A 57,671-nucleotide genomic window follows, 5' to 3' on the forward strand; every position below is an offset into this window, starting at 1 on the left:
CGACAGCCTCCGTCATTCCACCGCGACGATGCTCGAGCTGGGCTTCGCCTGGATGGCCGATCCGGCCCGGGTCGAGGCCTCGATCCAGGCCGTGCACGGCCGCGAGCTGCTCGACGAGGCCCGCGCCGAGGGCCGCGGGGTGATCGTGCTGGCGCCGCATTTCGGCAACTGGGAAGTCCTCAACTTCTGGCTGTCCGCACACTTCCCGTTCACGGCGATGTACGAGCCGCCCAAGATCGCCGAGCTCGATCCGCTGATCCGCCAGGGCCGCGAGCGCATGGGCGCGGCCTTGGTGCCCACCAATTCACGTGGCGTCGCCGCGCTGCTCAAGGCGCTCAGGCGTAGCGAGGCGGTGGGCATCCTGCCCGACCAGGAGCCCGACTGGCGGGGCGGGGTATTCGCCGACTTCTTTCATCGCCCGGCCTATACCGGCACCCTGCTGCCCAAGCTGGTGGCGCGCACCCAGGCCCGAGTGGTCACCGGCGTGGCCCGCCGCCGACAAGCCGGCGAAGGCCAGCCACAGGGGTTCGAGATCCATTTCCTCGCCGCCGACGAGCGCGTCTACGATGCCGACGAGGCAATCGCCGCACGCGGCGTCAATGCCAGCGTCGAGGCGGCGATCGCCCTCGATCCGGCGCAGTATCAGTGGGAATACAAGCGCTACCGCAAGACCCCCGAAGAGCAGCAACAGCGCAGCGACTACCGCCGCCACCGGCTCTATCGCTGAACCCGCACGGCTACTCGGGGCGCATGATGCCGGGCCTTGCTGTCGCACGCGGCGCGAAGGCCGCCTTCCTTTCGCACGCCGCTTGACCGGCGCCGCGGCGTTACCCACACTGCCGACTGTGCGGGCGCGTTCCCGCACACGCTTGACGGGGTGCCGGTGGAACCGGCTGAGATCGCCTTATGGCACGGCAATACGCCGTGGCGTCATGGCGGGGCCCGTTGAACCTGAACTGGCTAGGACCAGCGTAGGGATCAAGCGACATGCAGCCGGATTCCATCGGCCTGCCTCTGTCCTCCCGGCGGTCCTCCCTGACAGCGCCTACCCAAGGGAGAACACCATGAGCAAGACCACCCACTTCCTCGCCGAAACGGCCCAAGTCGACGAAGCGGCCATCCAGGCCTTGCCCGGATCGCGCAAGATCTACGTCGAGGGTACGCGTCCCGACATCCGCGTGCCGTTGCGTGAGATCAGCCTCTCACCAACCACAACTTCCGGCGTCGATGAAGCCAATCCGCCGCTGCTGGTCTACGACACCTCCGGCCCCTACACCGACCCCGAGGCCGACATCGACCTGCGCCGCGGCCTGATTGAGCTGCGCCGCGCCTGGATCGACGAGCGCGACGACACCGAGCGGCTCGACGGCCCCACCTCCGAGTATGGCCACCGCCGCGCCAACGACCCGACGCTGGCCCCGCTGCGCTTCGACCTGACGCGTACGCCACGGCGCGCCAAGCCCGGGCGCAACGTCACCCAACTGCACTACGCCCGTCAAGGTATCGTCACCCCGGAAATGGAGTTTATTGCCCTTCGCGAGAACCAGCGCCGGCAAGCACTCTCTACAAAGTACGCAGGTACCGAAGAAGTCGAACGGATACTCGGCCACCAGCACCCGGGCGAAAATTTCGGCGCCCGCCTGCCCGAGGAGATCACCCCGGAATTCGTGCGCGATGAGGTTGCCGCGGGCCGGGCGATCATTCCCTGCAACATCAACCATCCGGAATCCGAGCCGATGATCATCGGCCGCAACTTCCTGGTGAAGATCAACGGCAACCTGGGCAACTCGGCGGTCACCTCCTCCATCGAGGAAGAGGTCGACAAGATGACCTGGGGCATCCGCTGGGGTGCCGACACCATCATGGATCTGTCCACCGGCGCCAACATCCACGAGACCCGCGAATGGATCATCCGCAATGCCCCGGTGCCCATCGGCACCGTACCGATCTACCAGGCGCTGGAGAAGGTCAAGGGTGCAGCCGAGGACCTGACCTGGGAAATCTTCCGCGACACCCTGATCGAACAGGCTGAACAGGGCGTCGACTACTTCACCATCCACGCCGGCGTGCTGCTGCGCTACGTGCCGCTCACCGCCAGGCGCGTCACCGGCATCGTCTCCCGCGGCGGCTCGATCATGGCCAAGTGGTGCCTCTACCACCATCGCGAGAGCTTCCTCTACGAGCACTTCGAGGAGATCTGCGAGATCTGCAAGCGCTATGACGTCGCCTTCTCGCTGGGCGATGGCCTGCGCCCGGGCTCGGTGGCCGACGCCAACGACGAGGCCCAGTTCGCCGAGCTCGAGACCCTGGGCGAGCTGACCCGCATCGCCTGGCAGCACGACGTCCAGGTGATGATCGAGGGCCCCGGCCACGTGCCCATGCAGCTGATCAAGGAGAACATGGACAAGCAGCTCGAGTATTGCGATGAAGCGCCCTTCTACACTCTGGGACCGCTGACCACCGACATCGCCCCGGGCTATGATCACATCACCTCCGGCATCGGCGCGGCGATGATCGGCTGGTACGGCTGCGCGATGCTCTGCTACGTCACGCCCAAGGAGCACCTGGGCCTGCCCGACAAGGACGACGTCAAGACCGGCATCATCACCTACAAGATCGCCGCCCACGCGGCGGATCTCGCCAAGGGTCATCCGGCCGCACAGAGGCGCGACAACGCCTTGTCCAAGGCGCGCTTCGAGTTCCGCTGGGAGGATCAGTTCAACCTCGGCCTCGACCCGGACACCGCGCGGAAATACCACGACGAGACCCTGCCCAAGGACTCGGCCAAGGTGGCGCACTTCTGCTCCATGTGCGGTCCCAAGTTCTGCTCGATGAAGATCAGCCAGGAGGTCCGCGACTATGCAACCGAACACGGCCTGGACGGCGACCGGCAAGCGGTGATCAAAGGCATGGAAGAACAAGCCGAGCGATTCCGCGAGCAGGGCGGCGAGCTCTATCGCGACGTCTGAGCGCCGCGTCGACCTCTGACGACGCCGCGCCGACCACACCAGTCGCGCGGCGTCTTTGGTTCGGACTCTCGAAGCGCCTTGCCATGGACCCGGAACGCGGGTTGGTATAGCGTACCCGCGATGACACACCGGATGGCTACCGGCACACAAAGGAAATCAGGATGCACAAGACACTAGGCGGCAAGACGCTCGGTCTACTGGTGGGTTTGCTGGCGCTGTCGCGGCTGACCATGGCCCAGGTAGAGGCCCCGGCGAACGAGCCGGTGGGCCATTACCCATTGCCCGAATCGAGCGACATCGTCGGCCAGGCACGGACCGTCGAGGCCAGCGGCGAGGAGACTCTAATCGATATCGGCCTGCGCAATGGCGTCGGCTACAATCCCATGGTCCTGGCCAACCCCGAGACCAATGTCTGGGTGCCGGGCGAAGGCACCGAGGTGGTGGTGCCCACCCGCTTCATCCTCCCGCCGGGTCCGCGCGAGGGTATCGTCATCAACCTGGCCGAGATGCGGCTGTATTACTATCCGGACACCGCGAAGGGCGAGACGCCCCGTGTCGAGACCTATCCCATCGGCATCGGCCGCATGGACTGGCAAACCCCGCTCGGCCGCACGACGATCACCGCCAAGGTCGAGGATCCCGCCTGGTATCCGCCGCAGAGCGTCATCGAGGAAAGCGCCAAAAACGGTAAAAAGCTGCCTTCCGTCATCCCCGCCGGGCCCGACAACCCGTTGGGCAAATATGCCATGATCCTCGGTATACCGGGCTATCTGATCCACGGCACCAACCGCCCGGCCGGGGTGGGCATGCGCGTCTCTCATGGCTGTATCCGTATGCTGCCGGAGGATATCGCCGATCTGATTTATCGCGTCCCGGTCGGTACCTCGGTGCGCCTGATCAACCAGCCGGTCAAGTTCGGCTGGGATAACGCCGGCATCCTCCATGCCCAGGTCTACCCCGAGGTCTACCCCGCTCAGGCCGGCGCCGACAACGCCGATGCACGCCTCGACGAAGCCCTGGATGCCGCGACTCAGGCAGCGGCCGGCCGGCGTTTCCTGGTCGATTATCGCCGCCTGAAACAGCAGCTCGAAGCCCCCGACGGCATGCCCGCCGCACTGTCGCTCGCCGGCCGCCCCTTCCCGCTGCCCGAGCCGCCGCTGGCGTCACTCTACAGCCAAGTGGCAACCAGTTCAGTCCAGACTCCGCCGGAGTAGACCTCGCCGAATTAGACGTGAGCCATGCCTGGCGCACCCACGAAAAAAAGCCACACGCTCGCGTGTGGCTTGGTTCGTTCGCAGACACTCCTGGTACGGAGACGCTCCTGGTGCGGAGACGCTATAGCTTGTCAGCGATACGCGTCTCAGCGTAACGAGGTCCATAACACCGGCGCACCGGGTAGCTGGAAATCGATGGCCATCATCACGCTCAAGGCGGTAATGGTGAAGATCGAGAAGATGAAGACCTTCTTCGCCCATGCCTCGTCGTTGGTCGTGCGAAAACCGGCCAGCGCCATGTACAGCCAGTAGCCGCCCATCGCCGCGGCGACGATGAGATAGCCATAGCCCGCATAGCCGGCGACGCTGAGCAGCAGCGTCGCCGCGAGGAACGCGACGATATAGCCGGCGATATAGTGCTTGGCGGTTTGCACACCTCGAATGACCGGCAGCACCGGAATCGATGCAGCGCGATAGTCCTTGAAACGGAAGATGGCGATCGCGTAGGAGTGCGGCATCTGCCACAGGCAGAAGATCAGCAGCAGCGTCAGCGCACCCAGGTCGAATTCGTTGCTGACCGCACAGTAACCGACCACCGGCGGTGTCGCTCCCGACAGGCTGCCGATCAACGTACCGTACTCGGAGTGACGCTTCAGGTAGAGGCTGTAGGCCCCCACGTAGATCGCGAAGCCGATCGCCGCGAACAACAGGGCCGTCGGCGTGGTGCCGATGTACAGCACACCGAAACCGGCCAGCCCCAGCAGCGTGGCGAAGACCAGTGTCGCTCGGGGCGACACCAGCCCCTGAACCAGCACCCTGTCCTGGGTGCGCTCCATCAGCCGGTCGATATCGCGATCGATATAGTTGTTGAACGCGCAGCCGGAAGCGATCACCAGCGCAATGCCCATCATCGTGGCCAACAGGAGCAAGAAGTCCACGTTGCCCTGCGAGGCCAGGAAGAAGCCCCCGGCCACGGAAATCAGATTGCCGAAGATGATCCCGGGCTTGGTGAGGGAAACAAAGGCCTTGGCTTTCACTTGAAACGGCTTACCCACCGAGCATCACGTTCGCATGCAATTGGCGCATGATCCATATCGAACCGCCGACAATCAGGATCAGAATCGCCACGGTGAAGACCAATGTCGCGAGTTTCCAACCCTCGTCCGCCTTGGCGTTCAGGTGCATGAACAACACCAGCTGCACCGCGATCTGGAACACGGCCGTCACCAGGATGGTGAGCACCGTCGTCAAGGTACTGAAAGCGCCTGTCATGACGAGCGCGAACGGTATCGCGGTCAGCACGAGAGAAACGATCAGACCGATCACATAAGAACGCACACTGCCATGACTGTGCTGATCGTGAGAGGCTTGTCCGCTCATATCAGGACTCCTATCAAATAGACCAGGGAGAAAACGCAGATCCAGACGATATCCAGGAAGTGCCAGAACAGACTCAGGCACATGATCCTCGATCGTGTCATCTCGTTCAGGCCCTTGGTCTGCAACTGGACCAGCATCACCAGGATCCAGATCAGACCAAAGGTCACGTGCAGACCATGGGTCCCCACCAGCGTGAAGAAGGCCGACAGGAAAGCGCTGCGATCAGGCCCAAAGCCCTCGAGTATCAACTCCGTGAACTCGTAGAGTTCCAGGCCGATAAAGCCGGCGCCCAGCAGGAAAGTGGCCACCAGCCAGACCTTGACCTGCGATACACGGTCGGCGTTCATCGCCAGCACCGCCATGCCGAAGGTGAAGCTGCTCACCAGCAGCAGGAGGGTATTGATCAGGATCAACGGCAGATTGAAGATCTCGTCCGGTGTCGGGCCGCCCGCCGTGCCCGAAAAGAGCACACCATAGGTAGCGAACAGCACCCCGAAGATCACCAGATCGCTCATCAGATAGACCCAGAAACCAAACTGTTTTATCTCTGAGGCATCGTGGTGCTCATGCCCGGACTGGGCATGAGCGTCGTGCTTGTTAAGAGTATCGGTTGCCATGATTACGCCTGCACCCCCAGGTTATCATCCGACTCGTTACGGGCATCGCTGCCGGCATTGACAAGTCGTGCATGGTGCTCTTTCTCGATCCGCTCGACTTCCGCCGCCGGGACGTAGTAGTCAATGTCGTCGTTGAAGACCCGCATCATGAAGGCGATGAACATGCCCGCGGCACCCACGCCGACAAGCCACCATATATGCCAGACCAACGCAAAGCCGAAGGCGATACTGAACGCGCCGATGATCGGGCCCGCCGCCGTATTTCTGGGCATGTGAATATCTTCATAGGGCGGCGCTGACTGCTCGAACTTGCCGTGCTTCTTCAGTTCCCAGAAAACATCGCGAGATTCGACATGCGGCAGATGCGCGAAGTTATAGTGCGGTGCCGGTGACGATGTCGCCCACTCGAGTGTCCGGCCATCCCACGGGTCGCCGGTGATATCCACATTCTTCTTGCGATCGCGAACACTCACGACGAACTGGATGGCGGTGCAGGCGATGCCCAGCAGGATCAGTATCGCCCCCACCCAGGCCACGATAAAGTACGGCTGCCAGTCGGGATTGGCGTAAGACTGCATGCGACGCATGGCACCGAAGAAGCTCAGCACGTAAAGCGGCATGAAGGCCACATAGAAACCGGTGATCCAGAACCAGAAGGAACGCTTGCCCCATTTTTCGTTGAGCGTGAATCCGAAGGCCTTCGGGAACCAGTAAGTCATCCCCGCCATCATGCCGAACACCACGCCACCGATGATGACGTTATGGAAGTGGGCGATGACGAACAGGCTGTTGTGCAGCACATAGTTGGCCGCAGGAATCGACAGCATCACACCGGTCATCCCACCGATGGTGAAGGTAATGATGAAGCCGATCGTCCACAGCACCGGTGACGTGAACGACAGCCGGCCACGGTACATGGTGAACAGCCAGTTGAAGATCTTCACCCCGGTCGGAATGGCGATGATCATCGTCGCGATCCCGAAGAAGGAGTTGACATCGGCGCCCGCGCCCATGGTGAAGAAGTGGTGCAACCAGACAGTGAACGACAGAAAGGCAATGACCGCTGTGGCCCAGACCATGGTGGTGTAGCCGAACAGGCGTTTCTTGGTAAACGTCGCGACGACCTCGGAGAACACCCCGAACGCCGGCAGAATCAGGATGTACACCTCAGGGTGGCCCCAGGCCCAGATGAGGTTGACGTACATCATTATATTGCCGCCCATGTCGTTGGTGAAGAAATTCATCCCCAGGTAACGATCAAGGGTCAGCAACGCGATGGTCGCGGTCAGAATCGGGAAGGACAGAATGATCAGCACGTTGGTGGACAGCGCTGTCCAGGTGAAGATCGGCATGCGGAACAGCGTCATGCCTTTGGTGCGCATCTTGAGAATGGTGACGAAGAAATTGATACCGGTCAGCGTGGTACCGATTCCCGATATCTGCAGCCCCCATATCCAGTAATCGACCCCCACGCCGGGACTGTACTTGATCCCCGACAAGGGCGCGTAGGCCAGCCAGCCAGTCTTGGCGAACTCACCGACGAACAGCGAGATCATGGTCAACGCCACACCGGCGATGAACAACCAGAAGCTCAGGTTGTTCATGAACGGGAAGGCGACATCGCGCGCACCGATCTGCAGCGGCACCACCAGGTTCATCAGGCCGATGACCATGGGCATGGCGACGAAGAAGATCATGATCACGCCGTGGGCGGTGAATATCTGATCATAGTGCTCGGGAGGTAGATACCCCTCGGCGCCGCCGGCGGCCATGGCCTGCTGGGTACGCATCATGATGGCGTCGGCAAACCCCCGCAGCAGCATGACCAGGGCCACCAGGAAGTACATGATACCGAGCTTCTTGTGATCGACGGTGGTCAGCCACTCCGACCACAGCCATTTCCAGCGCTTGGTGTACGTCAGCCCGCCAAGGATAGCCAGGCCACCAAGCGCGATAACGATGGCGGTGACCACGAGGATTGGCTGATCATAGGGAATATCGTCAAGACTCAGTTTTCCGAACATAATGTTACTCCGCTGCCTCCGCGCTCATGGATGCCTCGCCATCACCGCCGTTGTTTCCACCCGCCTCACGTCCAGCGTTTTTGAAGCTCTCGACGATATTGCGATAGAGCTCGGGCGATACGTCGGAAAAATAGAGCACCGGAACATTGGTTGACGGTTCCGCCAACGTCGGGTACGTGTCGTTGAATGTAAGCGACTTGGGCGCCTGCTTGACCTTGTCGACCCAGGCTTCGAACTCTCCCTGGGGCATTGCCCTTGCGTCGAAGAGCATCTTCGAGAAGCCGGCGCCGCTGTAGTTGGACGACCTGCCATCATAGACACCCGCCTCACTGGCGATCAGGTTGACGTCGTTGTCCATGCCCGCCATGGCGTAGATCTGACTACCCAGGGCGGGTATGAAGAACGAATTCATCACTGACCCCGAAGACACATGGAAGTGAACGGGCACGTCGACGGGAATGGCCACCTCGTTGACCGTGGCAATATCCTGCTCGGGGTAGATGAACAGCCACTTCCAATCCAGCGAGACGGCCTGGATCTCGAGCGTCTCGGCCTTTGTCCCGAGTGGCTTCTGTGGCGCCAGCGAGTGCGAGGTCTTCCAGGTGATGATGGCCAGGATCAGGATGATCACGCTGGGTATGAGCCAGACAACGATCTCTATCTTGTTCGAGTGGGCCCAATCCGGCGTGTACTTGGCAGCCAGATTGCTGGCGCGGTAACGCCAGCCGAAGACGACGGTCATCACGATGACCGGAATCACCACGATCATCATCAGCAAGAAGGCCGTGATGATCAGTGTCTTCTGCGCTTCCCCGACGGGGCCCTGCGGATCCATCAGCGCCGAGCTACAGCCACTCAACAGCACTGGCAGCAGCAATAGCGGCAATCTAGTTAAAATGGGGGAGTATTTCTTTTTCCTCATCTCTCGACCTCGTCAGAGCATGGAGACGACCATCGGCAACAGGTGCGCCAGGAACACGACCCTTGAGTGCCGTCGGCACGACGTTGTTGCCAAGGTGCCTGTCCGGTGCATACCGCAGACCGCCTGGGCACTGCTGGGCAGTGGCTTATTAGAAATGACGTGCTGACTCGATAATCCGGCGTGGACTGGGCTCGGCAAGCATGACCGACATGCGAGTCCACACACCGCGAAACGCGGACATTGTGCTCGAATCGAGCACTCATGAGAAGGGACGATTTGCCGCAGGGTTGCGCACCTTGACAGTCACGCAATCCTTTGGTCTGTATCAGGACCACTGCTGATTGGCAACGGAGTCAGCGACGACGCTTGTCTGGCTGTTGCCGTATTTCCGCCCAGACAAACAGCACGGCACCCACAACAATCCACACGTCCGCCAGGTTGAACGACGGCCAGTGCCAATGAGCGTAGTGAAAGTCGAGAAAGTCCTCCACGTAGCCTAGGCGCAAGCGATCCATGACATTGCCCAACGCCCCGCCGAGGATGGCGCTGAGCGCGAACCGATAACTCAGTATGCGCGGTGAGCGCCAAAGCCAGTACACCAGCAGCACCGAGATGACAAGCGCCAGCCCGATTAAAAACGGCTGCTGCCAACCACCGGCATTCGCGAGAAAGCTGAATGCCGCGCCCGGATTATGACGATGAGTCCAGTTGAAAAAGGAGGTGACAGGGACATTTTCTCCATACGCAAGCATGACCCTGGCAAGGTACTTGCTTGCCTGGTCCACCAGCAGTAGCAGCAGCGAGAGCCACAACCAGTGCATGGCCCTTCCCGGCTCGCGGCCTTGCTCCGCAACCTGCTGGCTATAAGTGGACATATCCTCTTTTCCTCCTGATCCAGATCTAGAACCTGCTCGCCGCGGAGCGGCAAACATCATATATCCGAGCGATGATGCCGGCGGATCCGGCTGACCAGGAGCAAGCCTAGTCCGAGTGCGATCAGGCCGAGCACTGGCCAGTCACGCCAACCCACGTAAGGGGTCGCGCCAGTGCGCGGCGTAACCTCGGCGTTGAGGGTGGCCACTTCGAACTGCGGCGCACGCTTGATCACCTTGCCGTCATGACCGATGGCTGCAGTGACCCCCGTATTGGTAGCCCTGAGCAGATCACGTCCGGTTTCGATGGCCCGCATGCGCACCATCTGGAAGTGCTGGAGGGGACCGAGCGAGCGGCCGAACCAGGCATCGTTGCTGATATTCACCAACAGCTGCGCTTCGGGCAGCAGCTCGGTGACCTCGGCACCAAAGATTGCCTCGTAGCAGATGAAGGCCCCGACGGGTACTCCTGCCGCTTGCAGCACAGGCGCCTCCCGGCCCGGCGTGAAATCGGACATGGGCGCCCCGAGCACGTCGAGGGCCGACCCCAACAAGTTCCGAAATGGTACATACTCGCCAAAAGGCACCAGGTGGCGCTTGTAGTAGAACCCCGGCGGATCGGAGAGGCTGACCACGGCGTTGTAGTTGCGGCCATCCGCCTCGCGTACCGGAACACCTACCATCAGCGATGTGCCGGCCTGGTCGGCGAGTGCCTCGAGTCCCGCCAGATACTCTGTGGCCTGGTCATACCATACCGGAATCGCCGCTTCCGGCCAGATCACGATATCGGCCCCGAGTTGCTGCTCGGTAAGCGCCTTATAGCGTTCAAGCGTGACATTCCGGTAATCCGGGTCCCATTTCTTATCTTGCGCCATGTTCCCTTGCAAGAGGGCCGCATCGATCGGCTCGCCGGCTGGCTGCGTCCACTCGCGGTCCAGCAGTTGCAAACCGGCGAGAACGGCGGCCAACACGCCACCGACCAGCGTAACACGGCGCAGGCTGGGGCCCAGCACGATCCAGGCAAGCCCGCCGGCGAGCAATGCCACCAGAAGACTTACCCCAAGCACCCCGAACACCGGCGCGATGAGCGCCAGTGAAGTATCGGACTGGCTGTAGCCGACAAACAACCAGGGAAAGCCGGTCAAGAACCAGGTGCGCATCCATTCACTCAGTACCCATGCCGCCGGCAGCCCTAGCCACAGCGCCATTCCATCCATTTCAGGACACAGGCGGCGCACGAGATACACGGCAAACCAGGGGAAGAGGGCGAGTAGCGAGACGAAAGCCGCCGTGGCCAGCATGGCCACCACGGGGCCATTGCCGTATTGGCTGATGCTGACAAAGACCCAGGAAACACCGACGCCGAAGTAACCAAGGCCGAAGAGATAGGCCGACCACAACGCCTGGCGCCTCGAAGGCTGCGCGGCCAGGGCAAAAAACGCAGCCAGCGCGATCACCGCCAACCACGCCCAGCCCACAGGGGCAAAGGCAAGCGGCAGGCTGCCCCCTGCCAGCAGTGCCAGCAGCCCTTTCAGCAGCGGCCTGTCGCGCACGCCCGTGTAGAGGCCAGAGAATAACGCGCGGTTATCGTCAGCCATTCTCGCCTCCGCAGACAAGACCTATCCTGTCACTCATGCTTCTGCTCCGCTTGATCAAATCCCGTCAACTCATTCGCTCGGCTGTCCGGAGTGGCTGCGTAATGTCGCAGCGAGGGCTGTTGCGCCAGTGCATCACCTTCGCGTCAGTCGACCCTGGTCGTGCTGCAGCGCCATCGCGGCACATCAGCCTTGTGGCAAGACCCCTTCCAGGCCCGCTGAGACCAGAACGAACAGCACGAAGCCACCCACGAAAGCCAGCGGCGAGGCGTGGGTGTCGTCGACGCTTTCATGAGCCTCGGATATCATGTCCTCGATGGCGGCAACCGTAAGAAGGCCTGCGGTGAATGTCAGTGCCGCGAACTTGAACGCCTCCGGTTGGTTTCTGAGCACGAAATAGGCAAAGACGGCTGCCGAGAGAGCGGGAATCGCAAAGGAGGCAGAAAGCAGCAGGCGCTTGCTGCGCGGAAACCCCTTGTCCTTCATGTTGGCAATTGCCGTGAAGCCCTCGGGAATATCCGCGAGGACCTGGCCCACCGCCAGGATCAAGGCAACCGACAGCGAGACCGCCGACCCCGCTCCGACCAGCAGGCCGTCGCCGAACAGGTCGATGGACACGGCGATATAGATCATCCAGACGCTCGTCTGGTCGCTATCTCCCTGCTGGTCTTGCCGCCCTTGAATGGCCTCGACGAGTTTCTCGATGCCTATATAAGCAATGCCGCCCAGAGCGAAGGAGAGCGCAATCAGCCAGGCTGAGAGGCTCTCCAGTACACGCGGCATGATCTCCACCGCCACCACCGCAATGACCAGGCCGGCGGCGCCATGAAGGGCGTAATTGAGACGCCCCCCGGTCGTCCGCGAGACCTCCGCAACCAGCCCGCCACCGAAGTTTCCCAGCGCTGGAAGCAACGCCAGGCCAAGCACCATCCAAATGCTATCCATGATCACCTTCCCTGGTCGATGCTAGGAGCGCGTCGGACTTGACACTGACCTACTGCGAATCCCGGCCTTTCGGCCAATTTCATCGATCCATTTCGTTAAATAGCGCGCTATTCGCCTCAATCGATCGATAAATTTGACTCGAAACCCGTGCTTCTCGTGACGATCGGCCAAGCCCGACAGACTCCTAGCTATCCGCCTTCAAGCGCTTGCCGGCGAAGCGGGCGGGGCCGAGCTTTCCGGCGACACCTTGACGGAGGCTCCACCGCCGCGTGTCGGGCCCTGTCGATTCTCGAAGCCTAACAGACGCAGCGCATTCAGTGTCACCAACACGGTGGCGCCGGTATCGGCCATGATGGCTACCCACAACCCGGTCAGGCCAAACATGGTCGTCAACAGGAAGACCGCCTTCAGGCCCAGCGCGATGGTGATGTTCTGGCGAATGTTGTTCATGGAGGCGCGAGCCAGACGAATCATGGTCGCTATGTCGGTCACGCGATTCCGCAACAAGGCCCCGTCGGCCGTTTCCAGGGCGACATCGGTGCCCGACCCCATGGCCACGCCGACGTGGGCGGTGGCCAGCGCGGGTGCGTCGTTGATCCCGTCGCCCACCATGATCACCCGGTCCGCAGCGACCATTCCCTTGATTGCCGTGACCTTGTCGTCAGGCAGCAGCCCCGCCTGGAACTCGATGCCCAGCGGACCGGCAATGGCCCTGGCGGTACGCGGGTTGTCGCCGGTCAGCATCACCGAGCGGATGCCCAGTGCCTGGAGGTCCTTGATGCCCTGGGCGGCATCGGCACGCGGCTCGTCGCGCATCGCGATCAGCCCGATGATTGCACCGTCCTGGAACACCACAACGGCGGTCTTGCCCTGCTCCTCCAACGCTGCGAGCCGCGCCTTCAACGCCTCTGTCAGCACACCCTGCTCTTCGGCGTAGCGTGGCGAACCGACATAGCTGCGCTGGCCGTCAACGCTTGCCTCGACACCATGGCCGGCGATGACGCGCGCGTCCGTCCCTTGAGAAAACGTGACATGACGCGCTTCGGCATGGCTCAACACGGCTTCGGCGAGCGGATGGCTGGAGCCGGCCTCGACGCTGGCGGCCAAGGCAATGACGTCGGCTTCTTCGCGGTCATCAGATGCCGCTATCACGTCGGTAACGACCGGCTTCCCGGCGGTCAGGGTGCCGGTCTTGTCAAAGGTCACGAGACTGGCCTTGGCGGTGGACTCGATCACTGCACCGCCCTTCATCAACAGCCCGCGGCGTGCCCCGGTGGACAGCGACGAGGCGATCGAAGCCGGCACCGAAATCACCAGCGCACACGGGCAGCCGATCAGCAACAGCGCCAGCGCACGATAAACCCATTCACCCCAGACGCCGCCAAAAAACAGCGGTGGAATGATCGCAACGAGTATCGCGACACCAACCACAGCCGGCATATAGATACGGCTGAAGCGATCAATGAAGCGCTCGGTGGGCGCACGGGCTTCCTGTGCTTCTTCCACCAGGCGGATGATCCGCGCGATGGTATTGTCCTCAGGCGCCTTGGTAACCTTGATGCGCAGCACGGCATCATTATTGATCGATCCGGCAAACACCGGCTCGTCCGTGGTCTTGCTCTTGGGCACCGATTCGCCGGTCACCGGCGATTCATCAATCGACGACGTTCCTTCGATGATCTGCCCGTCGGCGGGAATCCGGTCGCCGGGTCGCGTGACGACGACCTGGCCAATCTTCAGATTCGCGGCATTGACCTTGCGGGTCGCCCCCTGTGCGTCTTCGACCAGCGCCGTCTTGGGCACCAGGTCGCCCAGCGCGCGAATGCTCGAGCGGGCGCGATCCGCCGCTACCCCTTCAAGCACTTCGCCGACGGCGAACAGGAAGACCACCAGCGCCGCTTCCTCGGCGGCACCGATGAACAGCGCGCCCCCGGCGGCGATGGTCATCAGCATTTCGATGGTGAACGGCATGCCCGCGCGCGCGGCAGCGAAGGCACGCTGCGTGACCGGGACCAGCCCGACCAGGCAGGCCAGGACGAAGCCCCAATAAGCCAGCGACTCCGAGACCACCAGGCGCACCGCCACGGCAGCCAGCAGGACGGCCCCGGTCATGACCACCAGCCGGCCCTTGCCATGCTGAAACCAGCGCTTGGGGGGTGCCGATGCCGCCTCGGCGGCACCCTCGTCAGCGGTGGTGCCGGCGCCATTCGAGCCATTACCGGTTGTGGCGGTGCGAGGGGTCACACTGTAACCGAGCCGCTTGACCGACTTCTCGACGCTGTCCGGCGAGGTCTGCTGCTCATCGAGCTTCAGCGTGAGCGTCTCGTTCATCACCGACACCTTGACATCGGAGACACCCGGGAGTTTCTCCACACCGCCCCGGATTTTCGCCGCGCAACTGGCACAGTCCATGCCGCCGACCTTCCAGCTGAGCGCGCCCTCGGTATCGGCCTCCTCGGCTGTCGCCATCGTCACATCGTGGTCATGGTCGTGATCATGTCCATGACAGTGGGCGTGGTCGTGGCCGTGGTCGTGGTCGTGGCCGTGGTCGTGGTCGTGAGCGTGGCTACCGTCACAGCCGCCGGCTGAATGACTCTCGTCCGGACCACTGTCCTGTCCGGCGGCAGCGGGCTTGAACTGGACGCCATAGCCGAGCCGCTTGACCGTCTTCTCGACTTGCTCCGTCGAGGTTCGCTGCGTGTCCAGCCCAAGCGTCAGCGTTTCCTTCATCACCGAAACCTGAACGTCGGAAACGCCTTTCAGGCGTTCCACCGCACCTCGGATCTTGCCGGCGCAGCTTGGACAGTCCATGCCCTGAACGGTCCACTGGTAGGTATTGTCGGGTTGCTTGCCAACTTCAGCCGTCATGAAAATCACCTCGAAATCATTGGTCGAGTCGACTCTAAACCCTCTAGTGGCTACAGGATCAAGGCGTACCGTCTTGCTGCCATGCGCGCACTGACAAAGCCGCTGCCATCCAAGGAGTCCGACAGCCTGCTGAATGCCTCTACACGCTGAAATTTAACTTCCTTTGAGGCCTAATGGGCGAGCCTCGTCGTCATTGACGCGTGACGAACCGTTCGAGCTGACAAGACGTTAACAAAAGGAAGCCCCATGACCATTATCATGAGCCTGGTCGGGATGGCGGTACTGATTCTGATCGCGCTGCTGTTTTCCAGCAACCGACGCGCCATCCGGCTGCGTACCGTGGGTGGCGCCTTCGTCATCCAGGCCAGTATCGGCGCCTTCGTGCTCTATGTGCCGTTTGGCCAGACAGTGCTCAAGACCATCTCCGACGCCGTCAACCAGGTCGTGCAATACGCCGACGACGGCATCAGCTTTCTGTTCGGCAGCCTCGCCGACCCCGGCAGCGGCGTGGGCTTCATCTTCGCCATCAAGGTACTGCCGGTGATCATCTTCTTCTCGTCGCTGATCGCGGTGCTCTATTACCTGGGCATCATGCAGTGGGTGATCCGCCTTCTCGGCGGCGCGTTGCAGAAGGTGCTGGGCACCTCGCGGACCGAGTCGATGTCGGCCACCGCCAATATCTTCGTCGGCCAGACCGAGGCGCCGCTGGTGGTGCGTCCGTTCATCGCCAACATGACCCGCTCCGAACTGTTCGCGGTGATGTGCGGCGGACTGGCCTCGGTGGCCGGCTCGGTGCTCGGCGGCTATGCCGCGCTGGGCATTCCCATGGAGTATCTGGTTGCGGCCTCGTTCATGGCGGCCCCGGGCGGCCTGCTGTTCGCCAAGCTGATCATGCCCGAGACCGAAAAGCCCAACGACGACACCCAGCAGGTCGAGCAGATCGAGGCCGAGGAGAAGCCCTCCAACGTGCTCGACGCCGCGGCCGGCGGGGCGTCCTCGGGGCTTTTGCTGGCCGCCAACGTCGGCGCCATGCTGCTCGCCTTCATCGCGCTGATCGCACTGATCAACGGCCTGCTCGGCGGCATCGGCGGCTGGTTCGGCATGGATAGCCTGAGCCTGGAGATGATTCTCGGCTGGCTGTTCGCGCCGCTGGCCTTCCTGCTCGGCATTCCCTGGGACGAGGCCATCGTCGCCGGCTCGTTCATCGGCCAGAAACTGGTGGTCAACGAGTTCGTCGCCTTCATCAATCTGGCCCCCTACATCGAGGGCGAACAGATGGTGGCGTCCACCGGCCAGGTGATGAGCGAGCACACTCAGGCGGTGCTGTCCTTCGCGCTGTGCGGTTTCGCCAACCTGTCGTCGATCGCCATCCTGCTCGGCGGGCTGGGCAGCATGGCCCCCAACCGCCGCCACGAGATCGCCAGCTTCGGCCTCTTGGCGGTGCTCGCCGGCACGCTGTCCAACCTGATGTCCGCGGTGATCGCCGGGCTGTTCATCAGCCTGGCCTGAATCACCGCCGGGGTCGGCGGATCGAGCGCCCGGCGCGCTCGGTTCGCCGTCGCTCCTGCAGCGCTCTACTACAACGGTGACCTAACGATGACAGTACGCCAAGACCTCGCCCGCCGGGCCCTGGCCCTGATGGATCTGACCAGCCTCAACGACGACGACACCGATGCGCGGATCGTCGCCCTGTGCCGTCAGGCGGCCACGCCCGCCGGCCACCCGGCCGCGGTCTGCATCTACCCGCGGTTCATCGCCACCGCGCGCCAGGCGCTCGCCGATGCCGGACTGGCCGGCCGGGTGGCGATCGCCACGGTAACCAATTTTCCCCACGGCGCGGCCGATGTCGCCGCCGCCGAGGCCGAAACCCGCCAGGCGATCGAAGCCGGGGCCGACGAAGTCGACGTGGTGTTTCCCTACCGCGCGCTGATGGCCGGCGACGAAGCGATTGGCCACGCGCTGGTCGAGGCCTGCAAGGCGGCCTGCGGCGCGCGCTGCCTGAAGGTGATCATCGAAAGCGGCGAGCTCGCCGATACCGCGCTGATAGCCCGGGCAAGCCGGATCGCCATCGCCGCCGGCGCCGACTTCATCAAGACCTCCACCGGCAAGGTCACGATCAACGCCACCCTCGAGGCCGCCGAGATCATGCTCACCGCGATCCGCGACAGCGGTCGCGAGGTCGGCTTCAAGGCCGCCGGCGGGGTGCGCCGCGCCGACGACGCCGCCCAGTATCTCGATCTGGCGGCGCGGCTGATGGGCGATGCCTGGGTCGCCCCCGCGCATTTTCGTTTCGGTGCCTCGAGCCTGCTCGGCAATCTGCTCGAGATCCTCGACATCGCCCAGCCCGGCGACGAGACGACATCGGGAGGCTACTGATGCTCAATTCGGAGATCATCCGCGCCAAGCGCGACGGCCAGGCCCTCGACGCGTCAGCGATCCGCCAGTTCGTCAGCGGTATCGCCGACGGCAGCGTGGGCGACGAGCAGATCGGCGCCTTCGCCATGGCGATATTCCTCAACGACATGAACGATGTCGAGCGCATCGCCCTGAGCGAGGCGATACGCGACTCGGGCGAGGTGCTCGACTGGCGCGACATGGACCTGCCCGGTCCGGTGATCGACAAGCACTCCACCGGCGGCGTGGGCGACGTGGTGTCGCTGGTGCTCGGCCCCTGGGTCGCCGCCTGCGGCGGCCACGTGCCGATGGTATCCGGGCGCGGGCTGGGCCACACCGGCGGCACGCTGGACAAGCTCGAGTCGATCCCCGGTTACGATATCGCCCCCTCCAGCGCGCGGTTTCGGCAGCTGGTCAAGGACGCGGGCGTGGCGATCATCGGCCAGACCGGCGATCTGGCCACCGCCGACAAGCGCTTCTATGCGGTGCGCGACGTCACCGCGACGGTCGAATCGATCCCGCTGATCGTCGCCTCGATCCTCGGCAAGAAGCTCGCCTGCGGGCTCGATGCGCTGGTGATGGACGTCAAGACCGGCGGCGGTGCCTTCATGCCCACGCACTCCGCCTCTAAAGAACTCGCGGTGGCGATCGCCACCATCGCCACCGGCGCCGGCACCCCGACCCGCGCGCTGATCACCGACATGGATCAGGTGCTGGCGGGCAGCGCCGGCAACGCCGTCGAGGTCGCCGAGGCGCTCGCCGTGCTGCGCGGCGAGCGCCACGACAGCCGCTTGTACCGGGTGACCCGTGCACTGGCCGTCGAGATGCTCAAGGCCGGCGGACTGGCCGACGACGACGCCGAGGCGGTCACGCGACTCGATACGGCGCTCGCCTCGAGGGCCGCCGCCGAGCGCTTCGCGCGGATGGTCGCGGGGCTCGGCGGCCCGGCGGACATCGTCGAGCGCAGCGACCGTTACCTGCCCAAGGCGCCGGTGGTGCGTCCGGTCTACGCGGGCGAAAGCGGCCATCTCGCCGCCATGGACACCCGCGCGCTGGGCATGGCGGTGGTCGAACTGGGCGGCGGACGCCGCCAGGCCGGCGCGGCAATCGATCACGCGGTGGGGCTCAGCGAGATCGTCGCGCTCGGCGAACGTGTCGACGGCGAGCGGCCGCTGGCCGTCGTCCACGCGCGCAGCGAGGCCGACGCCGAGCGCGCCGCGGCCAGCCTGCGTGCGGCCATGCAGCTCGGCGAGGCACCCCCGCCGCGCCTGCTGATCCATGCCATCGTCGGCCCCGACGGTCGTGTAACCGAACCCGGAGGATACTCATGAAACGCGCCCTCGTGCTGGTACTCGATTTCTTCGGCATCGGCAACGCGCCGGATGCCGCGGCGTTTGGCGCCAAGCCCACCGTTGCGTCACGAACCGTCTGAGGAAGCCCCATGCCCACCCCCCATATCGACGCCCAGCCGGATGACTTCGCCGATACCGTGCTGATGCCCGGCGACCCGCTGCGCGCCCAGTTCATCGCCGAGACGTTTCTCGAAGAGGTCGAGTGCGTCAACCGCGTGCGCAACATGCTCGGCTTCACCGGCACCTACGGGGGCCGCCGGCTATCCGTCATGGGCAGCGGCATGGGGATCCCGTCGCTGTCCATCTACGCCAAGGAGCTGATCACCGAATACGGCGTCAAGCGCCTGGTACGGGTCGGCTCCTGCGGCGCGGTGCGCGATGACGTGGCGGTCAACGACATCGTCGTCGGCATGGGCGCATGCACCGATTCGGGCGTCAACCGCGCACGTTTCAATGGCCACGACTTCGCCGCCATCGCCGACTTCGAGCTGACCCGGCATGCCGCCGACGCCGCCCGGGAGCGTGGCACCAAGGTCTTGGTCGGCAATCTGTTCTCGGCGGATCTGTTCTACACGCCGGACGTCGAGTTCTTCCAGACCCTGAAGCGCCTCGGCATTCTCGGCGTCGAGATGGAAGCCGCCGGCCTGTACGGCGTCGCCGCGGAATTCGGCGCCCGCGCGCTGACCGTGTGCACGGTCTCCGACCATATCCTCGAGGGCGACGCGCTCGACGCCCAGGCGCGCCAGACCGGCTTTGCCGAGATGATGGCGATCACCCTGGAAGGGTTGCTCAGAGATGACCAGGAGACCCGGCCATGAGCACCATCGACCCGAGCGTCGTCGAGCGCCTGCTGGCGGTGCGCGACCAGGCCTACACGCCCTATTCCGAGCATCCGGTGGGCGCGTTGATCGAGACCGCCGCCGGCCGGCGCTACGCCGGCTGCAACGTCGAGATCGCCAACTACAAGGGGCTGTGCGCCGAGGCCGGGGCGATCGCCGCGATGGTCGCCAACGGCGAACGGCGCATCGACACGCTCTACGTGATCGGCCCCGCCGAACATCTGTGCACGCCCTGCGGCGACTGCCGGCAACGGATGCGCGAATTCGCCTCGCCGGCGACGCGCATCCACGTCCTCGATGGCCGCGGGCAGTGGCTGAAGAGCTACACCATGGATGCCCTGCTGCCCGACTCGTTCGGCCCCGAGAACATCGGCAAGCCCTCGCCAATGCACGACTGAACGAGCCCCGCCCCGCTCAAGCGGCGCTGCGTGAGACCATCGGCGCAGTGCCGCCCCGCCCATCCAACGCAGCACTTGGGTATACTCGGCCTTCCGTGATTCGCTCGCCTCAATCTGCAATCCGCCCGGAGTCGTCGATGGTCTCAGCGCGTTTCTCGCCGTTCGAGCTGCTGCTGCTCAAGAGCCGCAACCAGACGGACACTGCCGCTCTGCTGTTGCTGGCCTGGGTGATGGTCAGCAAGGGCAACGTGCTGCCCGAGGACAAGCACTACCTGGAGACCCTCGCCGACGGCTTTCGCCACGGCCACGCCCTGGACCCGCTGGTCGAGATCGCCGCCGGCCAGGACATGAGCGCCATCCAGCTGGCCGCCGAAGTGCTGCAGAAGGACCGGTGGAACGAGCGGTCGTTCCCGTTCCTGCGTCAGGCCATCGGCCTGGCCACCAGCAACGCTCGGCTGGCCGCCAGCAACAACCATATCCTGCGCTTTCTCGCCGATCTGCTGGGCGTCGCCCCGGCGGCCTTCAACCAGCTTTTCCAGGAGGTCGCCGGACGCCCCCTGGAAAGCCCCGAAGACCCGAGCCGCGCCGATTACTGGCAGGCCCGCGAGCACGCCCGTCAGCAACAATCCCAGCGCGAACAGGCCCGCGAGCGAGAACGTGAGCGAAAGCACGAACAAGAACAGCAATCGCGGCAACGCCAGCGCGACGAGCAGGACGAAAGTCGCCACAGGGATCGTGAAGCGCATCAGCGTAGAGCGCGCGAAGAGCATGCCTATCAGCATCATTCGCACCGCCAGGGCGCCGATGACCGGGACAAGCGCCATCGTGACGCTCGGCCGCCACCGGGCGATCGCTCGCTGCGCGCGCTGCATGTGCTGGGTCTCGACGCCCAGGCCACCCGCGGCGACATCAAGAAGGCCTATCGGCGGCTCGCCCAGACCCACCACCCCGATCGCTTCTACAGCCACGGCGAGCGGCGCATGGCAACCGCCTCGCAGCGCTTCCAGCGGATCAAGAACGCCTACGAGTATTTGATGCAAGATGCGCGATTTGTATAAACGCCTGGAAATCGAACCGAGCGCCGACGACGCCTCGATCGGCGCGGCCATCGAGGCCTGCGACAACAGCGCCCTGAAGGCCGACGCCGCCGCGGTACTGCGCGTCGGCGCCCGACGCGAAGCCTATGACGGCCTGCACGGCATGCTCAGCGAACTGGGCCGGCTGCGTGCGCGGCTGGGGCTGACCCACGGCGCGTACTGGCGGGGCGACGTGGCCAACGACTTCTCGCTGGCCCCCGATCTCGCCCAGTCGCGCCACGACGAACTAATCGCCAAGCTCGACGCTGCGATGGCCGCGCAGGCGACGCTGAGGCACCAGCGGCGGCGGATGCCGTGGTTGCTGGCTGGGGTCACGGCACTCGGAGGCGCGGCCTTTGCCCTGGGCTGGATCAGCGGCGGCCTCTAGGCGAAGCGGGCAGCCAACCCGCCCAGCGAACCGCCCCCACACTGTCGCTTCAGCGTTTTACTCTCCTGCCTTCCTTTGTCGTCCCGCTGTTACCGGGTGACCCGGCCACGCGGTTTCTGCAACGCTCCCGCCGGCCATGCGCTACACGCATGGCCTCATTCCCAGGTTGCGTTGGGAATCCCTCCAGCAGCAGCGGTAGAGTGGCTCGCCATGCTGACGGCAGATGCGCCGTACAATAACGACAACGGAGATGAGTGATGCAGACTTCCCTACGGCCACTGGTATTCTGGCCGACTTTTCTCGTGCTATTGGCGGCAGTGATCGCCAGTTACATCGATCTGGAGGCGTTCCTGGCGACCGCCAGCGCGCTAAACGATGCGGTGCTGACCAACTTTTCCTGGCTCTTCAGCCTGGGTAGCCTTTACCTGCTGATCATGGCGGTGATCGTCTACTTCTCTCCGCTTGGCCGTATCCGTATCGGCGGCCGGGACGCCACGCCGCTGCTTTCCCGCCTGCGCTGGTTCTCGATCACGCTGTGTACCACCCTGGCCGTCGGCGTACTGTTCTGGACCACCGCCGAGCCGCTCTACCATTACATGGGGCCACCCGTTTCAAGCGGCCTGGAGGCCGGTTCGAGCGACGCCATGCTGTTCGCCATGTCGACCATGTTCCTGCACTGGTCGTTCACGCCTTATGCGATCTACGCCGTGCCGGCGCTGATCTTCGCCCTGGCCTTCTACAACCTGCGTCTGCGCTTCTCGATCTCGAGCATGCTGGAGCCGATCCTCGGCCCCAGGGTGAAGCGCTTCGGCGGGCTGATCGATGCGGTCGCGCTCTATGCGCTGGTGGCCGGCATGGCGTCTTCGCTGGGCACCGGCGCACTGACCCTGGCCGGCGGCGCGGGCCAGTATCTCGGCGGCGAGACCAGCCCACTGCGGCTCGGCGTGATCATCGCCATCATCGTGGTGACCTTCGTCGTTTCCGCGGCCAGCGGTCTGCAGAAGGGGATCGCCCGGCTGTCGTCGCTGAACGCCATTCTGCTGCTGATTCTCGGCATATTCATGTTCATCGTCGGCCCGACGGTGTTCTGTCTGGCGCTGGGCGTCGAGTCGTTCGGCGTCTATCTCGACAATTTCTTCACCAAGAGCCTGTTCACCGGCGCCGCGGGCAACGACCAGTGGCCGCAGTGGTGGTCGATCTTCTACTGGGCGGTGTGGTTCGCCTGGGCACCGGTGGCGGCGCTGTTCCTGGGCAAGATCTCGCGGGGCTATACCGTGCGCGAGTTCCTGCGCGTCAACCTGCTCTACCCGGCGCTGTTCGCCAGCGTGTGGATCCTGATCTTCTCGGGCACCGCGCTCTACTTCCAGTCGCATCTCGACACGGGTGGCGCCGATCTGTATGCCGTGCTCAACGATCGCGGCGTCGAGAACGTGCTCTACGAGCTGTTCCGCCAGTTGCCGTTCTCGCAGGTGTGGATTCCGCTGCTGCTGTTCATCGCCTACATCTCCTACGTCACCGCGGCGGATTCGCAGACCGACGCCATCGGCAATCTCTGCACCCGCGGCCTGACCGCCGACTCCGACCTCAATGCCGGCGTGCCGATGAAGGTGATCTGGGGCGTGATCGTCGGCGTGGTCTCCTGGGTCATGGTCAGCTTCGTGGGAATCGACGGCATCAAGATGCTCTCCAACCTGGGCGGGTTGCCCGCCATGCTGATCGTGCTGCTGGCCAGCGGTTCGCTGTGGGTCTGGCTCAAGCATCCAGGGCGGCTCGACACGGTGCCGACACGCAAGACCCCCTCACCCACCACCGCCAAGGACGAGGCATGAAGATCAGACAGGACTTCCCGCACCGCGTGCGCGAAATCGAGAACCAGTGGATCGTGCTGGCCGACGGCACTCGCCTGGCCGCCAGAATCTGGCTGCCGGAGGATGCCGAGTCAAGGCCGGTGCCGGCGATCCTCGAGTACCTGCCCTACCGCAAGCGGGACGGCACGGCGGTTCGCGACGAGCTGACCCACCCCTGGTTCGCCGGCCACGGCTATGCCTGCGTGCGGGTCGACATGCGCGGCAACGGCGAATCCGACGGCCTGATGGAGGACGAGTACGCCCCCCAGGAGCAGGCCGATGCGCTGGAAGTGATCGGCTGGATCGTCAGCCAGCCCTGGTGCGACGGCAAGCTCGGCATGATGGGCATCTCCTGGGGCGGCTTCAACGGCCTGCAGGTGGCCGCGCTCAGGCCCGAGCCGCTCAAGGCGATCATCACGCTATGCTCCACCGACGACCGCTACGCCGACGATATCCACTACAAGGGCGGCAACATGCTGCTGGAGAATCTAGGCTGGGCGGCGACCATGCTGAGCTTTTCCGCCGCCGTGCCCGACCCCGCGCTGGTCGGCGACCGCTGGCGCGAGATGTGGCAGCAGCGGCTCGACAACATGCCGTTGCTGGCCGAGACCTGGTTGAGTCACCAGCACCGGGACGACTACTGGCGTCACGGCTCGATCTGCGAGAGCTACGAAGATATCGAGGCCGCAGTCTACATGATCAGCGGCTGGGGGGATTCGTACATCAATACGATCCCGCGCATGATGGAGAATCTCTCCTGCCCCAGGAAGGCGCTGCTGGGGCCGTGGATGCACAAGTATCCGCACTTCGCGACCCCCGATCCGGCCATCGGCTTCCTGCAGGAGGCGCTGCGCTGGTGGGACTACTGGCTCAAGGATGTCGACACCGGGATCATGGACGAGCCGGAATGCACCTTCTACCTGCAGGATGGCGTACCGCCGGCGCCCAAGTATCTCGAACGCCCCGGCCAGTGGGTGCGCACCCACGGCTGGCCCTCGCCAGCCGACGAGATCGAGACGGTCGCGCTCGGCCTTGGCGATCACGGCCTGGAATCCGGCGGCCGATTGAGTGAAGACCGCCTGATCGCCTCGCCGCTCACCGCCGGCTCGCTGCAGGGCGAGTACATTCCGCTGTGGTTCGGCGCCGACTTTCCGCCGGATCAGCGCCGCGACGATGGCCTCTCGCTGACCTTCGACTCCGCGCCCTACGCCGAGGGGCTCGACATCCTCGGCCAGCCGGCGGTGTCGGTGACCCTGACCAGCAGCGATGCGTGCGGCCAGTTCCACGTGCGTCTGTGCGACGTCGCCCCCAGCGGGGAAAGCGCGCTGATCAGCTACGCCACGCTCAACCTCAACCTGCGCGACGACCCGGGCACGATCGTCCCGCCGGTACCCGGTGAGCCAATGGACGTGCGGGTGGCGCTAGACCTGATCGGCTACCGCCTGCCCAGGGGCCACCGCCTGCGCGTGGCGCTCTCCAGCGCCAGCTTTCCGTTGGTGTGGTCACCTCGGAAACGCGCCGATCTGACACTCAAGGCGGGCCAGCCAATACTGGAGCTGCCGCTTTCCAGGGCCGACTATATCGCGATGCCGTTCGAACCGCCGGAAAGCGCCCGGCCCTGCCGGGTCGACACCCTGCGTGCCGGCCAGCCCAGGCGCACCATCAGCGAGGATGTCGGCAGCGGCGAGGTGACGGTGACGGTCGAGGACGACATGGGCGATATCCGCTTCACCGATCACGGCCTGCGCGTCGAGCAGCGGGCGAAGGAGGTCTATATCAGCCACCCGACCGATGCCACGCGTACCCGCGCCGACATCGAGTGGGTCTACCGTGCCAGCCGCGACGAAGCCCATGGCGGTAGAGAAGCGCAGTTCGCGGTGGAAGTGACCAGTCGCTATCGCCTGCATTGCGACGAACACACTTTCTATCTCTCCGCCGAGCAGATCGCCCATGAAGGCGAGGTCCGAGTGAGCGAGAAGTCGTGGACACGGGAGATTCCGCGTACGGCCATCTGACGGTGACTCCTCCCACGGGGGCCGGTTCCGGGGCCTGCCGTGTTATGCTCCGGAGCCGTGATCCCATGGCTCCGGATGCTTTCATGCCCTCGCGCGATCCTCTCCCGCCGCTGTCCTGCCTGCGCGCTTTCGAAGCGGCCGCGCGGAATGCCAGCTTCACGCAGGCCGGCAGCGAACTCCACCTGACCCAGAGCGCCATCAGCCGCCAGATCAAGCGCCTGGAGGGCGACCTCGGCCGCCCGCTGTTCGAGCGTCATCACGACGGCCTGCGTATGACGCCCGCCGGCGAGCACTACTTCCGCATCGTCCAGGGCGTGCTGCGTGAGCTCCGCGACGAGACGGCACGGCTGCGCCGACGCAGCGGCGAGCGTCAGCTCACGCTGGCCTCGAGCCCGACCATCGCCTCGATCTGGCTGGCGCGACAACTGCCGGATTTCCAGCACGCCCACCCCGATATCGAGATTCGCATTCTCACCGTCGAGGACCCCCACCGTCTCGACCTGGCGGAATTCGATCTCGGTATCTATTACCACGTGCCTAACGAGGTCGACCCGCCCGGCCTGAACGCCGAGGCGATCTTCGATCACGAAGAGGTAGCCGCGGTCTGCAGCCCGGTCTACCTGGAGCGCCAGGGTGGCGTGCGCGATCCGAGCGATCTGCTCGCCCATCACACGTTGATGGTGGTCGAGGACCACTACCACGACTGGCTGACCTGGGAGACCTGGTATCGCGAGCTGGCCTTCGACTGGCATCCGCCCGCCCACACCCTGCGCGCCAACAGCTTCCAGCTGCTTATGAATGCCACCCTGGCCGGCCAAGGCGTGACGCTGGGCTGGACGCGACTGCTGGCCGCCGAGCTCGACCAGGGCACCCTGGTGCGCGCCATGCCAGCCTCGCTGCCCAGCCGCGGACGCCTCTCGCTGCTCATGCCCCGGCACCGGCACCTCAGCGAACCGATGCGCGCCTTCCGCGAATGGGTGTTGTCGCCCTCCGCCTGAGCCACGACTACTGCGGCGCCTCGCCCTCCTGGGCGCCTTCCTGGGCGCGCGAGGTCTCGCCGGGAACGCTCATGGTCCGCGCGGCGTCGGGGGACGAGCCGCGCCCCGGGCCGCCGCCGCCATCCCCGAAGGGCGGATTCTCGAACACCACGCTGAGCCGCGGCAGCGACAGGTCAACGCCATCGCTATCCATGCGCTGCTTGAGGCGCAGGTTGAAGGCCCGCGCCACGTCCCACTGCATCAGCGGGCTGGTGCGCATGCGCACGCGCAGGATCGCCGCGCCCTGATCGAAGCTATCGATACCCTGCAGCTCGAGCGCCGACCAGATGTGATGACGCATCATCGGGTCCTGGCGCAGCTCGTCGGCGACCTCGCGGACCAGCGCGATGGCGTCGTCGATGGGCATGGTGTGGGGGATGCGGATGCGCAACAGGGCGATGCCGAATTCACGGGCGAAGTTCTGGATGCCCTTGATCTGGCTGAACGGAATGATATGCACGATGCCATCGAGATCGCGCAGCCGCACGGTGCGCAGGCTGAGTGCTTCGACCGTGCCCATGTGCTCGCCGACATCGACGAAGTCGTCGATCGACAGCGAATCCTCGATGAGGATGAACAGCCCGGTGATCAGATCCTGGACCAGCGTCTGGGCGCCGAAGCCGATCGCCAGGCCGATCACCCCGGCACCGGCGAGCAGCGGCGTGACGTTGACGCCGAGATTGGCCAGCCCGACGATCGAGGCGATCACCAGAATGGTGAAAAACACCACGTTGCGGACCATCGGCGTAATGGTCTGGGCGCGGGTACTGTTGATGCGTCGCCCGCGCGTGCCAGAGGCGCTGCGCAGCGCCCGCTGGATGGCGGTATCGGCGAAGATCCACACCAGCCAGGCCAGCAGCACGGTCAGTCCGATGCGCAGCAGCGCCTGGCCGATGCGCGCGCTGATCGCGCCCTCGTCGCCGATCCCCAGCAACGAGAAGCCCCAGATGCGCAGCGACAGCTCGGCGAACAGCACCCAGCACAAAAACTGCGCCAGGGTCGAGAAGAAGCGCTTGAGCCGACGCCGGTACTGCGAGGTGCGCTTGGCCGCGCCGACCCGCTCGGCATGGCGGCGCAGCCCGCCGCTGACGACCAGCGTCAGCACCAGCAGCGCAGCGCCCAGGATCGCCCGGGTGAAGGCGCCGTCGGCCTCGCCTGCCGAGACGAAGATCGCCGCCAGCGAGACGCCGATCAACAGCAGCGCGGGAATGTGCCAGTAATTGCCCAGCATGATGGCCAGATCGCGTAGCGAGCTCTGATCGCGACGCTCGGCGTAGGGCCGGTTGCGGATCAGATGCTTGACCGGGCGCCGCAGCCGGATCACCAGCGCCCCGCTCATCACCCCGGCGAGCACGTTGGCGAGCACCGACAGCCAACTGGCCAGGTCGCCGCCGAGCAGCGTCGTCAACCGCTCGCTGTTGACCGCGTCGCCGAACGCGGCCAGCGCGCCGATCATGAACAGCCGGCGCGGCGCCTGCTGGCGCAGGATGGCCACCGCCATCCGACGATGTCCACGGGTAAAGACCGAGATCACCACGTCGAACACCGCCGACAGGCCCCGTCCGCAGAGCGTCACGTAGGCGATGACCAGCACCGTGGCGCGGGCCGGGGTGGGTGCCGAAAGCCAGCGCAGGCTGGTCAGCATCACCAGGAAGGCGAGTATCCAGGGCAGGGCCTTGCGCAGGAAATGCACGACCAGCAGCCAGGCGGGTGGCTCGGGGGGCAATGTCAGAGGCCAGCCGTTGCGCCGCGCCAACAAGCGACCGGCGCCCATCAATAGCGTCAGCAGCGCGAACCACACCGCCATCAGCATGGCCGCTTCGGCGGTTTGACGCATCAGTTCGAGACGCCCCATCGACTCGGCCAGTTCGACGGTGTCGTCCGCAGCGCGCTTCGCGCGTTGCGCCCAGACATTCAATGGCGACTGACCGGCGTCGGCCTGCTCGCCAAGATCGGTGAACGAGTCGGCCAGCGCGCCCAGCAGGCCCTGGGGCGAGTCGCCCGGTTTGTCGGTCTTCAGCGCCCCGGTGCTCTCGCGTAGCGTCTTGAGCTGCTTGAGCAGGTCAGCGCGGCGCGCGTCGTCCTCGAGCGTGGCGATCACGCTATCCAGCGATTCGCTCAGCTGTTCGGGCTCGGCCTGCGAGTTGCCGTCCGCGTTGCCGCCGCCTCCGGTCAAGGCGTCGAGCGCTAGCCCCTGGCCCGGCGCCGTGGCGGAGAACGCCAGCCCCAGGCAGACCCCGACCACCCCGACCAGCCGTCTGAGAAGCGCCCTGCCCGGCATGTCATCTCCCTCTATAAATGGCCTTCGCGATCAGCAAGCCTGACGCCTGATCACGACAAAGCCAAGACCGGGGCCTTGGCTTTTATCGGATACCGCTGCGGCCTGTCAGCCGCCGGGGCTGTCGCTCGCGGACCGAGGGGCGTCGTCGTCACTGGCGGACTTGCCGCGCTTGCGGTCGAACCAGTCCTCGAAGCGCATCACCAGCATGAAGAACATCGGCACGAAGAAGATCGCGATCAACGTGGCGCCGAGCATCCCGCCGATCACTGCGGTACCGATCGAGTGGCGGCTCGCCGAACTCGCCCCGGAGGCGATCGCCAGCGGTATGACCCCGACGATGAACGCGAACGAGGTCATGATGATCGGCCGGAAACGCAACCGCGCGGCCTCCTTGGCCGACTCGACGATGCCCTTGCCGGCCTGGCGCTGCTCGACGGCGAATTCGACGATCAGGATCGAGTTCTTGGCCGCCAGGCCGATCAGCACCAGCAGGCCGACCTGGAAGTAGACGTCGCCGGCCAGGCCGCGCAGATACATCGCCAGCACCGCCCCGAGCATGGCGAACGGCACCGCGGTGATGACTACCAGCGGCAGCGACCAGCGCTCGTACTGCGCGGCGAGGATCAAGACCACCATCACCACGCCGAAGATGAACGCCAGCATGGAGTTGCCCGACGAACTCTGCTGCTGGTACGCCTCGCCGGTCCAGCCCAGCCGATAGCCGTCGCCGACCACCTCGTCGACCACGGACTGCATCGCCGCCAGTGCCTGACCGGAGCTGTAGCCCTCGGCCGGCTGGCCCTGGATCTTGGCCGCCGGGAACAGGTTGAAACGCTGGATGATGCTCGGCGCCTGGCTGCGCGTCATCGTCACCACGCTGGACAGCGGCACCATCTCGCCGCTATCGGCGCGCACGTAGATCTTGCCCAGATCGTCCGGCGTGTCGCGGTACTCGCCCTCCGACTGCAGGTTGACCTGAAAGTTACGGCTGAACATCGTGAAATCGTTGACGTACAGCGTGCCGAAGGTGCTCTGCATGGTGGCATAGACGTCGTCCAGCGAGAGCCCCATGCTGCGCGCCTTGTCGCGATCCACCGTGGCGCTGTAGATGGGTACCTGGGTGTTCATGGTGGTACGCACCTGCGACAACTCCGGGCGCTGATTGGCGGCCTTGGCCAGGGCCTGCGCACTGGCTTCGATCGCCTGCGGCGAGGCGCCTTCGGTGGACTGCAGGAAGCCCTCGAAACCGCCGGTGGTCGACATGCCCTGGATCGGCGGCGGATTGAAGGCGATCACCCGGCCCTCGGGATGGCGAGCGCCCATCTGGATCGTTCGGCCGACAAGCTCCGAGGCGGTGGCCTCACGCTCGGCCCAGTCCTCGAGGGTCACGAAGGCCACCCCGGCGTTGGATAGCTGGGCGCTGGCGAGGATGTCGTAGCCAGCGAACGAGACCACGCTCTTGACCCCGTCGAAGTCGAGAATGTCGTCGATCACCCCTTGGTTATAGGTGTCGGTGCGCTGCAGCGACGAGGCCGCCGGCAACTGGGTGATCGCCAGGTAGAAGCCCTGGTCCTCGGACGGCACCAGCCCGCTGGGCAGCCGCGTGAACAGCAGCGCGGTGATCGCGCAGAAGCCCAGGAACAGCACCACGCCCAGCAGCGCGCGCTTGATCATGAAGCTCACCCCGGCGAGATAACCGCGGGTAGCGCGTTCGAAGACCCGGTTGAACCAGCGAAACGGCGCTGCCGGCTGCTTGTCGTGAGGCTTGAGGAACAGCGCGCACATCGCCGGCGACAGGGTCAGGGCGACGATCGCCGAGATCAGCACCGAGATGGCGATGGTGATCGCGAACTGGCTGTACAACTGGCCGGAGATGCCGCCCAGGAACGCCACCGGAATGAACACCGCCGCCATCACCAGGGTGACCGCGATGATCGGCCCGGAAATCTCGCTCATCGCCTTGAGCGCGGCCGCCTTGGCCGAGACATCTTCCTCTTCCATGATCCGCTCGACGTTCTCGATGACGATGATCGCGTCATCGACGACGATGCCGATCGCCAGGATCATGCCGAACAGCGTCAGCAGGTTGATCGAATAGCCCAGCAGGTACATCCCGGCGAAGGTGCCGACGATCGAGATCGGCACGGCGACGATCGGCACGATCGCCGCCCGCCACTTCTGCAGGAACACGAAGACCACGAACACCACCAGTGCCAGCGCCTCGACGAAGGTTTGCACGACTTCCTCGATCGACAGCCTGACGAACTCGGTGGTGTCGTAGGGAACGGAATATTGCATGCCCTCGGGAAAACTCGCCGAGAGCCTTTCCAGGGTCTCGTTGACCGCCGCGGCGGTTTCCAGGGCGTTGGCCCCGGGCTGCAGGAAGATCCCGATCGGCACGGTGGGCTGATTGTTCAGCCGCCCGACGAACGAGTAATCCTGAGCGCCCAGCTCGACCCGCGCGACGTCGCCGAGCTTGAGCGAACCGCCGCTTTCGTCGGTACGCAGCAGGATGTCGCGGAACTGATCGACGCTGGTGAAGCGGCCCTCGGTGGTGATGGTGAAGGTATACGGACGCGGGTCCTGCATCGGCTCGGCGGCCAGCTTGCCGGCCGGGAACTGAGTATTCTGCTGGCTGATGGCATCGGCCACCTCGCTGGCGGTGATGTCGTAATCGGCCATCTTCGCCGGGTCGAGCCATACGCGGATCGAATAATCCTTGGCGCCGAACAGTTGGGCGTTGCCCACCCCCTGGGTGCGCTTGAGCGCATCGATGACGTTGACCAGCGCATAGTTGCTGAGAAACACCGGATCGTATTCGCCGTTGGTCGACGACAGCGTGGCCACCTGGAGAATGCTCGACGAACGCTTCTGGACCTGCACGCCCTGCTGCTGGACGACGCTGGGCAACTGCGCCATGGCCTGCTGGACACGATTGTTGACGTCGATCGTCGCCTGGTCGGGGTCGGTGCCGATGGCGAAGGTCACCGCCAGCGACAACGCCCCGCTATCGGCACTGGTCGAATTGATGTAGAGCAGGTTGTCGACGCCGTTGATCGCCTGTTCCAGCGGCGCCGCCACGGTCTCCGAAATGGTCTGGGCGCTGGCCCCCGGATAGGTGGCGTTGATCTGGACCTCGGGCGGCACCAGTTGCGGGTACTGCTCGACCGGCAGCACCCGCAGAGCCATCACCCCGGCAATCACGATGACGATCGACAGCACGGTGGCGAACACCGGGCGCCGGATGAAGAAACTCGATACATTCATCAGCCGTTGGCTCCTTTCGCGGCGCTGCCGGACTCACCGCCACCCGCCTGAGGCTCCTTCTGCGCGGCGTTCTGCGCGCCCTGGGCTTGCTGCTGGCCGTCGCCCTGATTCTGCTGGGCCGACGCCGGCGTGCTGTCCGCCTTGCCGTCGAAGGGCTGCGCTTCGATCGCCCGACCCGGCTGGGCGCTGGGCACGTTGGACACGATCACCCGCTGGCCGGCCTCGAGGCCGCTCTGGATGGCGATCCACGCGCCGGAGCGCTCACCCAGCTCGACCGTCACCGGCTTGGCCTTGCCGCTGGCGTCGACGATGTAGACCTGCGGCCCCTCACGGCCTTCGGTGACGGCGATCTCGGGCACCGCCAGCAGGTTCGGCAGCACCAGTCCATCGAGGGTCAGACGCACGAACTGGCCGGGCAGGAACAGCGCATCGGGATTGTCGAAGGTCGCCTGGGCCTGGACGGTACCGGTGTCCGGGTCGACCCGCGAACCGAGGAAGCTCAGTTCGCCAGTCAGGCGGTCATCGCCCAGCCCGTCACGCGACGTGGCTATCGGCGTGATCGTTTGTTGCGCGTCACTCGCCCGACGCTGCAGGCGAATCGCCATGGCGTCTTCGGGCGGCAGCGAGAAACGCGCCTGCAGCGTCTTCAACGGCGTGATGGTGGCGAGCAGTTGTGGGGCCTGAACCAGATTGCCGACGTTGATCTCGCTCAAGCTGATCTGGCCGGCGACCGGCGCCTCGACGGTGCTGTAATCGAGATCAAGCTGGGCATCGTTGAGTGCCGCCTGGGCCTGGGCGACCGACGCCTGGGCGGCGAGCAGATCGGCACGCGCCTCGTCGCGTTGCTGCTGGCTGACCGAATTCTGCTGGTAGAGACGCTGATAGCGTTCCCAGTTGCGCTGGGCGCGGTACAGCTCGGCCTGGGCGCTCTCGAGACCGGCCTGACGCTGGCTGACCACCGCCTGATAGCGATCCGGCTCGATGACGAACAACGCTTGACCCTGCTCGACGTTGGCACCTTCGTCGAACTGGCGCTTCTGCAACACACCGGTGACCCGTGCCATCACGTCGACCTGCTGCTCGCTGCGCAGCAGCGCCGAATACTGCTTGTCGACCGGCAGATCGCGCGGCTCGAGTTCCAGCACCTGCGCCTTGAGCGGCGGCTGTTGCTGTTGCTGGCCGCCGCCCGACTGTTGCGAGGACTCCTCGCTACAGCCGGCCAGCCCCAGCGCCAGAACCACCAGCCATATCCAGCCCGCGCGGCCTGCGCTCACCGATGTACGCATCGCATTATCCCTTGGTCTTGTCTCAGTGGGCTGGAAGCCTACATCCATACACCAGTGAATGTAAACACTCGCCCGTTACGTTAAACTGACTTCAAGAAAGCGCCCCCATTTCGAACCCAGAGCACGTAAGCGCCATGCCCAGACGCACCAAAGCCGAAGCCGAAGCCACACGCGAGGCGCTGCTCGACGCCGCCGAAGCGCTGTTTCACGGCAAGGGCGTCGCACGCACCTCGCTTGAGCAGATCGCCCGTCACGCCGGCATGACCCGCGGCGCGGTCTACTGGCACTTCAAGAACAAGGCGGATCTGTTCCACGCCCTGCTCGAGCGCGTGCGATTACCCTTCGAGGAACTCACCGAGGATATCGAGGCCGCCCATGGCAACGCCTCGCCCCTGGAATGCATCCGCCTGGCCTGTCACGAGAGTTTTCAGCGTCTGGAACAACCCAGCTATCAGCGCATCCATTCGATCCTTATCCATCGTTGCGAATTCTTCAGCGACATCGACCCCCTGGAGATGCAGCGCCGGCTGAGCCGCGAATGCTTCGGCGCGATGCGCGAGAAGTTCCGGCAGGCCGCGCAATACGACCAACTGGAAGCGTCGATAACGCCGGAGATGGCCACGGAGCTGCTGCAGTGCTGTCTCGGCGGGTTGTTTCACGACTGGCTGCGTGATCCGCAGAATCACTCGTTGCGCGAACGCGGCGGGCCGATCGTCGACACCCTGTTCAAGTTGATACGCCACGACGCCGGCTAGCTAGGAGTCTGTCGGGCTTGGCCGATCGTCACGAGAAGCACGGGTTTCGAGTCAAATTTATCGATCGATTGAGGCGAATAGCGCGCTATTTAACGAAATGGATCGATGGAATTGGCCGAAAGGCCGGGATTCGCAGCAGGTCAGTGTCAAGTCCGACGCGCTCCTAGGCCAAGCCAGCCCATCCAGCGCTCAGGCGAGTTCGCGATGCTGCGCATCACCGTGCTGCGATAGCCGCCGCCGAACACTTGCAGATGGTTGAGCAATGGATAGCGTTGAAATAGCGTCTGCCGGCGCGGCCAGTCGCTCGGCCAGGCAGCGGCGCTCGCTCAATCGCGGCGAAACGGCAGGCGGGCCTCGGCGGCCAGGTGATAGGCGGCGACATGCGCGCGCTCCTCGGCGCAGAAGCGGGCGACAGCATGGCGAAAGCCGGGATGGGCAATATGGTGCAGCGAACGCAGCCGGCGCGGCGCGAATCCGCGGCTGAGCTTGTGCTCGCCCTGGGTGCCGGGGTCGAACCGCGTCAGGCCGTGAGCCAGGCAGTGCTCGATGCCCTGGTAGTAGCAGGTTTCGAAATGCAGGCAATCGGCTTCGACCTCGCTGCCCCAGTAGCGCCCGTAGAGGGTTTCGCTGCCCTGCAGGCACAGCGCGGCGGCTACCGGTCGCTCGCCGTGGCGCGCCTGTATCAGCAGCAACGCCTCGGGCATCGTCGCGCGCAGACGGCGGAAGAAATTCAGCGTCAGGTAGGGCTGCTGGCCACGCTCGAAATAGGTCATCTGGTAGCAGCGATAGAAATGCGCCAGCGCGGCCGTGTCGATCGCCTGACCGGAGAGCCGGCGCATGGTCAGGCCCTGCTCGGCGACGCGTCGGCGCTCGCGCTTGACCTCCTTGCGGCGTTTGGCGCTCAGCGCGGCGAGAAAGCCCGCGAAGTCGCCGAAGCCGCGATCCCGCCACTGGAACTGTAGCGCCTGGCGCTCGAGCAATTCGGGGCGCACCGCCAGCCAGGCGTCGACCTCGTCGTCCTCGGCGAACAGCAGGTGCCAGCTGGACAGCGCATCGTCACAGCAGTGCCCGGCCAGCGCCGCGATCACCGCCTGGCGTTCGATGCCCGGCGCCAGCAGCAGCCGCGGGCCGGGCACCGGCGTGAAGGGGATCGCCGTCAGGCCCTTGGGGTAGTAATCGCCGCCGGCGCGCTCCCAGGCATCCGCCCAGGCCCAGTCGAAGACGTATTCGCCATAGGAGTGATCCTTGCGATAGCGCGGCAGCGCGGCGACGAGCGCGCTGCCGCTCCGGACCAGCAAGTGTCGCGGCGTCCAGCCGCTCGCCGCACTCACCGCCTCGCTGGCCTCGAGGGCATGCAGGAATTCGTGACGCAGAAAAGGCTGATCGGCCGGCACCAGCGCATTCCAATCCGTGACCGACACCTGTTCCATGGCGGCGATCGTCTCGATCTCCCACTGCATCCCATCCTCCCTGTCGCTGCACTGCGCCTGGTAACGAACGCTTGCTGCACGGCTGTCGTTTCGCCGGCAATGATAAGGGGCCCCCACGACACGCGCGCTCAGACGCCAACTCCGCCGCCAGGTGGCGCGAGCGATTCGGGAGAGCGGGAATCGTAACGGCGTATCGCTAGCCGGACGCCTCGCGCATCAGTTGTCGTTGAGCGCCTTGTCCAGCGCCAGCAACGCCGCCTGCCAGGAGGCGGCATCCGCCGCGGCATTGTAGGCCAGCGGCAGGCCGTTCTGCTGGCCTAGCTGGGTGGCGTCGGGATTGGTGAAGGCGTGCTTGGCGTACGGGTAGTTGACGACCTTGACCGTCGCGCCCTGACCCTTGAGCTTGGCGGCCATGATCTTCAGCGCGTCGCGCTTGACCAGCGGATCCTCGGCGCCGTTGTACAACTGGACGATGCCGTCGAAGGGCTGCGGCTGATCAACCGCCTGGGTAGGGCTGCCATAAAAGCTGATCGCGGCGTCGATGGGCATGCCGGCCAGCGCCATGTTCATCACCACGCCGCCGCCGAAACCGTAGCCGATCGCCGCGATGTGTTCGCCGTCGACCGCCGGATTTTCGCGCAGCTTGGCCATCGCCGCCTCGAGGCTCGCGCGGGCCGTCGGCCAATCCTGCATCACCTGGCTGGAGAACTCACGCACCCGGTCGGGGCGGCTGGCGGTCTGCCCATTGCCGTACATGTCGACCGCCAGGGCGACGAAGCCCAGCGCGGCCAGTTGGTCGGCCCGCTGCTTGACGTAATCGTTGAGCCCCCACCACTCATGGACGATCAGCACCGCCGGGCGCGGCTCCGAGTCGGCGGCGTTACGCGCCAGGTAGCCCTGGTAGGTCTTGCCGCCGGTCGCGTACTCGAAAATTTCGCCCTGAACCCGCGGCCCCTGGTCGATGGCCACGGTGGGTGCGGCGGCCGCTTCGCCGGTCGCTTGCTCTGCCATCGCCAGCGGAGCAAGGGCCAGCGCGGGAAGCAACCACATCAGCTTGAACAGGCTACGCATAGCTTTCCTCATTTATGGTCTTTGCCTGACTGCACGGGCTCAGGCGCCGCACGCCGCTCGGCGAGCGCCTGCTGAACCCGGTTGCGACCCTGGCGCTTGGCTTCGTACAAGCCCATATCCGCACGGTGCATAAGCGCGTCAGGCGACTCATCGTCGCGACGCTCGGCAACCCCGAAGCTGACGGTGAAATTCAGCCAATGGCCGTGAAACTCGACCCGCACGTTCTCGAACTTGCCCCTTAACCGCTCGGCGAGCATGGCCGCCTCGACCAGCGACTGGCCATCCAGCATCAGCGCGAACTCCTCGCCTCCGATGCGCCCGAAGAGATCGTCGGCGCGCAGTGTGCTGCGGCAGATCTCCCCCAGGCTGGCAAGCACCAGATCGCCGGCGGCGTGGCCCCAAGTATCATTGATCGCCTTGAAATGGTCGATGTCGAAGTACACCAGCGATAGCCGGGTGTCACGACGCTCCACCCCCTCCAGTTCGCCGCGCAGACAACCCAGGAAGGCGCCGCGATTGAGCGCGCCGGTCAAGCTGTCGGTGGTCGACAACTCGTGCAGCTTGACCTCGCGCTGCTTGCGCTCGGTAATGTCGCGGGCGACGGCCAGCAGCCAGTCATGCTGGCCGTTCAGCGAGTTCACGTAGGGCGAACAGCCGACCTCCAGCCACACATAGTGCCCCCGGGCGTGACGCGCACGCATCTCGAGTTGCGCCCCGTGATCGCTGGCTATCGCCTCGGCGATGCGGCGCTGGACATGCGGCGCATCATCGGGCGGCAACAGCTCGAGCAGCGCGCACAATTGCAGCGTATCGGGGGTATGGCCGAGGATGCGTTCGACCGAGGGCGAGGCGAAGCGGCACAGGCCGTCGGCATCGACCAGCAGGATCAGATCGCTGACGTTCTCGACGATGAAACGGTAGCGGCGCTCGCTGTCGGCCAGTGCCAGCTGGGCCTGCTTGCGCAACGTGACGTCCTCGCAGAAGCCGTGCCACAGCACGCTGCCGTCGAGCTGACGCTCCGGGGTCGCGCGCCCCTGGACCCAGCGGGGATGGCCGTCGGGATGGCGGTAGCGAAACTCGTAGCGCCAGACGCTCAGCCGCCGAGCACTGCGATGGACGCTATGCCACAGGCCCTCGAGATCGTCGCCATGGACGCGTCCGATGGCCGCCGAGGCATCGCTCATGACGGCCTGCGCCGGCAACCCGAACAGACGCTGGGCCCCGGTGCTGACGAACGGAAAACTGAGTTCGCCATCAACGCTCAGGCGGCACTGGTAGAGCGCCCCGGGCAACTGCTCGCCGAGCTTGGCGAAACGTTCGAGCAGCGCCTGGCGCTCGGTGACATCGATCAGCGACCCGACCAGTTCGGTCACCTCGCCGGCGTCGTCACGGTGCAAGACAATGTCGTCCTGCAGGTGGCAGACGCTGCCGTCGCGGTGGGCCAGCGAATAGTGCAGGCTCAACTGGCGCTTGCCATTGCTGCGCGCCTCGTCGAGGCGCGCCAACAGCGTGTCCCGCGCGTCGCCATCGAGCCGCTCGAGCCATAGCTGAGGCCGTTCGCGCAGCGCCTGCCGCTCGAGACCGCACAGATCGGCAACATTGACGCTCAGGTAATGCATCCGCCCCAGCCACCAGTCGCGATCGGTGGCGTACACCACGGCGGGCGATGCACCCAATAGCGCGTCCATGAAGCGCGGCAATAATTGCAATGACGATGCCGGCATGCGTTGCGGCCCCCACGTGAGTTCCCTGTAACCGCGTCGTTGCTAGCCCGAATATAGCACCAGATCGCTCGCGCTCTCGCTTGCTCTTTGATTCCACAGACAATTCTTCCTCACTCGACCGCACACCCCGGTACGGCGCTCAATCAGAAAAACCTCTGTTAAACCCATTATCTGCACGATCATCATGGCACCTGATGCAACATCCGGGCTAGCGGCGCTTCAGGCCTGGCCGCGGCCGTACGGCGATCAATCGATGGGCCTGATCAATGCCTGTGTTCATGGTTTCTCTGCATGGGCTGGTTGCTCCGGCACGACGGGATACGTTACACGCAAGCTTAGCAGGCAAGCCCCGAGTCCTCGAACCGGACTTAGCCTTCGCCAACCCGAGACCGGCACGGCACGGAGCGTCATGCGCGAGCACATCGAGATAGGGGTCGGGAAGGCTTCGCCTCCCCGCCCTCCGAACCGTGCGTGCGGTTCTCCCGCACACGGCTCTCCAGTCGATGGTTTCAACATCGTGATTGGCTCGCTTGCTGCCAGGCTTCGGCTAGGGTGAAAAGCCCGGCAGCGGCGAAGAACCTATTGGGCCAACGTCGCGTGTCTGTTCCGGTGTTGCCACGCCCAGGGCGTTTCTCCTGCTTGCGCAGGATGGCGCGAAGCCGTCGGCGGATGAAGCCATCCAACGGCCGGAACGTTGTCCGATAGGCGTGTCGGAAGTAGCCGAACCAGCCTCTTAGCAGAGGATTGAGTGAGGCGATGATCTGCCGCAGACTCTTGCCTTCCGTCCGCCGCGTCTTGCTTCTCACCTTGTCCTTGAAGGCTCTGAGACTCTTCCTACGTACCCAGCGCTTTCCCGCCTCGAAGCGCTAGCCCAGGAAGTCGAAGCCCTCGCCGCGTTGTCGACAGTCACCGATATGGGGCTTGTCGGGGTGCAGGGTCAGGCCATTCGTCATCACCCAGTCCTGCACGTGGGCCAGGGCCTGCCGGGCCTCCTGCTCGCTGTAACAGAGGATGACAAAGTCGTCGGCATACCGCACCATGCGATAGCCGCGCTGGGTCATCTCCTGGTCCAGCGGGTGCAGGTAGAGATTCGCCAGCAAGGGGCTGATGATCGCTCCTTGCGGCGCTCCCGCGGTGGGGCTCCAGCAGTTCATCTCGCTAACGATGTCCTGCGTCAGCCAGGTACGCAGCAGTGACAACAACCGACCATCGCTGAGCCGTTCCTCAACACGGCTCATGAGGCGGTCATGCGGGATGCTGTCGGAGAAACCCAGCCAATCGGCGTCGACCCCCCAGGTCATGCCGGCCTTGAGGCCATCATCGACGGCCCGCAAGGCGTCCTTGCAGCCTCTTCCTGGTCGGAAGCCATAGCTCATCGGCAGGAACTCGTGCTCGAGAATCGGTTCGATGACACGCTTGAGCGCCGCCTGAACGATGCGGTCCTTGACGGTAGGGATACCCAACGGGCGTGTCTTGCCGCCGCCCTTGGGGATCTCGATCCGCCGCACCGCCTGTGGGCGGTACCGCCCCGCCGCCAGGTCGGCCTGGAGCTCCTCAAGGTGGCGTCCGGACTGCGCGGCGAAGCGTGACACGCTTTGCCGATCGACCCCCGCTGCACCCTGGTTGCGGTAGACCTGTAGCCAGGCACTCGCTAGGGTCGACGAGCGGTGTACCTTGTCGATCAGGCTGAACCATTTACGTCCTTTGACGCCGTTATCCAGCGCCGCCAACATGCGGTCCGTCCAGATTGAGCGGTCACCCCCCGCCATAGCGGCCTCAAGCTCCCGCGCGTTAGCTTCGAAGCGCTGCTGGTGCAGCGTCCAGCCCTGAGTCAGATGATCCCGGAGAACGCGAGTTGCCCATTGGCGAAAGCGGACCGCCCGCCGAGAGTTGACGCGGTACCCCACGGAAATGATGGCATCGAGGTTGTAGTGCAGCCTCGCACGCTTGACCTTTCTGCCCCCTTCAATCTGAACTTGTAAGAATTCCTTACAAGTTCCCTCTTCCACCAACTCTTCCTCTGCGTAAATATTTTTCAAGTGGATAGTGATGTTCTGCGGCTTGACGTCGAATACCTCGCTCATTTGCCGTTGCGTCAGCCATACGGTCTCTTGGCCTTCGTCCAGACGCACGTCGACCGCCTTCTCGGCATCTTGATAGATAAGGATTGGAAGTTGTTCGCTCATGTCGGTCTTGTTCGAGTGAGTTCACCGTCAACCGACCATAGCACGCCCTCTCCGACGAATCCGACAGGCTCGACTTCGACACCGAACCGGCAGCCGGGCCCGTCACGAAAGAGGTGGATGGATGACGGGCGCATGCCGCGCCATGAGCTCGGCGATCCAGTCGATGAATACGCGCAGCTTCGCGCTGACATGCCGGTTTGGCGGAAACGCCAAGTACAACGGCATCGGGTCGAGCCGCCAATCCTCGAAAAGGGCTACCAACTCACCCGAGGCGAGATGCTCCCTGGCCATATAGTCCGGCAGCCAGAGAATGCCCAAGCCGGCCAGGCCCGCCGCAAGATAGCTATTGCCATCGTCCGTCGACAGGACGTAGCGGCCCTGCACCTTGATGCTCTCCTCATGGCGATGGATGGCGAAGGGTTTGCCGAGACGGGACCCCAGGAAGCCCACGATTCGGTGATGGGTATTTTCCAGCTCGCCAGGATGCGCGGGCGAACCGGTACGCTCCAAATAGCTGGGCGAGGCATAGACCCCCAGCCGCAGGTCGCCGATGCGCCGCGCCATCAGCGATTGATCGGTAAGCTCGCCACCGCGCACCACGCAATCCACCTTCTCGTCGATGATGTCCACCATGCGATCGCTGACGCCCAGGTCCAGCTGGATTTCCGGGTAACGGGCATGGAAGGCAGGTAGCGCCGGTACAAGAATCATGCGCGCCAGTGGACTGGGAACGTCCACCCGCAACCGCCCCCTGGGTACGCTCGAGGCGCCGGACAGGCTGGTCTCGGCATCGTCCAGGTCAGCCAGCAACCCTAGCACGCGCTCATAGTAGGCGGCGCCGTCGGCAGTCACGTTGACCTTGCGCGTGGTGCGGTTCAGCAGGCGAACGCGCAAGCGTGCCTCCAACTGCTGCACGAGCTGCGTGACGCTGGTCTTGCTCATGTGAAGGGTGTCGGCGGCCTTGGTGAAGCTGCCGGTTTCCACCACCCGCGCAAACGCCTGCATTGCATCGAAACGGTCCATGGCTTCCCTAAATAGTGACCCAGGGCTCTTCGTGATTGTTCGTGATCTGCAAACAGTGATGGCCAGGCTTGCTCGTTTATCCGCGCCCCCACGGCTCCTAAATTATCACCATCGTTGACACGGGTCGCTTCGGCCCGCTGATGGAGACAAGACCATGACCAAGCGTGACGTCGTTTTCCCGGCCGGGCGCCAGGCGCTCTACGAGCGGAACCGCTATTCGCCGGCGATTCGATCCAATGGGTTCCTGTTCGTCTCGGGCCAGGTGGGTAGCCGCGAAGACGGCTCCCCCGAGCCGGACCTGGAGGCACAAGTCCGGCTCGCCTTCGACAATCTGGTGGCGATCCTGAAAGCAGCGGGATGCACCTTCGACGACGTGGTCGATGTCACCGTGTTCATGGTCGATCCCCAATCGACCTTCGAGACGGCCTGGAAGGTGGTGCCAGAGTTCTGGGGGAGCGCGCCGCACCCGACACTGACCGCCGTGGGTGTCACCTGGCTCTATGGCTTCGATTTTGAAATCAAGGTGATAGCGAAGCTGCCGGAATCGGCCACCGAATGAGCCCGGCATTGCGGGTAGCCTTCGTTGACTATCCTGCACCGTGGTGGGAGGAACGCTCGGTAGTTTCTCCGCGAGCAATATCGTGCTCGCTAATGACCGTCACCACTCTCGGCCACCACTCGTGCCCCAGGGGTAAAGATGTCGCGCCCGGCAAGGATCTTCGTAGCTCGCTCGCGCAGCGTATCGCTCTCGATCAGTTCGAGACGAAACAGCGAGGTGGACGCCCGGAAGGAGAAGGTCGATGGCTACACGTCGATCGCCGCCTATCTGGGCAATGAAGGCTGGTGCCAGGGCCTGGAGCTGCGTCCCGGCAAGCGGCGCCGGATACGCACCGTATTGCAGGAACTGGTCCATCGTGCCGCCGTGGTAGTCCACAAGGCCCGTCAGATCATCCTCGATGTCGGGCAGGACATTGGCCGCATGAGGGTGTTGAACACCCTGCGGAGCCGGCTGCGTTACCCGCGAGGATCGCCCTGCTGACCAGCTGCCGGAGGTTATCCACCAGCGGTGCGCGAGTGGCGATCATCGATCGCCAGGCTGGCCGTGTCTGGCAGAGGGCAAAGCCGGCAAAATCAGGCTATCTGGACCGTTCAGCACGGGAATTTTTGGTGATATGGACCAGCGCATCCATCGATATGCGATCCAAATGCTCAAAAAACGCTCATTGGTGGAGACAGGGCGAGTGTCTGCGGCGGCATCACGGATTCAGGATAATATTAATGGGTGGCATGAAAGACCTGAGACATTAAAAGCCGTTAATAAAATATGTGGATATTCCATAAAAAAACGTTCCAAGGACAGTCGGTATGGCGATGCCACCAAAAAAATTCTTGCATAAGATAATAGTCAATAGTGCTACGTATATGTTCCAGTCCTGTGGCGCGAAGGGGGAGTCAAACAACATGGGAAATAGCGAGATCGTCAGCAACGCTGCCAATGCCGCAGGTCCAATGGCCGCTAGCAGCTGCCTGACGGAGCCTGGCAAGTTGCGGCGAGGCACTGAGTGCTGCATGACCGGCAGCCACCGCAGCAGAAAGGTGACAATGCCGGCAAGCAGAATCGTCAGGTGGAGCGTCGAGAGCATGGCTTCCTCCTGAGCTGTGATGAGGCCGCTCCTAACAGCATCCCCAATGTGAGGGCGTGATAGCTTGGCAGTATCGTCTGGAGCAGGGCTGTAACCAGTACCGTAACCACAATAGTGCCGAGCCACTTCCGTACGCCGATCTCCAGTAACAGCACGAAGAACAACGCCGGCAGGATGAACTCCAGGGCCGCCGCCAGGGCGATAGGAAGCTGGTCGATTTCTCCACCGAACGTCACACCCATCAGCGTGCCTGCCATCCAGGCGCCATAAGCACCGAGTTGCAGGCCCAGGTGCCACGCTTGTCGATCCTCTGGCGCAAGCTGGTCGAGACGTCCAGCTGCCGTGGCGAAGACCTCATCTGTCAAACCGAATGCCAGCAGGGGCGTAGGGTACCGCTTTCCCTGGGCCATTAGCTGTGGCATCAGAGCCGGGCCATAGAGCAAGTGGCGGGCATTCATCAGCAGCACGGCGACGAGGGTGCCGAGCAGCCCCGCTCCTGATGTCAGCAGGGCGACAAGGATGAACTGACTTGCGCCGGCGAATACCACCATGGAGATCAGCAGGGTGGACTGGGGCGACAGCCCCGCCTGTAGCGCGGTCAGGCCGAAGCCAAAGGCGATGGGCAAATAGCCAGCAGCGACGGAGGCACTGCCAGCGAGCCCTCTCAGGAAGGCATTCATGGTGCGCCCCCATGCCTACGGAAGGTGAAGACATGAGTACCACCTTGCCAGTCATCTGTACCCGTGGTAGCAAAGACGCGACGATGATGCAGCAGCTCGAACCCATTGAATCGAGCCAGTTCCAGGAAGCGCCGAGTATACGTCTTGCGCTCTACCTCATAATCAAAGCCGGCCACCATCGCTTGCATTTCTAGTCGAAAGAATCTGACGAAGACGCCGAGCGGGCAGTGAGCGGCCTGTTCCAGACCCTGACTATTCAGTCGGGATAGCAAGCTCCGGCAGCGCGTGACGGCTTCGTTGACCAAGCCGCGCTGCGCCTCGAGTACCGCCAGGCAGAGGGGCTGGCGAATATCGTCGTGGCAGCTTCGGGTATCTGCCGTAAATGCTCGGAGATCAGCGCGCTCCAGGCATGCTGTGCTAGCCAGGATATAGGCACTGTGATGAAGAACTAAGGCGCGCAGCCGGGTCTCCCGATCATGAAATTCGGGAAGAAACTCGTCGGCCACGCATAGCAGACCACCGGGTTGTAAAAGCTCCTGACACTTCTTGAGCATGAAGGGGGTGTTGAAGTGATGTGAGGCACCCACCGAGGTCAGGAGCCTCTGGCTGGCCGGAGGTGTATCGAGTGCAAGGAAATCCCCGTGATGAGGTTTGATACGCTCTTGTCCTTTCGAGAGCGCCTTGAGATGGGCGATGGCGACGTCATCGGGTTCGACGGCTGTTACCCTTAGTCTTGGCAGTAGCTCGGTCAGCATCAGCAGGGCGGTGCCCGGGCCCGTGCCGATGTCAATGGCGTTGCCGGTTGCCAAGTCGCCGCCGAAGGCCAGGATGTCCTCTGCCATAGCGACCATCTGGCGAGCGTAAGCTGGGTGCACTAACTCATAGGCGGCGTAGTGGTCGAAATCGATCCTGCTCGAAAAGGCTTCTGCTTCCTGAGAGGTTGCGTGTCGATTGAAGGGGGCTTCGAGCGTGACCGTGCCGGGCAAGGCTATGTCGCCACGCTGTAACGCGACTTCACTCGTCAGGCAGTCAAGGACAATGTATGGAGAGTGACGGTGTTTCTCCGACCGGACCGAGGTGTCAGGCAGGAAAGGAGATTCGGCCAGGCGCGCGAGCCGTCTGGCCTCGTCCAGAATATCGTCAACTCCCTCGAGAGGACTGGCCACAAAGGCCGAGGTGGTTGTCAGTGGTACGACTGCCCAGAAGGCGTCGTGAGAGTCGTGGCCAGCCACGCAGTAGATTGGCCAGGCATCACTTGCTCGCAAGCCGACATGCTCGATGACCTGCTCACCTATATCGTTGCTATCTTTTGGGGCATGGCGCAAACGTAGCAGGCTGCCCGTGAGCCCGGTGGAGGTCTCGATCGCCAACCGGTGAAACAGGCTGCGGGCGCCTTCCCATTCCTGCGGCGTGTCGGGCCAGTCGATGGCTTGGTCCACGAGATGGAGGTGGCTGGCATCAGTGGGGTACTCGATGAACACGATTCCCACGGCTGGTTCGTCCGATGCGCCGTAGAGGTGTTCCACGTCTGCAGCATACTCACAGGATTCTCCAGGATTGAGTCGCTGGGGGCGCAGGGCATCACCCACCAGCATGCTTCCCTGTTGCACCACCACCCGCTCGCGAACGCCTGGTGCATGCGGTGCAGAGCGCCTGATGTGTCCGGCCGGCAGTGCCAGACGGTAAGTCTCGACGACCGGGTTGCTATCATGTCGTTCGATTAAGCGAACAGACGCGCCCTGCCCGCTGAACTCGCCAGGCTCGGTTGGGCCGCTTCCATCATTGGCCACCAAGTCGCCGAAGGGCACGCCAAGCGCGTCGGCAAGTAGCCATAAGGTATCGATTGTAGGGTTTCCTTGGCCCGATTCCATCCTGGATAGCGTGGATTTCGCGATACCGCAGCGCTGGGCCAGGCCGGAGAGGGTTAGCCCCCTGTGCAGGCGAACACGTTTCAGGTTGCTGGCTAGAGTGGCGAGATGCTGCACTTCTTTCGTTCCTTAAAAGGGACTATGTTCCTTTTATAGAACAACCGAAGAGAAAATTCAAGCGCTCAAACGCATGGCGAGGCTGGCTGGAAGGGCTACCGTATTGCCGTGGAGGACGCCAGGTGCTGGCTCTCGGATCTCGTTTAGCCACCCGGGGAGCCAGCAACTATGCTGGGCGGTTATCGGCTTCGAAACCGCCTGTGGAGGAAGGCGGTCCCTCCAGCAGTTCCTATATTGGGTGAAGTGGCGGAGACACCGATCCTAACTAGTCCACATCATCCAACAGGATATTCGCCAGCAGCGGGCTGAGCGGCCCACCCTGGGGCGTTCCCTGCCGGCGTGGCGCGGCCAGGCCGTCCTGGAACATCCCGGCTTCCAGGTAGCGACGGATCAGGCGCAGCCCCCGTTTATCGTGGACGCATCGCGCGACCCGCGCCATCAGCAGGTCATGGTTCACCCGGTCGAAGAAGGCTTCCAGGTCAAGATCGACCACCCAGCGGCGGCCCTCTTCAACGTGGGCCTTCATGGCCGAGACGGCCTGCTGGGCGCTGCGCTTCGGGCGATAACCGTAGCTCGACTCGGAGAAATCCGGATCGAAGAGCGGCGTCAGCACCTGCTGGATCAGCCGGTCGGTGACCGTGGGAATGCCGAGCTGTCGCGTCCCGCCCTTGGGCTTGGGAATCTCGACGGCTCGGACCGGGCTGGGGGGGGTACTCCCCGGCCAGCCGCCGCTCGCGCAGCGTCGGCCAGTGCGTTTTCAGGTGGTCGGCCAACTGGTCCACCGTCATGCCATCGGCCCCCGGCGCACCTTTGTTGGCGGACTTGGCACGCCAGCCTATGGCGGCGGCCTGCCGATGCGACATCCGTGCGAAGCCGTGAGAGCGCGAAGAGATCTCACCGGCAAGCCGCCACACCTGGTGGGAAGACCTGACTCAGCGAACCGTAGCTTGCATCGCCAAGGCGGTATCCAGCATGCGGTTGGAGAAGCCCCACTCGTTGTCGTACCAGGCCATGACCTTGACCAGCCGGTCGTTGACGCGAGTATGGTTGGCATCGAACGTGGAAGAATGGGCATCGTGGTTGAAGTCGATCGACACCAGCGGCTGCGCGTTGACCGCCAGGATCGATGAACCGGCCGCCGCCTTCTCGACAATGGCGTTGACCTCTTCCTTGCTGGTTTCGCGGCTGGCGGTGAAGGTCAGATCGACCAGCGAGACGTTGATCACCGGGATGCGCACGGCCAGACCGTCGAGCTTGCCGTCGAGTTCCGGCAATACCAGGCCCACCGCGGCGGCGGCACCGGTCTTGGTGGGGATCATCGACTGGGTCGCGCTACGCGCCCGGTACGGATCCTTGTGATAGACGTCCGACAGATGCTGATCGTTGGTGTAGGCATGCACGGTGGTCATCAGGCCGTTTTCGATACCCAGCGCGTCGTTGAGCGCCTTGGCCACCGGCGCCAGACAGTTGGTGGTGCACGAGGCGTTGGAAACCACGCGATGCTCGGCGGTCAATATGCCGTCGTTGACGCCGTAGACCACCGTGGCGTCGACGTCGGTACCCGGCGCCGAGATCAACACCCGCTCGGCGCCGGCCTCGATATGCTGGGCGGCCGCATCGCGCTTGGTGAACAGCCCGGTGCACTCCATCACCAGATCGATCTTGAGTTCGCGCCACGGCAACTGGGCGGGATCGCGCTGGGCGAGGGTGCTGATTCGATCGCCGTCGACCGACAGCGACTCGTCGTCGTGACTGACAGCGTGACTAAAATGACCATGCACGCTGTCGTGCTTGAGCAGATGCGCATTGAGCGCCGGATCGCCCAGATCGTTGATGGCGACCACCTGGATGCGGTCCCGATAACCGTTTTCATATAACGCTCGCAGAACGTTGCGACCGATACGTCCGAACCCGTTGATGGCGACACGCAGTGTCATGGTGGCCTCCTTCAAAGCAACGTGGTGGCGTGAACTCGCTAAGCGATCGCCTCTCGCGCGGCTGTTGGAGCAAGAGGCGATCATCATGAAATAATCCTACGCTTTATGCACAATCTGGCCCAAAGAATGACGACGTTCAAGTAAATTTTTTGGTAAATTTACACACATACTTATCTGACAGTGACTAGGGGTTGTCCATGGCTATCCACGACACCGTTTCCAGCGTCACCCAGCGCATTCGCCAGCGCTCGGCCGAGCGGCGCGCCGCCTATGAGCGTCATATGCAGGATCAGCACCGCCAGGGCGTGCATCGCGGCGAACTGTCCTGCGGCAACCTGGCCCATGGCTTCGCCGCCTGCGGGCCGCAGGACAAGAATCAACTGAAACTGATGAACAGTGCCAATCTGGGCATTGTTTCGTCATATAACGACATGTTGTCCGCTCACCAGCCACTGGCGCCCTTCCCCGACATGATCAAGGAAGCCGCACGCCGGATGGGCTCCACCGCCCAGTTCGCCGGCGGCGTGCCGGCCATGTGCGACGGCGTCACCCAGGGCCAGCCGGGCATGGAACTATCACTGTTCTCGCGCGACGTGATCGCCATGGCGACCGCCGTGGCGCTGTCGCACAACATGTTCGACGCCGCTCTTTACCTGGGTATCTGTGACAAGATCGTGCCGGGCCTGTTCATCGGCGCGGCGCGCTTTGGCCATCTGCCGGCGATGCTCGTGCCCGGCGGCCCGATGACCAGCGGCCTGCCGAACAGCGAGAAGGCTCGCGTGCGCCAGCTCTACACCGAAGGCAAGGTCGGTCGTGGCGAGCTGCTCGAGGCCGAATCCGAGTCCTATCATGGCCCCGGTACCTGCACCTTCTATGGCACCGCCAACTCCAACCAGCTGATGATGGAGATGATGGGCCTGCACCTGCCGGGCGCCTCCTTCGTCAATCCCAACACGCCGCTACGCGAGGCGCTGACCCGCTACGCTGCCGAGCAATCGATCCGCAACAGCGAGCCGGGCGGCAACTATCGACCGTTCTGGAAGCAGATCAACGAGAAGGCGATCGTCAACGCCATGATCGGCCTGCTGGCCTCCGGCGGCTCGACCAACCATACCCTGCATCTGGTCGCCATGGCCGGCGCCGCCGGCATCACCATCAACTGGGACGATTTCGCCGAACTGTCCGCGGTGGTGCCCAGCATGACCCGCATCTACCCCAACGGGCAGGCCGACGTGAACCATTTCCAGGCCGCCGGCGGCATGAGTTTCTTGATCCGCGAACTGCTCGATGCCGGCCTGCTGCATCGCGACATCGACTGCGTATTCGGCGGCGACCTGTCCGACTACACCCGGGAGCCGTTCCTCGACAACGGCGAGCTGGTGTGGCGCGAGGGCCCCACCGAGAGCCTCGACCCGGACGTGCTGCGCCCGGCCAGCAACCCGTTCTCGCCCACCGGCGGCCTTGCCGTGCTCGACGGCAATCTGGGCCGCGGGGTGATCAAGATCTCCGCGGTCAAGCCCGAGTTTCGCCGCGTCGAAGCCCCGGTGCGCCTGTTCAGCGACCAGAACGAGCTCAAGGCGGCTTTCGACGCCGGCGAACTCGACCGCGACGTGGTGGTGGTGGTGCGCTTCCAGGGGCCGCGCGCCAACGGCATGCCCGAGCTGCACAAGCTGACGCCCTATCTCGGCGTGCTGCAGGATCGCGGCCACAAGGTGGCGCTGGTCACCGACGGGCGCATGTCGGGGGCTTCCGGCAAGGTCCCGGCGGCGATCCACATGACCCCCGAAGCCTACGACGGCGGCCCGCTGGCGCGCCTGCGCGAGGGCGACGTGGTGCGCCTCGATCCCGAGAACGGCACGCTCCAGGCGCTGGTCGCCGCCGCCGAATGGCAAGCTCGCGAACCCGCCGCCACCGACATCGAGAGCTATCGTTACGGCATGGGGCGCGAGCTGTTCGCCGGTTTTCGCAGCCTGGTCGGCGGGGCCGAGGATGGCGCCGCCACCTTCGGCGGCTTCGAGGCCCGCGACGTCGACAAGGGAGGTCGTACCGCATGACGCGTCCGGCGCTGATCGGCGACATCGGCGGCACCAATGCGCGCTTCGCGCTGGTGACCCCCGACGCCTTCGACCTGCAGGCTATCCAGACCCTGCGCTGTGCCGACTACCCGACGCTGGAAGCCGCGGTGCGCGACTACCTGGCGCGTGTCGGCGCCGTCGGCGAGCGCGCACCACGCGAGGCTTGCCTGGCATTCGCCTGTCCGGTGCACGAGGACGACGTGCGCCTGACCAACAACGCCTGGCGCTTTTCCAAACGCCGGGTAAAGGCCGACCTGGCGCTCGAGCTGTTCAAGGTGATCAACGACTTCACCGCTCAGGCGCTGGGCATACCGCACGTCGACGCCGACCAGCTGGTCGCGGTCGGCGCGGGTCAGGCCGACGCGCACCGCGCCCGTCTGGTGATCGGCCCCGGCACCGGCCTGGGCATGGCCGGGCTGTTCCCCGGCCAGCACGACTGGATTCCGCTGCCCACCGAGGGTGGTCATGTCACCTTCGCCCCCACCGATGAATTCGAGCAGCAACTGGTGTCATTCCTGCGCGGCAGTTACGGTCGCGTGTCGGTGGAACGCGTGCTGTGCGGCCAGGGGCTGCTCGACCTGTATCGCGCCCACGCTCACGACGCCGGTATCGAGGCTCGCCATGACAGCCCGGCGGCGGTCACCGATGGCGCGCGCGACGGCGACCCCGTCGCCGAGGCGACGATCCTGCGCTTTCTCAAGATGTTGGGTGACGTCTGCGGCGACGCGGCGCTGACCTTCGGCGCGCGCGGTGGCGTGTATCTGTGTGGCGGTGTCGTGCCGCGCTTGCTCGACTGGCTGCCGCACAGCGATTTTCGCCGCGCCTTCGCCGACAAGGGGCGCATGAGCGACTTCAACGCCAGCTTGCCGGTGTGGGTGGTCACGGCGCCCTGGACCGGCCTGCTCGGCGCCTGCGAAGCCCTGCACAACCAGGAGGTTGCATGATCCCCGCAAGTCTGCGCCAACTGATCGATGACACCCACGGCCGACGCCGCGCCGAATGGCAGGGCCGCGAGGTGTGGCTGGCCAACGAGCCCTGGGGTGAACTCGCCGTCTCGCTGCAGGGCGCTCAAGTCCTTCACTATTTACCGTTCGCCCCCGAGACCGATGAAGGCTGGCTGTGGGTGACGCCGACGCCCCAGGCGCTGCCCGGGGCGATTCGCGGCGGCATTCCGGTCTGCTGGCCGTGGTTTGCCGACGAAAGATTTGCCGACGAATCGCCGGATGGCCAGGGCCCGATGCACGGCCCGGCGCGTACGGCCGACTGGCGACTCGATGCCGTCGACGAGCATCAGGAGGGCGTCGAGCTGCATCTGTCGCCGGTTGCGCGATTGCATCAGCAGCTGGTGCCCCGCGTGGTGGTCCAGGCCAACGCCCAGCGCCTGCATGTCGAGGTGATCACCGAGCACGTCGGTGAAACACCGGTCAAGTACACCGGCGCGCTGCACAGCTACTTCAGCGTCAGGCACTGTCATGAATGCCGTGTCGAGGGCCTGGCCGGCGCACGCTATCTCGATAAGCTCGAGGGCTTCGCCGAGCACGTCCAGCAGGGCGAGCTGGGCATCCGCGGGCCGGTCGATCGCATCTACCAGTCCAACCGCGAGGCGATTCTCGACGATGGCACGCGACGCCTGCGCATCGCCAAGCAGGGCAGCGACTCGACGGTGGTCTGGCACCCCGACAGCGCGCTGCCCGATGACATCCCCGCCGACGCCGGGCAGCGTTTCCTGTGCGTCGAGGCCGCCTGCACGCGGGTCGATCCGGTGTGGCTGGTGCCCGGCGCCCAGCACCTGCTGTCGACCACCATCAGCCGCGACGGGGACTCTGCATGAACGACCCGCTGACGTTCGACGTGCCCTTCCTGCTGGGCATGATGCGTCTTCACAACGCCTTTGAGCTGTCGACGCCGACGGCGCTGGCCGATTGGCTGGAGGCGCGCCTCGACGAGGGCCTCGGCTGGTTCGACCATGCCGACATCTACGGCAGCCGCGAAAGCGAGACGCGCTTCGGCGAAGCCCTCCGGGCACGCCCGGCGCTGGCGTCTCGCGTCCGCGTGGTGAGCAAGGCGGACATCGTGCTGCCCGGACTCGACGAGTCGGGCCACGCCGTCAAGCACTACGACACCACGCCCGAGTACCTCACCGCCGCGATCGACGCCTCGCTGTCACGACTGGGCGTCGAGCGCCTCGATCACTTCCTGCTGCATCGTCCCGATCCGTTGATGGAGCCTGCAGAAACCGCCGAGGCGCTGGACACCGCGATCGACGCCGGCAAGATCGGCGCGGCCGGCGTATCGAATTTCATGCCCGAGCAGTGGCGACGCCTGCAGAGAGCGATGCGTCACGACTTGCACGTCCACCAGCTGGAACTCTCGCTGGCGCATGCCGAGCCGCTGTTCGACGGGCTCTTCGATGCCGTGCTCAACGACGGCCACCAGCCGCTGGCATCGTCGCCGCTGGGCGGCGGCAGCGTCTTCGAGGACGTGCTCGGCAGCTCGCTGAGTTCATTGGCCGAGGAACTTGGCGTCAGCCGGGCCGGACTCGCGCTGGCCTGGCTGCGGCGCATTCCCGGCTCGCCGGTGCCGGTGATCGGCACGCTCAAGGCCGCACGTATCCAGGCGCTACTCGCCGACAGCAACCTGACCATCGACCGCGCCACCTGGTTCATGCTGCTCGAGGAGTCGCGCGGCCATCGCGTCGCCTGAACGTCGAGCCGATGACGCTTCGGCGAATGGCGGATTGCTCGTGACAGCGCCGCCTGAGATCATCGTGTGACACGATTCACTGCCGATACACGATGGACTATAGCAGCGCAGGCCCCTAGCGGGCGTTTACAAAACAGGCGAGCGAAGGCAAGACAAGGCAAAATCGAACGAAAAAACGGAGTTTACACGGAGTAAATGCGTATTTTGAGGACGATTTTAACGCTGTATGTCGAGCGCAACCCTTTTGTTAACGCCCTCTAATCAGATGCTGGCAATATAAGGACACGCCCCATGTTCCAACTCACCCGCAGCGTGACCTGGCAGGCGCTGCAACGTCTGTACCGGGAAACCGCCGATGACCGCATCCGCGACTATTTCGCCGCCGACCCCGCACGCTTCGACACGATGAGCCTGCGCGTCGGCGGGCTGTTTCTGGATTATTCCAAGCATCACATTTCCGATGCGGTGCTCGCCAAGCTGCTCGAACTGGCCAGGCATTCGGCGTTGGTGCAGCGCCGCGCGCAGATGTTCTCCGGCGACATCATCAACGTCACCGAAGACCGCCCGGTGCTGCATACCGCGCTGCGCAACCTTGCCGACGCGCCGCTGATGGTCGACGGCAAGGACGTGATGCCCGAGATCCGCAGCACTCGCGAGCAGATCCGCGACTTCTCCGAGGCCGTGCGCGACGGCAGCTGGAAAGGCTACAACGGCCAGCGCATCAAGGACGTGGTCAACATCGGCATCGGCGGCTCGGACCTGGGGCCCAACATGGCCTGCCGGGCGCTGCTCAAGTACCGCCATAGCGAGCTCAACTTCCACTTCGTTTCCAACGTCGACGGCGCGCACATCCAGAAAGTGCTGAGGACGCTGGACCCGGCGACCACGCTGTTCATCGTCTCGACCAAGACCTTCTCGACCCAGGAGACGCTGCTCAACGCCAAGACCGCGCGGCGTTGGTTCCTCGACAACGCCGGCGAGGATGCCGATCTCGGCGCGCACTTCATCGCCGCCTCGACCAACCGCCGCGCGGCGATGGAATTCGGCATCCGCGAGGAGAACGTCTTCGAATTCTGGGCCTGGGTCGGCGGGCGCTATTCGATGTGGTCGTCGATCGGCCTGCCGATCGCCCTGTCGATCGGCTTCGACGGCTTCATGGAGCTGCTCGCGGGCGCCTACGAGATGGATCAGCACTTCATCGAGGCGCCCTTCGAGCGCAACATGCCGGTGCTGATGGCGCTGATCGGCATCTGGTACATCAACTTCCAGGGCGCCGAGACCCAGGCCATCGTGCCCTACGACCAGGCGCTGCATCAGTTGCCGTCGTTCCTGCAGCAGCTCGACATGGAATCCAACGGCAAGTCGGTGGACATCTTCGGTCATCCGGTGGACTACAAGACCGGGCCGATCGTCTGGGGCCAGACCGGCTCCAACGGCCAGCATGCGTTCTTCCAGCTGCTGCACCAGGGCACCCGCTACGTGCCGATCGACTTCATCGCCTCGCTCAAGCCCGACGAAGGCGTGGAGGAGCATCATTTCGCGCTGCTCACCAACATGCTCGCCCAGGCCAACGCCTTCATGGAGGGCAGCCAGGGGGGAAGCCAGGAGCGCAGTCAGCTCGACCCCTACAGCTGCCCGGGCAACCGGCCGTCGAGCACGCTGCTGCTCGACGAGCTGACGCCGCGCAACCTCGGCGCGCTGCTCGCCCTCTACGAGCACAAGGTGTTCGTCCAGGGGGTGATCTGGAACATCAACTCCTTCGACCAATGGGGCGTGCAGCTCGGCAAGCGCATCGCCGGCGAGATCAGCGAGCGCATCGACGAGCGCACTCAGGACTTCGACGCCTCGACCCAGGGTCTGCTGGCGCTGATGCGCGAACATTTTCCGGCACACCGCCCCGCCGAGATGGCGGGCCGCGGGGCGGCCGCCAAGCAGACCGCGAAGAAGCCATCCACCAACCGGCAAGGCAAGCACTCATGACGCCCGTGATCGCCTTCGGCGAGGCCCTCGTCGACATGCTATCGAGCCGCCTGGGCGACGCCAGCGGCCCGGAAACCTTCACCCCCTACGCCGGCGGCGCACCGGCCAACGTCGCCGTGGCCTGCGCTCGGCTGGGCGTGCCCAGTCGCTTTCTGGGGATGGTCGGCGCGGATCGCTTCGGGCGATTCCTGACCACCGAGATGGCCAGCCACGGCGTCGATGTCTCGGGCGTGGTGACCACGTTTGATGCGCGCACCGCGCTGGCTTTCGTCTCCCGCGACGCCCACGGCGAGCGCACCTTCGACTTCTACCGGCCACCGGCGGCGGATCTGCTGTATCGTCTCGAACACCTGCCGACGGGGGTGTTCGCCGAACCGGCGATCGTCCATCTGTGCAGCAACAGCCTGACCGAAGAGACGATCGCCGAGACCACCCTGGCGCTGGCCGACATCGCCCAGCGCTCGGGCAGCCTGGTCAGCGTCGATGCCAACCTGCGCGCCAACCTGTGGCCCGACGGCCAGGTCGACATCGCTCGGGTCACCGCGCTGCTCGATCGCGCCCAACTGGTCAAGCTCTCCGCCGACGAGGTCGAGGCGCTGCGCGGCGATCATCCGGTGGACGCCTGGATCAGCCAGCGCCTGGCCGCCGGGGTGCGACTGGTGGTGATCACCGACGGCGCCGAGCCGGTGAGCGTGCAGCGTCTCGGCCAACGCTTCGAGATCGTCCCACCCGCGGTCCGGGCCATCGACACCACCGCCGGCGGTGATGCCTTCATCGGCGGTTTGCTGGCGATGCTCGCCGAGGCCGATGTCGATGCCGCCGGCTTTGCCGAGTGGTGCGATGACAGCGAGGGACTCAAGCGCGCGGTGCGGATCGCCTGCCGCTGCGGCGCGCATGCCGTCACCCAGCCGGGCGCCTACGCCGCGCTGCCCGCGCGCGAGGATCTCGAACGGCTCAAGCACTGAGCAGCCGGGGCCGGCGCGCTCAGCCCAGCCGCTGGCCCAGCCAGTCGCCGATCACCCCGATCTGTTCCGGGCATAGCGCGTGGGCCATGGCAAAGCGACGGTACTCGGCCGGCACACCCAGTTCACGGACCTTCTCATAGCCCGCGCGGCCCAGCTGTTCGGGAACCACCGGGTCGAAGGTGCCGTGATGCACGGCGGTGGGCAGGCCGCGATTGGCGGCTGCCAGCTGCAGCGAATCAGCGGTGGCGAAGTAGGTCGACAGCGCCAGCAGGCCGGCCAGCGGCTCGGGATAGCTCAGGGCCGCCTGGTAGGCCACCGCGCCGCCCTGCGAGAAACCGGCGACGACGATCCGCCGGCTGTCGATGCCGGCAGCTCGCTGGGCGTCGATCAGTTCATGAACATAGCCCGCCGAGGCCTTGAGCTGCGCTTCGTCGACCTCCCGGGAAAGATCCATCGCCAGAATGTCGTACCAGGCCGGCATACGCATTCCGCCGTTGACGGTCACCGCACGTTGCGGCGCGTGCGGCAGCACGCAACGTAGCGCCAGGCCCTTGGGCAGGTTGAGTGCCGGCAACAGCGGCGCGAAGTCGTTGCCGTCGGCGCCCAGCCCGTGCAGCAGGATCAGCGCCGCGTTGGCGGCGCTGCCATCGCGCGGCTCGATGATCAGTGGTTCTCGAGACATGCGTTCTCCTCACTCGCGGGTCATTGTGCGCCAGCCTATCATGCCGTCCAGCAACGATCAGAAGGAGCAGAAGCAGGGTATCAGCAACGCCGTGGCCCCGATCAGCGGATGATATCGGCACCCAGCCAGGTGGTGCCCGTCGGCACGAACACGGCGATGACGGTGGCGAGCGCTATCCAGGCATCGAGAGGCATGGCGATCCTGCCCTAAACATCCTGCTTGCCCGGGTACGGCGCGCCGCCCAGCCCCCAGGGCGCCCTCAACGACTGGATGGGCATCTCCTGGTGGCATTCGCCTGCCGGCAGCAGCGCCTCGACCGGGGTGTCGCCGACAGCGGCATGGGCCAGGTCTTGTTGCTCCAGGGCCGCCAGTCTCTTCAGCACCTCCGGCGTATCGACCTCGGCCGGGATGCACATCAGGCCACACCGGCGCAGCCGTTCGCCGCCGCGAATGCTGCTGGTATAGCGCAGCAACGGCGCCGAAAGCACCATGCCCAGCAATACCGGCGACAGCCACCAGAAGAACAGCGGCGCGTAGTAATAGCTGACCGCCCCCCAGATGATCCCGACCAGCGTCATCGCCCCGGTTCGCCGCCAGGCGACGCTCCACGGAATCAGCCGCCCGCCACGCACCTGGGAACTCCACGACACGGTGCGTCCGCTCAACACACTGATCACGAACCAGGCGTGAAACGCCATCATCAATGGCGCGATCAGCACCGAGAACACGATCTCCATCAGCGCGCTGACGGTCAGCCGCAGAGCGCCGCCGAAGTCGCGGCGACGCTGCTGCAGGCCGACGACGATGCCCAGCAGCTTGGGCAACAGCAGCATGATCACGGTGATCGCCAGCAACGAGGCGATCATCGCCACCCGCGACTCGGGCCATTCGGGGAACAGCTGGTAACCCGAGTTGAAGAAGCGCACCTTGGCCAGCGCATTGAAGACCGCATCCACGGTGCTCAGGCTCAGCATGATCAACCACAGCAGCGAGGCAACGTAGGCCAGCGCGCCGAGCAGAAAATGCAGGCGGCTGATGGGGTGCAGGCGCTTGGCGAACAGCAGCCGCAGGTGCTGCATGTTGCCCTGGCACCAGCGTCGATCGCGCTTGGCGTAATCGACCATGTTGCCGGGCAGTTCCTCGTAGCTGTCCTCGAGACCGGCGTGCAGGCGCACCTCCCAGCCGGCACGCCGCAGCAGCGCCGCCTCGACGAAATCGTGGCTGAGGATCTCGCCGCCCATCGGCG

The 57,671-nt window shown here is 64.6% G+C and carries 45 protein-coding genes, 3 pseudogenes and 1 riboswitch (2 of these 49 only partly in view); of the genes and pseudogenes, 22 read left to right on the forward strand and 26 right to left on the reverse strand.

The annotated features are described in order from the left end of the window. The 3 genes from HALZIN_RS0110970 to HALZIN_RS0110980 form a co-directional block, all read left to right on the forward strand. Positions 1-727, forward strand: the 3' portion of a protein-coding gene (locus tag HALZIN_RS0110970; protein WP_031384261.1) for a lysophospholipid acyltransferase family protein. Its footprint begins 218 nt before the window's first position; only the last 727 of its 945 coding nucleotides appear in the window; the start codon falls outside the window, past its left edge; it ends in the stop codon at positions 725-727. 136 nt (positions 728-863) lie between these two features. Then, positions 864-995, forward strand: a riboswitch (TPP riboswitch). Between the two features lie 69 nt (positions 996-1,064). Next, positions 1,065-2,969, forward strand: coding sequence for a phosphomethylpyrimidine synthase ThiC (thiC, locus tag HALZIN_RS0110975; RefSeq protein ID WP_031384262.1), 1,905 nt, complete (start codon positions 1,065-1,067; stop codon positions 2,967-2,969). A gap of 161 nt (positions 2,970-3,130) precedes the next feature. Then, complete coding sequence (locus HALZIN_RS0110980; protein ID WP_031384263.1) at positions 3,131-4,183, forward strand: L,D-transpeptidase family protein; 1,053 nt, start codon at positions 3,131-3,133, stop codon at positions 4,181-4,183. Between the two features lie 146 nt (positions 4,184-4,329). Here the strand turns inward: HALZIN_RS0110980 and cyoE are convergent, their stop codons facing one another. The 9 genes from cyoE to HALZIN_RS0111025 form a co-directional block, all read right to left on the reverse strand. After that, positions 4,330-5,238, reverse strand: a complete 909-nt coding sequence (cyoE, locus tag HALZIN_RS0110985) for a heme o synthase (protein WP_268871181.1) — start codon at positions 5,236-5,238, stop codon at positions 4,330-4,332. Further along, positions 5,231-5,563, reverse strand: coding sequence for a cytochrome o ubiquinol oxidase subunit IV (gene cyoD / locus HALZIN_RS0110990; RefSeq protein ID WP_031384265.1), 333 nt, complete (start codon positions 5,561-5,563; stop codon positions 5,231-5,233). The genes cyoE and cyoD overlap by 8 nt, the downstream gene beginning before the upstream one ends. After that, complete coding sequence (gene cyoC, locus HALZIN_RS0110995) at positions 5,560-6,180, reverse strand: cytochrome o ubiquinol oxidase subunit III (RefSeq protein WP_031384266.1); 621 nt, start codon at positions 6,178-6,180, stop codon at positions 5,560-5,562. The genes cyoD and cyoC overlap by 4 nt, the downstream gene beginning before the upstream one ends. A 2-nt stretch (positions 6,181-6,182) precedes the next feature. Next, entirely contained in the window at positions 6,183-8,204 is a 2,022-nt protein-coding gene (gene cyoB, locus HALZIN_RS0111000) for a cytochrome o ubiquinol oxidase subunit I (RefSeq protein WP_031384267.1), read from the reverse strand. A gap of 4 nt (positions 8,205-8,208) precedes the next feature. Further along, positions 8,209-9,126 (reverse strand): ubiquinol oxidase subunit II, encoded by a 918-nt coding sequence (gene cyoA / locus HALZIN_RS0111005; protein WP_031384268.1) that lies wholly within the window; start codon positions 9,124-9,126, stop codon positions 8,209-8,211. Between the two features lie 353 nt (positions 9,127-9,479). Then, positions 9,480-10,001 (reverse strand): signal peptidase II, encoded by a 522-nt coding sequence (gene lspA, locus HALZIN_RS0111010; protein ID WP_031384269.1) that lies wholly within the window; start codon positions 9,999-10,001, stop codon positions 9,480-9,482. 56 nt (positions 10,002-10,057) lie between these two features. After that, the gene (gene lnt / locus HALZIN_RS0111015) at positions 10,058-11,596 is read right to left on the reverse strand and encodes an apolipoprotein N-acyltransferase (RefSeq protein ID WP_084173524.1); all 1,539 of its coding nucleotides are present in this window, start codon (positions 11,594-11,596) and stop codon (positions 10,058-10,060) included. A gap of 183 nt (positions 11,597-11,779) precedes the next feature. Continuing rightward, on the reverse strand, positions 11,780-12,538 hold the full coding sequence (locus tag HALZIN_RS0111020; RefSeq protein ID WP_031384271.1) for a ZIP family metal transporter: 759 nt from the start codon (positions 12,536-12,538) through the stop codon (positions 11,780-11,782). 198 nt (positions 12,539-12,736) lie between these two features. After that, positions 12,737-15,406 carry a heavy metal translocating P-type ATPase gene (locus tag HALZIN_RS0111025; protein ID WP_084173694.1) on the reverse strand — a complete coding sequence of 890 codons (2,670 nt, stop codon included), beginning with the start codon at positions 15,404-15,406 and terminating at the stop codon, positions 12,737-12,739. Positions 15,407-15,652: 246 nt separating this feature from the next. Here HALZIN_RS0111025 and HALZIN_RS0111030 point away from each other — a divergent pair, with 246 nt between their 5' ends. The 10 genes from HALZIN_RS0111030 to HALZIN_RS0111085 all read left to right on the forward strand — a co-directional run bounded on the left by HALZIN_RS0111030 (position 15,653) and on the right by HALZIN_RS0111085 (position 26,713). Next, the gene (locus HALZIN_RS0111030; protein WP_031384273.1) at positions 15,653-16,915 is read left to right on the forward strand and encodes a NupC/NupG family nucleoside CNT transporter; all 1,263 of its coding nucleotides are present in this window, start codon (positions 15,653-15,655) and stop codon (positions 16,913-16,915) included. Positions 16,916-17,002: 87 nt separating this feature from the next. Beyond that, on the forward strand, positions 17,003-17,782 hold the full coding sequence (deoC, locus tag HALZIN_RS0111035; protein WP_031384274.1) for a deoxyribose-phosphate aldolase: 780 nt from the start codon (positions 17,003-17,005) through the stop codon (positions 17,780-17,782). After that, positions 17,782-19,131, forward strand: a complete 1,350-nt coding sequence (gene deoA / locus HALZIN_RS0111040) for a thymidine phosphorylase (protein ID WP_051907482.1) — start codon at positions 17,782-17,784, stop codon at positions 19,129-19,131. Before deoC ends, deoA begins: the two co-directional genes overlap by 1 nt. Before the next feature lie 110 nt (positions 19,132-19,241). After that, positions 19,242-19,970 carry a purine-nucleoside phosphorylase gene (deoD, locus tag HALZIN_RS0111055; protein ID WP_031384276.1) on the forward strand — a complete coding sequence of 243 codons (729 nt, stop codon included), beginning with the start codon at positions 19,242-19,244 and terminating at the stop codon, positions 19,968-19,970. After that, positions 19,967-20,389 carry a cytidine deaminase gene (gene cdd / locus HALZIN_RS0111060; RefSeq protein WP_031384277.1) on the forward strand — a complete coding sequence of 141 codons (423 nt, stop codon included), beginning with the start codon at positions 19,967-19,969 and terminating at the stop codon, positions 20,387-20,389. The genes deoD and cdd overlap by 4 nt, the downstream gene beginning before the upstream one ends. Positions 20,390-20,526: 137 nt before the next feature. Continuing rightward, positions 20,527-21,447 carry a J domain-containing protein gene (locus HALZIN_RS0111065; RefSeq protein WP_031384278.1) on the forward strand — a complete coding sequence of 307 codons (921 nt, stop codon included), beginning with the start codon at positions 20,527-20,529 and terminating at the stop codon, positions 21,445-21,447. Further along, a complete protein-coding gene (locus HALZIN_RS0111070) occupies positions 21,431-21,853 on the forward strand; it encodes a hypothetical protein (RefSeq protein ID WP_031384279.1) in 423 nt (140 codons plus the stop codon). Before HALZIN_RS0111065 ends, HALZIN_RS0111070 begins: the two co-directional genes overlap by 17 nt. Positions 21,854-22,110: 257 nt before the next feature. Continuing rightward, positions 22,111-23,682: a BCCT family transporter gene (locus HALZIN_RS0111075; protein ID WP_031384280.1), complete on the forward strand. Its 1,572-nt coding sequence runs from the start codon at positions 22,111-22,113 to the stop codon at positions 23,680-23,682. After that, positions 23,679-25,715 carry a CocE/NonD family hydrolase gene (locus HALZIN_RS0111080; protein ID WP_031384281.1) on the forward strand — a complete coding sequence of 679 codons (2,037 nt, stop codon included), beginning with the start codon at positions 23,679-23,681 and terminating at the stop codon, positions 25,713-25,715. Before HALZIN_RS0111075 ends, HALZIN_RS0111080 begins: the two co-directional genes overlap by 4 nt. 65 nt (positions 25,716-25,780) lie before the next feature. After that, the gene (locus HALZIN_RS0111085; protein ID WP_084173526.1) at positions 25,781-26,713 is read left to right on the forward strand and encodes a LysR substrate-binding domain-containing protein; all 933 of its coding nucleotides are present in this window, start codon (positions 25,781-25,783) and stop codon (positions 26,711-26,713) included. Between the two features lie 7 nt (positions 26,714-26,720). Here the strand turns inward: HALZIN_RS0111085 and HALZIN_RS0111090 are convergent, their stop codons facing one another. The 3 genes from HALZIN_RS0111090 to HALZIN_RS0111100 all read right to left on the reverse strand — a co-directional run bounded on the left by HALZIN_RS0111090 (position 26,721) and on the right by HALZIN_RS0111100 (position 33,586). Further along, positions 26,721-29,033: a mechanosensitive ion channel family protein gene (locus HALZIN_RS0111090; protein ID WP_035575314.1), complete on the reverse strand. Its 2,313-nt coding sequence runs from the start codon at positions 29,031-29,033 to the stop codon at positions 26,721-26,723. Between the two features lie 105 nt (positions 29,034-29,138). Next, on the reverse strand, positions 29,139-32,300 hold the full coding sequence (locus tag HALZIN_RS0111095) for an efflux RND transporter permease subunit (protein WP_031384284.1): 3,162 nt from the start codon (positions 32,298-32,300) through the stop codon (positions 29,139-29,141). Continuing rightward, on the reverse strand, positions 32,300-33,586 hold the full coding sequence (locus HALZIN_RS0111100; RefSeq protein ID WP_035575315.1) for an efflux RND transporter periplasmic adaptor subunit: 1,287 nt from the start codon (positions 33,584-33,586) through the stop codon (positions 32,300-32,302). Before HALZIN_RS0111100 ends, HALZIN_RS0111095 begins: the two co-directional genes overlap by 1 nt. A 134-nt stretch (positions 33,587-33,720) precedes the next feature. On the opposite strand from HALZIN_RS0111100, the gene HALZIN_RS0111105 reads away from it, so the two are divergent. Beyond that, on the forward strand, positions 33,721-34,341 hold the full coding sequence (locus tag HALZIN_RS0111105; RefSeq protein WP_031384286.1) for a TetR family transcriptional regulator: 621 nt from the start codon (positions 33,721-33,723) through the stop codon (positions 34,339-34,341). Between the two features lie 146 nt (positions 34,342-34,487). Here the strand turns inward: HALZIN_RS0111105 and HALZIN_RS17905 are convergent. The 7 genes and pseudogenes from HALZIN_RS17905 to HALZIN_RS0111130 form a co-directional block, all read right to left on the reverse strand. After that, positions 34,488-34,640, reverse strand: a pseudogene (locus tag HALZIN_RS17905) (fructosamine kinase family protein); the annotation flags it as partial. A gap of 27 nt (positions 34,641-34,667) precedes the next feature. Beyond that, positions 34,668-35,801, reverse strand: coding sequence for a GNAT family N-acetyltransferase (locus tag HALZIN_RS0111110; protein WP_031384287.1), 1,134 nt, complete (start codon positions 35,799-35,801; stop codon positions 34,668-34,670). 186 nt (positions 35,802-35,987) lie between these two features. Continuing rightward, a complete protein-coding gene (locus HALZIN_RS0111115) occupies positions 35,988-36,842 on the reverse strand; it encodes a dienelactone hydrolase family protein (protein ID WP_031384288.1) in 855 nt (284 codons plus the stop codon). Positions 36,843-36,850: 8 nt separating this feature from the next. Next, positions 36,851-38,566: a sensor domain-containing diguanylate cyclase gene (locus HALZIN_RS0111120; protein WP_084173528.1), complete on the reverse strand. Its 1,716-nt coding sequence runs from the start codon at positions 38,564-38,566 to the stop codon at positions 36,851-36,853. A 509-nt stretch (positions 38,567-39,075) separates the two neighbouring features. Further along, positions 39,076-39,378, reverse strand: a pseudogene (locus HALZIN_RS18205) (group II intron maturase-specific domain-containing protein); the annotation flags it as partial. Between the two features lie 54 nt (positions 39,379-39,432). After that, the gene (gene ltrA / locus HALZIN_RS18210) at positions 39,433-40,752 is read right to left on the reverse strand and encodes a group II intron reverse transcriptase/maturase (RefSeq protein WP_084173532.1); all 1,320 of its coding nucleotides are present in this window, start codon (positions 40,750-40,752) and stop codon (positions 39,433-39,435) included. Positions 40,753-40,854: 102 nt separating this feature from the next. Beyond that, entirely contained in the window at positions 40,855-41,775 is a 921-nt protein-coding gene (locus HALZIN_RS0111130; RefSeq protein WP_031384290.1) for a LysR family transcriptional regulator, read from the reverse strand. A gap of 154 nt (positions 41,776-41,929) precedes the next feature. On the opposite strand from HALZIN_RS0111130, the gene HALZIN_RS0111135 reads away from it, so the two are divergent. Next, positions 41,930-42,334 (forward strand): RidA family protein, encoded by a 405-nt coding sequence (locus HALZIN_RS0111135; protein WP_031384110.1) that lies wholly within the window; start codon positions 41,930-41,932, stop codon positions 42,332-42,334. Positions 42,335-42,640: 306 nt separating this feature from the next. Continuing rightward, positions 42,641-42,814: pseudogene (locus tag HALZIN_RS18405) on the forward strand (IS1380 family transposase); the annotation flags it as partial. A 265-nt stretch (positions 42,815-43,079) separates the two neighbouring features. Here HALZIN_RS18405 and HALZIN_RS0111145 read toward each other — a convergent pair. The 5 genes from HALZIN_RS0111145 to gap all read right to left on the reverse strand — a co-directional run bounded on the left by HALZIN_RS0111145 (position 43,080) and on the right by gap (position 48,020). Beyond that, positions 43,080-43,418 (reverse strand): AzlD domain-containing protein, encoded by a 339-nt coding sequence (locus tag HALZIN_RS0111145; RefSeq protein ID WP_031384291.1) that lies wholly within the window; start codon positions 43,416-43,418, stop codon positions 43,080-43,082. Next, positions 43,397-44,098, reverse strand: a complete 702-nt coding sequence (locus tag HALZIN_RS0111150) for an AzlC family ABC transporter permease (RefSeq protein ID WP_035575317.1) — start codon at positions 44,096-44,098, stop codon at positions 43,397-43,399. The genes HALZIN_RS0111145 and HALZIN_RS0111150 overlap by 22 nt, the downstream gene beginning before the upstream one ends. Beyond that, entirely contained in the window at positions 44,095-46,083 is a 1,989-nt protein-coding gene (locus tag HALZIN_RS17135) for a helix-turn-helix domain-containing protein (RefSeq protein ID WP_051907483.1), read from the reverse strand. The genes HALZIN_RS0111150 and HALZIN_RS17135 overlap by 4 nt, the downstream gene beginning before the upstream one ends. Before the next feature lie 265 nt (positions 46,084-46,348). Next, positions 46,349-46,765 (reverse strand): reverse transcriptase domain-containing protein, encoded by a 417-nt coding sequence (locus HALZIN_RS18410; RefSeq protein ID WP_328286641.1) that lies wholly within the window; start codon positions 46,763-46,765, stop codon positions 46,349-46,351. Between the two features lie 250 nt (positions 46,766-47,015). Further along, positions 47,016-48,020: a type I glyceraldehyde-3-phosphate dehydrogenase gene (gene gap, locus HALZIN_RS0111165; protein ID WP_031384294.1), complete on the reverse strand. Its 1,005-nt coding sequence runs from the start codon at positions 48,018-48,020 to the stop codon at positions 47,016-47,018. A 197-nt stretch (positions 48,021-48,217) separates the two neighbouring features. On the opposite strand from gap, the gene edd reads away from it, so the two are divergent. The 6 genes from edd (at position 48,218) to HALZIN_RS0111195 (ending at position 55,743) form a co-directional block, all read left to right on the forward strand. After that, the gene (gene edd, locus HALZIN_RS0111170) at positions 48,218-50,074 is read left to right on the forward strand and encodes a phosphogluconate dehydratase (RefSeq protein WP_031384295.1); all 1,857 of its coding nucleotides are present in this window, start codon (positions 48,218-48,220) and stop codon (positions 50,072-50,074) included. Further along, positions 50,071-51,039 (forward strand): glucokinase, encoded by a 969-nt coding sequence (gene glk / locus HALZIN_RS0111175; protein WP_031384296.1) that lies wholly within the window; start codon positions 50,071-50,073, stop codon positions 51,037-51,039. The genes edd and glk overlap by 4 nt, the downstream gene beginning before the upstream one ends. Next, the gene (locus HALZIN_RS0111180) at positions 51,036-51,926 is read left to right on the forward strand and encodes a D-hexose-6-phosphate mutarotase (RefSeq protein ID WP_031384297.1); all 891 of its coding nucleotides are present in this window, start codon (positions 51,036-51,038) and stop codon (positions 51,924-51,926) included. Before glk ends, HALZIN_RS0111180 begins: the two co-directional genes overlap by 4 nt. Next, positions 51,923-52,798, forward strand: a complete 876-nt coding sequence (locus tag HALZIN_RS0111185; RefSeq protein ID WP_031384298.1) for an aldo/keto reductase — start codon at positions 51,923-51,925, stop codon at positions 52,796-52,798. The genes HALZIN_RS0111180 and HALZIN_RS0111185 overlap by 4 nt, the downstream gene beginning before the upstream one ends. 291 nt (positions 52,799-53,089) lie before the next feature. After that, complete coding sequence (pgi, locus tag HALZIN_RS0111190) at positions 53,090-54,778, forward strand: glucose-6-phosphate isomerase (RefSeq protein WP_031384299.1); 1,689 nt, start codon at positions 53,090-53,092, stop codon at positions 54,776-54,778. Further along, complete coding sequence (locus tag HALZIN_RS0111195; RefSeq protein ID WP_031384300.1) at positions 54,775-55,743, forward strand: carbohydrate kinase family protein; 969 nt, start codon at positions 54,775-54,777, stop codon at positions 55,741-55,743. Before pgi ends, HALZIN_RS0111195 begins: the two co-directional genes overlap by 4 nt. Before the next feature lie 19 nt (positions 55,744-55,762). Here the strand turns inward: HALZIN_RS0111195 and HALZIN_RS0111200 are convergent, their stop codons facing one another. Both HALZIN_RS0111200 and mdoH read right to left on the reverse strand, forming a co-directional pair. Next, entirely contained in the window at positions 55,763-56,425 is a 663-nt protein-coding gene (locus tag HALZIN_RS0111200) for an alpha/beta hydrolase (protein ID WP_031384301.1), read from the reverse strand. A 206-nt stretch (positions 56,426-56,631) separates the two neighbouring features. After that, positions 56,632-57,671, reverse strand: the 3' portion of a protein-coding gene (mdoH, locus tag HALZIN_RS0111210; RefSeq protein ID WP_236254984.1) for a glucans biosynthesis glucosyltransferase MdoH. Its footprint extends 1,000 nt past the window's final position; only the last 1,040 of its 2,040 coding nucleotides appear in the window; the start codon falls outside the window, past its right edge; the stop codon is at positions 56,632-56,634.

The sequence above is a fragment of the Halomonas zincidurans B6 genome, from assembly GCF_000731955.1.
GTDB lineage: Bacteria > Pseudomonadota > Gammaproteobacteria > Pseudomonadales > Halomonadaceae > Modicisalibacter > Modicisalibacter zincidurans.

Coding starts and splice junctions, on each gene's coding strand:
- thiC (WP_031384262.1), top strand. CDS start 1,065: ATGAGCAAGACCACCCACTTCCTCGCCGAAACGGCCCAAGTCGACGAA.
- HALZIN_RS0110980 (WP_031384263.1), top strand. CDS start 3,131: ATGCACAAGACACTAGGCGGCAAGACGCTCGGTCTACTGGTGGGTTTG.
- cyoD (WP_031384265.1), bottom strand. CDS start 5,563: ATGAGCGGACAAGCCTCTCACGATCAGCACAGTCATGGCAGTGTGCGT.
- cyoC (WP_031384266.1), bottom strand. CDS start 6,180: ATGGCAACCGATACTCTTAACAAGCACGACGCTCATGCCCAGTCCGGG.
- cyoB (WP_031384267.1), bottom strand. CDS start 8,204: ATGTTCGGAAAACTGAGTCTTGACGATATTCCCTATGATCAGCCAATC.
- cyoA (WP_031384268.1), bottom strand. CDS start 9,126: ATGAGGAAAAAGAAATACTCCCCCATTTTAACTAGATTGCCGCTATTG.
- lspA (WP_031384269.1), bottom strand. CDS start 10,001: ATGTCCACTTATAGCCAGCAGGTTGCGGAGCAAGGCCGCGAGCCGGGA.
- lnt (WP_084173524.1), bottom strand. CDS start 11,596: ATGGCTGACGATAACCGCGCGTTATTCTCTGGCCTCTACACGGGCGTG.
- HALZIN_RS0111020 (WP_031384271.1), bottom strand. CDS start 12,538: ATGGATAGCATTTGGATGGTGCTTGGCCTGGCGTTGCTTCCAGCGCTG.
- HALZIN_RS0111025 (WP_084173694.1), bottom strand. CDS start 15,406: ATGACGGCTGAAGTTGGCAAGCAACCCGACAATACCTACCAGTGGACC.
- HALZIN_RS0111030 (WP_031384273.1), top strand. CDS start 15,653: ATGACCATTATCATGAGCCTGGTCGGGATGGCGGTACTGATTCTGATC.
- deoC (WP_031384274.1), top strand. CDS start 17,003: ATGACAGTACGCCAAGACCTCGCCCGCCGGGCCCTGGCCCTGATGGAT.
- deoA (WP_051907482.1), top strand. CDS start 17,782: ATGCTCAATTCGGAGATCATCCGCGCCAAGCGCGACGGCCAGGCCCTC.
- deoD (WP_031384276.1), top strand. CDS start 19,242: ATGCCCACCCCCCATATCGACGCCCAGCCGGATGACTTCGCCGATACC.
- cdd (WP_031384277.1), top strand. CDS start 19,967: ATGAGCACCATCGACCCGAGCGTCGTCGAGCGCCTGCTGGCGGTGCGC.
- HALZIN_RS0111065 (WP_031384278.1), top strand. CDS start 20,527: ATGGTCTCAGCGCGTTTCTCGCCGTTCGAGCTGCTGCTGCTCAAGAGC.
- HALZIN_RS0111070 (WP_031384279.1), top strand. CDS start 21,431: ATGCGCGATTTGTATAAACGCCTGGAAATCGAACCGAGCGCCGACGAC.
- HALZIN_RS0111075 (WP_031384280.1), top strand. CDS start 22,111: ATGCAGACTTCCCTACGGCCACTGGTATTCTGGCCGACTTTTCTCGTG.
- HALZIN_RS0111080 (WP_031384281.1), top strand. CDS start 23,679: ATGAAGATCAGACAGGACTTCCCGCACCGCGTGCGCGAAATCGAGAAC.
- HALZIN_RS0111085 (WP_084173526.1), top strand. CDS start 25,781: ATGGCTCCGGATGCTTTCATGCCCTCGCGCGATCCTCTCCCGCCGCTG.
- HALZIN_RS0111090 (WP_035575314.1), bottom strand. CDS start 29,033: ATGCCGGGCAGGGCGCTTCTCAGACGGCTGGTCGGGGTGGTCGGGGTC.
- HALZIN_RS0111095 (WP_031384284.1), bottom strand. CDS start 32,300: ATGAATGTATCGAGTTTCTTCATCCGGCGCCCGGTGTTCGCCACCGTG.
- HALZIN_RS0111100 (WP_035575315.1), bottom strand. CDS start 33,586: ATGCGTACATCGGTGAGCGCAGGCCGCGCGGGCTGGATATGGCTGGTG.
- HALZIN_RS0111105 (WP_031384286.1), top strand. CDS start 33,721: ATGCCCAGACGCACCAAAGCCGAAGCCGAAGCCACACGCGAGGCGCTG.
- HALZIN_RS0111110 (WP_031384287.1), bottom strand. CDS start 35,801: ATGCAGTGGGAGATCGAGACGATCGCCGCCATGGAACAGGTGTCGGTC.
- HALZIN_RS0111115 (WP_031384288.1), bottom strand. CDS start 36,842: ATGCGTAGCCTGTTCAAGCTGATGTGGTTGCTTCCCGCGCTGGCCCTT.
- HALZIN_RS0111120 (WP_084173528.1), bottom strand. CDS start 38,566: ATGCCGGCATCGTCATTGCAATTATTGCCGCGCTTCATGGACGCGCTA.
- ltrA (WP_084173532.1), bottom strand. CDS start 40,752: ATGAGCGAACAACTTCCAATCCTTATCTATCAAGATGCCGAGAAGGCG.
- HALZIN_RS0111130 (WP_031384290.1), bottom strand. CDS start 41,775: ATGGACCGTTTCGATGCAATGCAGGCGTTTGCGCGGGTGGTGGAAACC.
- HALZIN_RS0111135 (WP_031384110.1), top strand. CDS start 41,930: ATGACCAAGCGTGACGTCGTTTTCCCGGCCGGGCGCCAGGCGCTCTAC.
- HALZIN_RS0111145 (WP_031384291.1), bottom strand. CDS start 43,418: ATGCTCTCGACGCTCCACCTGACGATTCTGCTTGCCGGCATTGTCACC.
- HALZIN_RS0111150 (WP_035575317.1), bottom strand. CDS start 44,098: ATGAATGCCTTCCTGAGAGGGCTCGCTGGCAGTGCCTCCGTCGCTGCT.
- gap (WP_031384294.1), bottom strand. CDS start 48,020: ATGACACTGCGTGTCGCCATCAACGGGTTCGGACGTATCGGTCGCAAC.
- edd (WP_031384295.1), top strand. CDS start 48,218: ATGGCTATCCACGACACCGTTTCCAGCGTCACCCAGCGCATTCGCCAG.
- glk (WP_031384296.1), top strand. CDS start 50,071: ATGACGCGTCCGGCGCTGATCGGCGACATCGGCGGCACCAATGCGCGC.
- HALZIN_RS0111180 (WP_031384297.1), top strand. CDS start 51,036: ATGATCCCCGCAAGTCTGCGCCAACTGATCGATGACACCCACGGCCGA.
- HALZIN_RS0111185 (WP_031384298.1), top strand. CDS start 51,923: ATGAACGACCCGCTGACGTTCGACGTGCCCTTCCTGCTGGGCATGATG.
- pgi (WP_031384299.1), top strand. CDS start 53,090: ATGTTCCAACTCACCCGCAGCGTGACCTGGCAGGCGCTGCAACGTCTG.
- HALZIN_RS0111195 (WP_031384300.1), top strand. CDS start 54,775: ATGACGCCCGTGATCGCCTTCGGCGAGGCCCTCGTCGACATGCTATCG.
- HALZIN_RS0111200 (WP_031384301.1), bottom strand. CDS start 56,425: ATGTCTCGAGAACCACTGATCATCGAGCCGCGCGATGGCAGCGCCGCC.